The following is a 54,986-nucleotide window of genomic DNA, read 5'->3' as shown; positions in this document are numbered from 1 at the left end:
ACGGCGCCGCCGCGAGCGGCGGCCTGGCGCGCCGGCGCGGCGCGCTGGCGGACGCGCTTGGGCGCGGCCATTGCGCAAGGCCGCGCGCTGGAGCTTGCCCAGCTTTTTTCGCGGCGTTGAAAAACAGACGGGTGAAACTGCGCGCCATGGGTCGGGCCTGTGAACGCTCCGCGCCCGGATACCGGGCGCGCTCCGGATCAGAACCGGCCGGTGGGAATCGCGGCGCTGCTGGTCAGCAAGTCCAGGCAGGATACCAGGGCGATCGCGATCGTGATGATGGAAAGCACTTTGACAACCTTGCTGGTCCCTGGCCGCGTCAGTGTCGCCGTCATGCGCGTGACGATGTATGCCCCAACCATCAGGCCGATTGCCGGAATCATAGAAGCGCTCCCCTTGAGAGTCTGTGCGGGCCCGCCGGATGCGTTGCCCTTCGATAACGCGTCGCGCCGCCTCTGCGGGCAGCTGATTGAGCGAGTGAAATGTATCACACAGTAACTTGCCGCCCCCGCTTTTCGGGCCCTCACTCGGCCCTCCGGTTTGCCCCAGATCAAGCGGCCCCGCCCCGCGTTCCCTCCCGGCTTGAGGCGGTGGCGCAAAACCCTTATGGTAGAAACCCTTGATTTCAATTTCCCTTCCGCAGCAATCCATGTTCCCCAACGACCGCCGTCAGACCCTGGGCGAGGAAATCGCCAACACCATCAGCCACGGTCTCGGCGCCGCCGGCGCGCTGGCCGCCGCCCCCATCCTGATCGTCGCCGCCGCGCGCCAGGGCGACGCCGCCTTCATTGCCGGCGCGGCGGTGTTCGCGGCCAGCATGTGCCTGTTGTATCTGGCCTCGACCATCTACCACGCGCTGCCCGAGAACCGCGCCAAGCGCCTGTTCAACGTGCTCGACCATTCGGCCATCTACCTGCTGATCGCCGGCACCTATACGCCGTTCGCGCTGGGCGCGCTGCGCGGCCCCTGGGGCTGGACGCTGTTCGGGCTGGTGTGGGGGCTGGCGTTGCTGGGCGTGGGGCTGAAGGCCAGCAAGCGGCTGAACCGGCCGGCGATCTCCACCGGGCTGTACCTGGCGATGGGCTGGCTGGTCATCATCGCCGTCAAGCCGCTGCTGGAGCGGGTGCCCGAGGGCGGGTTGTGGTGGCTGGTGGCGGGCGGACTCGCCTACACCGGCGGCGTGGTGTTCTTCGTGTTCGACAACCGCTGGCGCTATAGCCATTTCATCTGGCATTTGTTCGTGCTCGGCGGCACCGTCTGCCATTTCTTTGCCGTGCTGTGGTACGGCGCGGGTCCCGCCTGACCTGCGCTCACGCCGCATTCGCCGCGCCACGGGCGCGCCGCCGCGCGTCCGCCTTCACGCCGACGGTTGCAGATAGCCCGTGGGCGGACGGCCCAGCACGCGCCTGAACATGGTCGAGAATGCCGCCGGGCTCTGGTAGCCGAAGTCCAGCGCGATGGCCGTCACTGGCGCGCCGGCCGCCAGCCGCGCCAGCGCCAGCACCACGCAGGCGCGCTGGCGCCAGGCGGAGAACGCCATGCCGGTCTGCTGGCGGAAGTAGCGGCTGAAGGTGCGCGGGCTCATGTGCAGGCGCGCGGCCCAGGCCTCGGGCGACTGGCGCGCGTCGGGCGCGGCGATGAAGGCGCGGCATAGCGGCGCCAGGCGCTTGTCGCGCGGCAGCGGTATGTGCAGCGGCAGCACCGGCGCGCGCGTCACCTCGTGCAGCAACAGCGCCGCCAGGGCGCCATCGCGGCCAGCGCGGTCGTAGCGCGCCGGCATGTCGACCGCGGCCAGCAGCAGCTGGCGCAGCAGCGGCGAGACCTCGACCACTTCGCAGGCAATGCTGGCGGGGCGCGCGGCGCCCGGCTCGATGTAGGCGCTGCGCGTGCTGACGTCCTGCATCCGCACCTGGTGCGACAGGCCCGCTGGAATCCAGACGGCGCGTTGCGGCGGCACCACCCAGTTGCCGTCGCGCGTGACCACGTGCATGACGCCGGTGGCGCCGTACAGCAGCTGGGCGCGGCGGTGCGTGTGCGCGGGCAGAAGGTGGCCGGGCGGATAGTCGTTGCCGATGGCGACCACCGCGCGGTCCAGGCGGTCGTGCAGGTCGATGTGGGTGTTGCGCATGGCGGGATTTGGCCGGAACGCGAACATTATTGACCAATCCTCGAAAGCAAGCCACCGCCGGCCGCCCTATCGTGGCGTTTTGCCTCGATAGGATGGTTTCAAGATGCTGTATGTGACCCTGGCGCTGTTTGGCGCCCTGAGCGGCGTGACCACGGTGCTGTTCGGCTTTGGCGGCGGCTTCGTGGTGGTGCCGGTGCTGTATGGCGTGTTGACCGCCACCCACGGCGGGCAGGACGCCATCGGCCAGGCCGCGATGCACATCGCGGTGGCGACCTCGACCTGCGTGATGATCGTCAACTCGGTGGCCGCGACCCGCCGGCATCAGCGCGCCGGCAACATCGTGCGGGCCTATGTGTGGCCGCTGGCCGCCTTCATCGGCGCGGGCGCCCTGCTGGGGGCCTGGGCCGCCACCCGCGCCAGCGGCGACCTGGTGCGCTATGCCTTCATCGCCTACCTGGCCGTGACCATTGTCGATTGCCTGCTGCGACAGGGCTTCCTGGCGCGCCACGAGGCGCAGGCGGCGCGGCCGCTGGGCCAGGGCGTGACGGTCGGCGGCGGCGTGGTGATCGGCGTGATCGCCACTTTCCTGGGCGTGGGCGGCAGCGTGATGACGGTGCCGCTGCTGCGCCGCCGCGGCCTGCCCATGGCCAAGGCCGCGGCCATGGCCAATCCGCTGACGCTGCCGGTGGCCATCGTCGGCACGCTGGCCTACATGGCGGCGGCGCGCGCGTTGCCGGCGCCGCTGGCGCCGTGGATCATCGGTTATGTCGACCTGCTGGCGTTCGCGGCGCTGGCGCTGGGTTCGCTGGCGGGGATCCGCCTGGCGGCGCCGCTGATCCCGCGCATCCCCGACCGGCTGCACGCGCGCGTCTATGTCGCGCTGCTGGCGCTGGTGCTGTTGAGCATGGTGCTGGCCTGACGGGCGCCGCCAGCCCGCGCCCGCCCCGCTCTGCCGGGCGGCCGGCGGCCGCAAGACCGCGCTATGGCGCGACGAACGCCGTCACCTGCGCCACCAGGGCCGGGTCGCGCAGCGCGCGGGTGTGCCCCATTTTCTCGGTGGCCACCAATTCGGCGCCCGGCCAGGCCTGCGCCAGCACCGCCGCGTCCTCGAAGGGGCTTTCGCGGTCGGCGCGATCGTGGACGATCAGCAGCGGCGTCGTCATGGCCGGCGCCAGCCGCGCCGGCTCCATCTCGGGAAAGGTGATGCCGAGCCAGTCCTGGGCGCGCTTGAGCACCAGCGGCATGACCTTGGGCGGCAGGTTCATCATGCGCCGCGAGTATTCCCAGACGCTGTCGTAGCGGCTGACCGGCCCCAGGAACACCGCGCGCTCGACCGGGAAGCCGCGCGACAGGGCGAAGGTGACGGCGGCCGCGCCCAGCGAATGCGCGATCACGCCGTGGAACGGCCCGTAAACTTGCGCGGCGTGGGCCACGCAGGGCTCGAAATGGCGCACCGACGCCTGCTTGCCGGTGGAACGGCCGTGGGCCGGCATGTCGATGGCGACGACCTGATAGCCGCGCTGGCGCAGCGGTTCGACATAGGCCGTCATCTGCGCGGCGTCGCCGCCCCAGCCATGCACCAGCAGCACGCGCGGGCCGCTGTCGCCCCAGACGTAGTAGTAGACCGTCTGGCCGTCGATCTCGTGCGGCTCGGCGCGCGCCTGGGCCAGCACGCTGCGCCCGGGTTCCGAGGGCTTGAGGCGCGTCGGCGTGAACAGCAGCTTCTGCACCACCTTGGCGGTGGCGCCCGGCGCCACGGTGCCGGCAAAGCCGAACACGGCGCCGATGGCGCTGGCGAGGAAGGTTTTCTTGCGAGGCTTGCGCGCGGCGCCCGTATCGGCGGCGGCAACGGCGGAGAGCTTGTTTTCAGTCGTCATACGTCGTTTTATCCTGGAAGCAGAGACAAGCGAACGGCGGACCCAACAATCGATACAGAGAATACCCCGATTACCAGCGCGGCGGTGCGCTGCAATCTTTCGGGATTGATGAAGCCGATGCGCTGCCCGGCGAGCACGGCGCCGAACTTGATCCAGACGAACGCGATCGGCACCAGCAGGCCGATGAACTGCCCCATCGCCGCCAGGTAGCCCGGCAGATGCTCGAACGCGTGCGCCGGGAACAGGGTCGAGGCGAACACCAGCCCTTTGGGGTTGAGCAGGGTCGCGACGAACAGCGCGTAGGGCCCGATCGGCTCCTTGCGATTGGCCACGTCCTCGCCCGCCGCGCACCAGATCCTGACCGCGACATAGGCCAGGTAGACACTGCTGGCGATCCTCACCACGATGCCGATCCAGGGGTAGACGGCCTGGGCCGACACCAGGAACAGTCCCCACGTCGTGATGCCGGTCAGGTAGCCCGCCAGTTCAAAGCCCACCAGGGGCGCGGCCCGCCGGAAGCCGCGCGCCAGCCCCGCCGCGGCCAGCAAGGTGTTGGTGGGGCCCGGTGTCAGCAGGATGGCGGCGGTGCCGAGGAGGAAGACCCAATCGATGCCGGTCATATCGGGTTCCCCTTCAGGCGGTCACGCGATCGATGTTGTGCTGGAACATGCCCAGCAGCCCCTCTTCGAGCCCCAGCGTGTGCTGTGGGTTGGCGCCACAGCGCAGGCCGGCCTGCACGCCTTCGACGATGCCGAAGTCCTCGCGATGGAACACCGCGTCGATGTTGCCGAAACGCTGGGCCAGCGTCGCCTGTCCTTCCTCGCCCGCATAATCGGCCTCGCGGTACAGCATGTCGTGGGTCCAGATGGTCTTGTCGGGCGCGATCGGATAGAAGGAATTGAGCGACACGATGTTGGCGTGGTTGATCAGGAACGTATTGGGGAAGAGAGTGTAGAACACCGATGCGTAGTCCAGGATGCGCCAGGATTGCGGATCGGCGGCGGCCGCGTCCATCAGATTGGTCTTGGCCGCGGCGATGCGGATGTGCAGACCATGTTCGAAGTGCGCGATCACCCCTTTCTCGAACACCGGGCCGATGGTGTGCTTGTGCAGGATCGGCACGTGGTAGCGCTCCAGGTAGGTCTTGAGCAGCAGCTTCCAGTTGGCGTTCAGGGTGCTGACCTTGCGGCTGTGCAGGGAGAGATCGTCGAGCTTGAAGCCGGCGATCTCGTCGCTCATGTCGGCGCCCAGGCTGGCGTCCAGGTCGATGCTGGCGCCCGGCACGGGATGCAGCCAGACCAGCCCCGAGCGCTCGGTCACCGTCAGTTCCACCAGCTTGTGCTTGGCGCAATCCAGGTCGGGGAAGTTATGGGGCTTGGTCACGCCCTTCAATTCGCCGTCCAGGCCGTAGACCCAGCCATGGAAGGGACAGGTGAAGAACTTCAGTTCCTGTTCGTTGCCCGACACCAGGCGCGCCCCGCGATGGCGGCACACGTTCAGGAAGGCGCGCAGTTCGCCGCCCTTGTCGCGCACCACCACGAACGGCAGCCGGTCCCACGGGCTGAGCAGGTACGAGCCCGGCGCGCGCACCTGGGTCGAGGCGCCCACCACCAAGGGATAGTCGCGAAAGGCCGTGTCCAGTTCGCGCTCCAGCACGGCGTTGTCCATATAGACGCTGGCCGGCACTTGCACCACCCGGCCCAGCATGTCCTCGTCGCGGTCCACTTCGCGCAGCTTGAACATTTTCCGCAGGGTTTCTACTTGCGTCGCGTGTTTCATCTGAGATCCCGAGTCCTGTCAAAAGCGTGTTATGGAAAAAAACGCCCCGGCCCCGCCGGCGCCGGGGCGGACCGGTCATGCCGCGGCGGCCACCGGCACCTCCCGCAGATAGGCGCCGACCCGCTTGCCCACGCCGGCCAGGCCCAGGATCTCGAAGTGGCCCGCGCCATCGACGATCTCCAGCGTGGCGCCGGGCCACGCGTCATACAGTTCCTGCGCATGCGCCGGCGGCACGAAGTCGTCGTTGGCGCCGTGGATCACCAGTCCCGGCACATCCAGCGCGCCGACGATGTGACGGGGCGCGTAGTCGGTCCACAGCGTGGCGCCGTAACGGCGCTCCAGCTCGGCGCAGAGCCGGGTCTCGACCTCGCCGTCCAGCTGGTTGAGCTGGACGAACTTCTCCACCAGAAAGCGCGTGGTGGACGGCGTCGAGATCGAGACGAAGGCATCGGCACGAAACCCCTGGTGCATGGCCGACAGCGCCCACAGTCCGCCCAGCGAATGGCTCACCACCGCGTGGACCTCGCCCAGCCGGGCGCAGACCTTGCGGATGAAGTCGCGCACCTGCACCGGGTCGGTGCCGCTGCCGGCCGCCTCGCCATGCGCCGGCATGTCGAACAGCACCACCTCGTAGCCCAGCTCCAGCAACTGCTCGGCAATCGGCACCATGCTGCCCAGGTGGCTGTGGATACCGTGCGCCAGCACCACGGTGGGGCCGGCGCCGCGCCGGTAGTACTTGTAGACGGCGCCGTTGGCCTTCACCGAGAACGACTGGCAGCGCCCCAGGAACGCCCGGGTGAAGGCGTCATACGGCACCCGCGTGATGGCGAAGTACTTGTCGAGGATGGCGGCGAAGGCCGGATCTTGCGCGGTGTCCGCCATCGTCAACTCCCCGCCATCGCCGCCAGGCATTGGCGCGCGCGCTCGGGCAGCACGTATTCGCCATCGCGCTCGATCCGCTCGTACAGGCGTTCGACCCGCTCGTAGTGCGCGTCCAGGTTCTGGTCGAGCAGATGATGGCGGGTCTTGTTGTAGACGCCGAACTGCAGGTCGGTCAGCAGCTCGAACGGGTTGATGTGGCCATAGGGCGTGCCGAAGATCATCTTCAGGAATTCGTCGATGTCGTGATAGCCCAGGGCGGTCAGCAGGAATTCGATGCCGGCGCGCTTGCGCTTGGTCTGGTAGGCGCGCTCCTTGGGGTCGACGATGAAGTCCAGGCCGCTGGTCATGCCGGCCGGATACTCCACCTTCGAGAAGCAGCGGAAATCGATGGTGACGCGGTCCTCGGTGGCCTGCGGCAAGGTGCTGTCGGCGTGGGCGCGGTAGTTGTCGAAGAACAGCGCCTGGCCCACCTTGGAATCGCAGAACCAGCCGGACGAGGGCTTGTCGGCGTATTTCTTTTCCCAGTACTTGGCCATCAGGAAGTCGCGCACCGTGGGCAGGTCGATCTCGGACAGCAGCCCTTCGGTGTACAGGTACAGGGCCTTGTCGATGGCGGCCCTTTCCTCGGGCTCCAGGTCCATGTCCAGCATCTTCATGTAGACGAAGTTCAGGTTGGGCGCCTCGACCTCGGCGTCCTCGAAGATGACGAACGGCTGGCGCGTGATCGGGGTGGGCGTCAGGGCGGTGTGGAAGCTCTTGTAGTGCTTGGGAAAGCCCAGCCCCTTCTTGACCAGCGACGGGATCTGCAGGGCGATGCCGCTGGCCGAGTGCGTGCCATAGGGCTTCTTGCCCGCCGGCACCACGAAGGCGTTGACCACGGTGGTGGCGGCCTGCGGGAAGTGCTCCATGACCTTGTCCTGGTTGTCGTCATAGAAGCGCTTGGCCGAGGGGATGAACAGGGCGCTGTTCTCGAACATGGTGGACAGCGGGAAATAGGTGCCCACCGAGGTGTCCGAGAACGTGCCCGCGACCTTGGCCTGCAGCCGTAGCTCGCGCCGCAGCTTGCTGGCCAGGTCGGCGTCCACGTTCATCTGGATGACCTGGGTGGGCTGGTGCTCGGGATAGAAGCAGCAGGTGTTGAGCGCGCGGTTCGGCGGCAGGCGCGAAGCCACGGCGGCCGGGTCGACGGTGTAGCGGTCCAGCACGCGCACCAGGTGGCGGGCATGCACGCCGGCCGCTTCGTTCAGGAACGTGCCGGTCTTCTGCCAGATGCCGGTGCCCTGCGACTCGGCAGCGGCGGCCTGCGGCTTTTCTTGCAATTCGAGGGTAGTCATTCACATCCTCCACGGGTCGTGGGAATCGGTCTGAGGACGTCGCCCGGCGGGCGGCGCCTGAATGGCGCCGCCCCGACGACGGGTCGAACTTGCTCAAGCCGGCTGCGATACCGGCGACAACTCCTGCGCTTGCCTGGCCGCGGGCATGGCGGCCACGATCCGCGCCACGTAGGGCTGGACATGCCTGGCGTCGACCGGCGGGCAGGGATAGACCTCGCCGCCGAACACCTGCCGGCCCACCGGGAAGCAGTCGAACATCTGCTCCAGGTCGCTCTGCACCGCCAGGCCGTCCAGCACCGCCGCGATGCGGGCGATGGCGCTCTTGGGATTGGCCTGCGCATACGCCAGGGCGTCTTCCCGCCACTGCTCGAACGGCACGCTGCCGACCTGCGCGCCCGCGCCGCGGATGTGCTGCACCAGGCTGTTGAAGCCGGGCGCCTGCGGGTTGGCGAAGTCGTAGTCCTGGCCGATGCGGTCCTGGTCGCGGATCATGACCTGGGCGATGACCCCCGCCAGGTAGTCCACCGGCAGCACGCCGCCGATGTCCGAGCCCAGCAGCGGGAAACTGCCCATGGCGATGCAGCCCGAGATCAGGTTGTGCAGGAAGTCGCCGCGGTCCAGCCGGAAATGGCCGCTGGTGGAACTGGCGCCGACGAATGGCAGGCGGTAGATCGAGGCCTTGGCCCCGCGCCAGCGCGCCGCCGCCACCATCTGCTCGGCCATGTACTTGGAGCTGAGGTAGCCGTACTCGCGTTCGTCCTTGGACACCTCGTAGCCCAGGTAGCGCGGCAGCGTGGCGGCGGTCGAGACGAAGTGCACCGCCTTGCCGCGGCCGCGCGAGGCCAGCCGCAGCACCTCGTGCGTGCCGACCACGTTGGGCGCCAGGTAGTTGTCCAGCGGCAGCATCCAGTCGACCAGCGCGCCCGAATGGCAGATGGCATCCACCTGGTCAGCCAACTGGTCGAACTCGTGCTCAGACAGGCCGAACAGCGGCTGGGTCAGGTCGCCCACCACCGGGTTCAACAGGGCCGCGTACTCCGGCTTCCAGAGATCGTATTTGCGCAGGATCTCCACCTGCCGCGCCATGGCCTTCTCGGCGTCGTCGGCGCGCACCAGGCAGTAGACGATGAGGTTGGCGCGCAGCGCCTCGTGCAGCAGGAAGGCGCCGACAAAGCCGGTGGAGCCGGTGATGAACACCGCTTCGGGCTCCGCCTCCATCGTCAGCACGTTGTCGAACTGCAGTTCCGGCTCCAGGTAGCCGCGACGCGCCACGCGGTCGTCCAGGCGGCGGCCGCCGGCCGCCTCCTTCGCCGCCGCGCCGGCCTCGGCCGGGGCCTCCTGGCTGTCCAGCCCCGCCTCGGTCAGCTTCTCCAGCAGGAACTGGCTCAGCGCCCGCAGGTTGGGATGATCGAAAGCGATCTTGGCGGGCAGCGCCAGGCCGGTCATGTCCGAAAGCTGGTTGCGCAGCAGCACGGCGGTGAGCGAGTCGATGCCGATGTCCTGCAGCGGCAGGCTGACGTCCACGTCCTCGGGCGAGGCGAACTCCAGCGCCTTGGCCACCTCGGCGCGCACCGCGTCCAGCACCGCGGCCTCGCGCTGCTCGACCGCGGTTTCCACCAGCAGCTTGCGCAGGCCGGCGCCGCCGCCCGCGCCACCGCCCGCGCCGCGCGCGCCCGCCGCCCGACTGAACAGCTCACGGTACAGCGCCGGGGCGCTGCCGCCGTTGTTGTCCTCCAGCGTGCGCTGCAGGCGGCCGAGGTCGAGCGCGGCGGCCACGGCCATCGGCGCGTCGCTCATCACGGCGGCCTCGAACAGGTCCAGCGCCTCGGTCGGGCCCAGCGCTTCCATGCCCTGGCGGCTGAAGCGCGTCTTGTCGGCATCGCTCAGGCGCGCGGCCATGCCCTGCCCGTCCCACGCGCCCCAGGCCACCGAGGTCGCCGCCAGGCCCTTGGCGCGGCGGTGGTGCGCCAGCGCGTCCAGGAAAGTGTTGGCGGCGGCGTAGTTGCCCTGGCCCGGCGCGCCGGTCACGCCGGAGATCGACGAGAACAGCACGAAGAAGTCCAGCGGCAGGTCCTGCGTCAGGCGATGCAAGTGCCAGGCGCCGTCAACCTTGGGCGCGAACACGTTGTCGAAGCGTTCCGGCGTCTGGCCGGCCAGCATGCCGTCGTCCAGCACCCCGGCCGCGTGCACCACGCCGCGCAGCGGCCGGTCTTCGCCGAACTCGCCCATGACCCGTTGCAGGCCATCGGCGTCGGCCGCGTCGCACGCCACCACGGTGGCACGGGCGCCCAGTTCGGCCAGTTCGGCGACAAAGGCCTCGGCGTCCGGCGAACGCATGCCGCTGCGCGAGGTCAGCACCAGATCACGCACCTGGTGGTTCTGCACCAGCCACTTCGACACATAGCGGCCCAGCCCGCCCAGGCCGCCGGTGACCAGCACCGCGCCGTCCGGATCGACCATGCCGCGGCGCTGCGTCGGCACCAGCACCACCTTGCCCACGTGGCGGGCCTGCGCGATGAAGCGCAGCGCGTCGGAGGCGCTGTCCAGCGGGAAGGTGCGCAGCGGCAGCGGCTTGAGCTTGCCCTCGGCGAACAGCGCGGCGATGGCAGTCAGCATTTCCTGGATGCGCTCGACGCCGGCCTCGGGCAGGTTGTAGACGCGGTAGGTCACCCCCGGATGGTTGGCCTCGACCCAGGCCTGGTCGCGCAGGTCGATCTTGCCCATCTCCAGGAAGCGCCCGCCCGGCTTGAGCATGGCGAAGCTGGCGTCGATGAACTCGCGCGCCAGCGAGTTGAGCACGATGTCAAAGCCGCGGCCCGGCGCCGTTTCGGCGAAGGTCTGCGCGAAGTCCAGGCTGCGCGAGGTGCCGATGTGGTCATCGGCCAGCCCCAGCTTGCGCAGCGCCGGCCACTTCGGCTCGCTGGCGGTGCCGTAGACCTCGGCGCCATGCAGCAGCGCCAGTTGCACCGCCGCCATGCCGACGCCGCCGGCCGCGGCATGCACCAGCACGCGCTCGCCCGGCTGCATGTTGCCCAGCACGTGCAGGCCGTACCACGCCGTCAGGAAGGTCATGGGGATGGTGGCCGCTTCCTCAAAGCTGAGGTTGTCCGGCTTGGCCACGACCTGGCGCGCGTCCACCACGATGGAGGAACCGAAGGCGCCGCGCGCCAGCCCCAGCACCGGGTCGCCCGGCTTGAGGTGCTTGACGGCGCTGCCGACTTCCGTGACCACGCCGGCGAACTCCAGGCCGAGGGCCGGGATTTCGACCATCCCCAGCGCATTCAGCACGTCCAGGAAGTTCACCCCGGTGGCCTTGACCGCGGCGCGGATCTCGCCCGCCGCCAGCGGCTCGTCCACCAGCGTCTTGACCGACAGCGGCTGGTCCAGGCGGCCCTTGGTGGCGATCTCCAGGCGCCAGTTGCCCTCGGCCGGCAACACCAGGCCGGCGTTGGCGGGCGCCTTCTTCAGACGCGGCGCCAGCAGCTTGCCGCCGCGCAGCGCGCACTCGGGCTCGTCGGCCAATGCCAGCGCGGACGCCAGCGTGTCCAGGTCGGCCGCGGTCTCGCCGAGGTCGACGATGCGCAGGGCCAGTTCGGGATGCTCGTTGCGCGCGGTGCGCAGCAGGCCCCACAAGGGACTTGCGCCCAGGTCGGACACGGGATCGTCGCTGCTGGTGCCCACAGCGCCGCGCGTCACCCAGATGACGGGCTTGGTAAAGCCGGCCAGCGCCAGTTCCTGCACCTGCACCAGCGCGCTGGCGGCCTGGCGGTGCGACGTCTTCTCGACCGCGCCGTCGCCGGCCCACAGCTGGATCACGCCATCGCAGGCCTCGGCCTCGTTCAACTGGGCGATGTCGACCACCTGCGCGCCGGCCTCTGTGAGGCGCGACCGCAGCGCGTCGGCCCACGGCGTGCCGCTGCCTCCCATCAGGCCCCAGGTGCCGCCGAACACGGCTTCGGGCGCCTCGACCGGCTGCCATTCCGTGCGGAACAGGAAGCGGTCGACCCCGGCCGCCGCCAGCCGCCGCAGCGCCGCGCGGTCGATGCGGCGCGCATGCAGGCGCTGCAGTCGGCCCACGTGTTCGCCATTGGTGTCGTACAGGTCCAGCGAGGCCCAGAACTCGCCCTCGCCCAGTTCGAAATCCGCCACTTTGACCCAGACCTCGGCCAGTCCGTCCTTCCAGACCGACAGGCGTTCGGCCTCGAACGGCACGAACACGTCGTCGCCCACCTGCGCCTTCAGGCGCTGGGTCAGCAGCAGCGAGTGCATCGAGGCGTCCAGCAGCGCGGGATGCAGGCCGTAGCGGATCGCCGACGACGCGGCCGCTTCCGGCAGCGCCACCCGCGCCCAGACGTCGCCGTCCACGTGCCAGGCGGCATTGATGCCCTGGAACGTCGGGCCGTAGCCGTAGCCCAGTTCATGCAGGTCCTGGTAGAGCGCGGTCACGTCGATCGGATCGCCGTCCGGCGGCGGCAGCTCGACCGAGTCCTGGCGCGCGGCCTGGGCCGGCGCCAGCTTGCCTTCGGCGTGCAACTGCCATTCGCCGTCCTCGTCCGATTCCGGCGCGCTGTAGACGTGCACCGTGCGGGCGCCGCCCGATTCCGCGCCCACGGTGATCTGCATGCGCAGCGACACCCCGGGCGCCAGCACCATCGGCGCCAGGATGATCACGTCGGCCAGGTCCCACTGGCCCTTGACCTGCCGGCCCGCGGCGCGCATGGCCTCGAAGAACGCCGTGCCCGGCATCAGCACCGCGTCCATCACCTGGTGCTCCCGCACCCAGGCCGGCTCGTCGGCCGCCACCACGGTCGTGAACATCGTCATGTCGGTGCCGGCGATCTGCACGCCGCCGCCCAGCAACTGGTGGTTGGCGTCGTTCAGGCCGGCGCCGACCGTGCGCGTGGGCATGGGTTCGAGCCAGTAGCGCTCGCGCTGGAAGGCGTAGGTGGGCAGCTTGACCCGCTCGCCGCCATACGGGGCGAAGAAGCCGCGCCAGTTCACCGCCGCGCCCAGCACGTGCAGCTCGGCCAGGCCGTTCTGCAAGGTCTGGGTCTCGTCCTTGGCCGGATTGAGCGAGGCCACCCAGGTCACCGGGCCGTCATCGGCCAGGCAGGCCGCGCCCATGCCGGACAGCACCGGCTGCGGTCCCAGTTCCAGGAAGGTATTGATGCCCTGCTGGTAGAGCGTGCGCATGCCGGCGTTGAAGCGCACCGCCTGGCGCGCCTGCTGCACCCAGTATTCCGGCTGGGTCATCTCGCCGCGCTTGGCCAGCTCGCCGGTCAGGCTGCTGACCAGGGCCAGCTTCGGCGCGGCGTAGTCGAGCGACTGCGCCACCTGGCGGAAGGCGCCCAGCATCGGCTCCAGCAGATGCGAGTGGAACGCGTGCGAGACCTCCAGCCGCTTGGCCTTGCGCTGTTGCTGCTTGAAATGCGCCACCACCTGCTCGATGCTGGCCAGGTCGCCGGACACCACCGTCTGCTGCGGCGCGTTCAGGCCCGCCAGCGACACCTGCGCGGCCAGGCCGAGCGCGGCCAGGGCGGCCTCGACCTCGGCCGCGCTGGCTTCCAGCGAGGCCATGCCGCCACCGGCCGGCAAGGCCTGCATCAGGCGGCCGCGCGCGGCCACCAGGCGGCAGGCGTCGTCCAGGTCGAACACGCCGGCGGCATGGGCCGCGGCGATCTCGCCGATGCTGTGGCCCAACAGCAGCTCGGGCTGCACGCCCCAGCTTTCCCACACCCGCCACAACGCCACTTCCAGCGCGAACAGGGCCGGCTGGGTGAAATCGGTGCGGTTGAGCAAGGCGGCCTCGGCGCTGCCGGCCTCGGCGAACATCACCTCCAGCAGCGGTTTTTCCAGCGTGGTGAAGCGCTGCGCGATGTCGTCCAGCGCCTGGCGGAACACCGGGTTGGACTGGTACAGGCCGTGGCCCATGCGCGGCAGCTGGCTGCCCTGGCCGGTGAACAGCAGGGCCAGGCGGCATTCGCGGTCGCGGTCATCGACCATGCTGACCGCGCCCGCTGGCACCTCGCCGGTGCGGGCGTACGAGGCCAGCGCGTCGAGCAGGTCGGACTTGCCCTTGGCGAACACCACCAGGCGCTTGCGGAAGTGGGTGCGGGTGGTGGCCAGCGAATAGGCCACGTCCAGGAAGCGGTCCTGGATGTTCATGCCCATGTGCAGGTGCAGCTTGTCGGCCTGCGCCCGCAACGCCGGCACGGTGAAGGCCGACAGCACGAACGGCAGCGACTCGGGCGCGGCCGCCGGCTTGGCGGCGCGGGCCGGCGCAGCCGGCTTGGGCGGTTCCTCCACGATGACATGGGCGTTGGTGCCGCCGATGCCGAATGAGCTGACGCCGGCGCGGCGCGGGCGCTCGCCCGCCGGCCACGGCTGCTCCTGCTGCACCAGCGCCATCTGCGCCGCGGCCCAGTCCACCGCCGGGGTCGGCTCGACCACGTGCAGCGTGATGGGCAGCTTGTCGTGGTGCATGGCCAGCACCGTCTTCATGACGCCCGCCAGGCCGGCCGCGGCCTGCGTGTGGCCCAGGTTGGACTTGACCGAGCCGACCCACAACGGCCGCTCGGGCGTATGGCTGCCGCCGAACACCGCCGCCAGGCCGTTGCCCTCGATCGGGTCGCCCAGCTTGGTGCCGGTGCCATGGGCCTCCAGGTAATCGATGTCGGAAGGCTGCAATCCCGACATGGCCAGCGCCTGGCGGATCACGCGCTGCTGCGCCGGGCCGCTGGGCGTGGTCAGGCTGGCGCTGTGGCCGGCGTGGTTGACCGCGGTGCCGCGCAGGACGGCCAGAATCGGATCGCCGTCGCGCTGCGCGTCCGACAGGCGCTTGAGCACCACCACGGCGGCGCCTTCGCTCCAGCCGGTGCCGTCGGTGCTGGACGAGAACGACTTGCAGCGGCCGTCCGGCGACATGCCGCGCAGGCGGCTGAATTCCACATGCAGGTCGGGCGACAGCATCAGCGTCACGCCAGCCGCCACCGCCAGGTCGCATTCGCCCTGGCGCAAGGCATTGCAGGCCAGGTGCGTGGTCACCAGCGACGACGAGCAGGCGGTGTCCACCGTCATGCTCGGTCCCTCCAGGCCCAGCACGTACGAGACCCGGCCGGACATGGTGCTGCCGGCCGAACCGGTGCCAACGTAGCCGTCCAGGTCGGCCAGGCCGCCGGCCAGCGCCAGGCCGTACTCGTGGTAGCCCTTGCCGATGCCGACGAACACGCCGGTCTGGCTGCCGCGCAGCTGGTCCATCGAATAGCCGGCCTGCTCGATCGCCTCGGAGGTGACTTCCAGCATCATGCGCTGCGCCGGATCGAGCGCGCGCGCCTCGCGCGGCGAAATGCCGAAGAATGGCGCGTCGAACAGGTCGATCGGCGTCACGAAGCCGCCGCGCATGCAGTACGACTTGCCGCGCGCGTCCGGGTCGGCATCATAGATGGCCGCCGCGTCCCAACGTTCCCTGGGCACTTCGACGATGCCGTCGCCGCCGCGCTCCAGCAGGTTCCACAGGTCTTCGGGGCTGTTGACGTTGCCCGGCAGACGGCAGGCCATCGAGACGATGGCGATGGGCTCGTCGGCCAGCGCATTGCGGCGCTTGGGCGTGTTCAGCACCGCCTTCTTGTTGCCGGCCAGGTGGGCGGCCAGGTCCTTGATGGTGAAGTGCTCGTACAACGTGGAAGTGGACACGTTGCGGCCCAGCAGCTTCTGCAGCTCGGCCTGCACCCGCACCACCCGCAGCGAGTTGCCGCCGATCTTGAAGAAGCTGTCGTGGATGCCGATGCGGTCGTGGCCCAGTACCTCGGCCCACACTGCCTGCAATTGCTGTTCCAGCTCGTTGGTGGGCTGCACCGCCGGCTCCAGCATCACCTCGGTGGGTTCGGGCAGCGCCTTGCGGTCGATCTTGCCGTTCGGCGTCAGCGGGAATTCATCCAGTTCGACGAAGAAGTCCGGAATCATGTAGCCCGGCAGGCGCGCCTCCAGCCAGGGCCGCAGCACGCGTTGCAGCGCGGGACGCGGCGGCGCGCCGGCGGCGGGCTGGTTGGCCAAGCGCGACAGCGCCGCGCGATCGACGGCCTGCGGCGCCTGCCAGGTCAGGTCGGGCTGCTCGCCGGCCGGCCAGAACACCGCGTCGAAGGCCCAGATGTCGCGCGAGCGGCTCGGCAGCATGGCCATGCGGTAGCCCGCCGCCTCGGCGGCCTGCGCCAGGTCGCGCGGATCGACCCACTGGCCCGGTTCGGCCGTGGCCTTGGCCTCCAGCACGTGGCCGACGCGCTGGTGCACGTCGGCCAGCCGGCCATTGGGAATATTGGCGATGGCCAGCGGCTTGCCGCCCGCCTTCAGGCTGCTGGCCAGCGCCGCCAGGTCGAGCCCGTCGCCGCGCCAGTCGAGCGCGGCCAGGCGTTGCGGCCTGGCGCGGCCGGCGGCCGGCGCCCCGACATGCAGGATGACGTCGAAGCGAAAGCGCGACATCTCGTTGACGTAGGCCCCGTCGCGCAGCAGGATCTCGACGCGCGAGATCCGCGGATACAGCGCCGGCAGGTTGGCGAAGAATTCAGGCGCCAGCACCAGCTCGCGTTCCGCGCGCAGGCCGCGTTGCGTGCGCCGGCGCAGTTCGTCGGCCGACAGGCTGCACAGGCCCTGGAAGTTCGCCACGTCGGCGTGGAACGCCTCCAGCAGCGCCAGGTCGCGCACGTCGCCCACAAAGATGCGGCCTTCGGTCACGGCCTCCGTGGCCCAATCCAGCACCGACAGCAGATAGCCGGCGCTGGGGAAGTACTGCGCCACCGAGTTGATGACCACGGTGTCGAAGCTGCCCGGTTCCACCTCCGGCAGATCGTTGGCCAGGCGGTGTTCGCACGAGGCCTGCGGCAGGCCGCCCAGGTGCCGGTTGATCTGTTCGACCGCCTGGCTGGAGGCGTCGATGGCGCGGTACTGCGCGACCTTGGGCGCGACGCCGAACAGCACCAGGCCGGTGCCCGAGCCGATTTCGAAGACGCGCTCGGGGCCGGTGGCCAGGATGCGGTCGACGGTGCGTTGCTGCCAGTCGCGCATTTCGTCGGCGGCGAACGGCAGGCCGTCGTAGCTGTTGTGCCAGCCGGCGGTGTTGAAGGTGGGATCGGCCGCGCCGGGCTCGTAGGCCCGGTCCCAGACGTCGCGCCATTCGGTCACGGCGGTGGTCTCGGCGCGGCGGTCCTGCGCGGCGCTGGCCGGCGCGCTGTTGCGCAGGCAGTAGGCGACCAACTGGTCGTTGCGGCCCACCACCACGGCGCGGCCGATGTCTTCGTGGCTGGCCACGGCGGCCTCGACTTCGCCCAGTTCGATGCGAAAGCCCCGCAGCTTGATCTGGCCGTCGTTGCGGCCCAGCACCACCAGCTTGCCCGGCTCCTTGAAGCAGGCCAGGTCGCCGGTGCGGTACAGGGCGCCGGGCGCGAACGGATTGGCGCCGAACTGCGCCGCCGTCTGCGCCGGGTCCTTGTGGTAGCCGCGCGCCACGCCGGCGCCGCCGATGCACAGCTCGCCGGCAAAGCCGGCCGGCACCGGCGCCAGGTTGGCGTCCAGCACGTATAGCTGGGTGTTGGCGATGGGCTGGCCGATGACGATGTCCTCGCCCGGCCGCACCTGCCAGACGCTGGACCAGACGGTGGTCTCGGTCGGGCCATACATGTTCCACACCGACTCGGCGCGCGCCAGCAGCTCATCGGCCAACGCGCGCGGCAGCGCTTCGCCGCCGCACAGCAGGCGCTTGAGCGACACGGCGCGCGGCCAGCCCGATTGCAGCAACAGCTGCCAGGTGGTGGGCGTGGCCTGCATCATGGTGACGGCATGGCGGCGCATCAGATCCAGCAGCGTCTGGCCATCCAGGCTTTCCTGCTGGCGCGCGATCACCACGCTGGCGCCGCTGATCAGCGGCAGGAACAGCTCCAGCGCCGCGATGTCGAAGGAGATCGTGGTGACGGCCAGCAGGCTGTCGCCGGCCTCGCAGCCCGGCGTGGCGCGCATCGACAGCAGGAAGTTGCCGAGCGCGCCATGGGTCACTTCGACGCCCTTGGGCTTGCCGGTGGAACCGGAGGTGAAGATGACGTAGGCCAGGTCGTCGGCCTGCGCCGCGCCCGGCACGTTGTCGCCGTCGTCGCCGGCCAGGGCCAGCGCCGCGCCCAGGTCCAGGCAGCGTTCGGCCCAGGCGCTCAGGCTGCCGTCGCGCGCCGCCGGCGGCGCGATCAGCAGCGCCGGCTGGGCGGCTTCCAGCATCTGGCGGATGCGTTCGGCCGGGAACGCCATGTCGACCGGCACATAGGCGGCGCCCGTCTTCAGCACGGCCAGCAGCGCCACCACCATGTCGATGGAACGGTCCAGGCATACGCCCACCCGTTGGCCCCGGCCGATGCCCTTGCCGCGCAGCACGCCAGCCACGCGATTGGCGGCGGCGTTCAGTTCGCCGTACGACATGGCCTGGTCGGCGCAGCGCAGCGCCACCCTGCCCGCGTGCTGGGCGGCGGCATGCTCGAACAGTTCATGCACCACGGCGCCCAGCGTGGCGGCGTCGCCGGTGGCGTTGAACTGCTCCACCAGCGATTGCCGTTCGCCCGCCGACAGCGCCTCGACCTCGCCCAGCTTGCGGTCGGCCGACGCCGGCAGGCGGCGGCACCAGTCCGCCACCTGCGCGGCCAGCTGGGCCGCGGCGCGGCGCGTGATCTTGCGCGGGTTGAAGTGCAGTTCGAAGGCTTCACTGCCAGCCAGCAGCACGAATTCCAGCGCCGGACGATCCTCGTCCACCGCATGGGCGGCCGGCACCTGGCTGGACACCAGCACGTCCGGCGTCAATTCGCCGCGCGCATGGCGCGCGGCAAGCGTGGCGTCGCGGCCGATCAGGTCGCGCCGGATCAGGCCATGCTCGCGCGCCCGGCCCAGGGCCTCGGCCACGGCCTCCAGATTGCGCGACAGCGGCGCCGCCGCGTCCAGCCGCGCCAGCACCGGCGCCCAGGCGCAGAACACATCGCGGCACTCCGGCTCCACCTCGGCGCGCGGCAACGCCACCGCCAGATGGACCTCGGCCACGCCCGACGCGCGCGCCAGGAAGGTGCACAGGCCGCCCACGGCCTGCTCCACGTATGCCTGCTCGCGCCCGGCGCCCCGCGGCGCGGCGGGCAGCTTGCCCACGATCGGCGCCGTGTTGCCGTCGGCGGTCGCCGGCCGCGCGTAGGGCAGGCGATACGGCTGCCAGGCGGCCCATTGGCCGCGCCAGTAGGCGGTCGACGCGGACGCGGCGGTGCCGGCGGCGGTGACCTGGGCGCGGGCCTGCTCGCCCACCGAGGCCAGGCGCGCGCCGGCCTGCAGACTGCCGGCGCTGACCAGATCGGCAATCGCGACGTCCTCGCCTTCCAGGGTGCACAGCGCCTCCAGGCGCAGCGCGCGGTTACCCGTGGCGATGCTGGCGCCGAACGCGTCGGCCGCCACCACGTCGCCCGGCGCCGCGCCCGCGGCGCGCGCCTCGATGCTGACCTTGCGCACGGCCAGCACGCGGCCGTCGATCAGCGCCTTGGGCCACACCAGCGGGCTGCTGAAGGGTCCGTGGTCGGTGGCGCGCACCATGGCGGCGATCTGCTCGGCGTCCTGGTGCCAGTCGATCAGGCCTTCGGCCGAGAACTGCGAATGGCGCGAAAAATAGCGGCGCCGGGACAGGTCCTGCGGCGTCTCGCTTTCGCGGCCGGCGGCCAGCTCGTCGACCAGCGCGCCGAAGCTCTGGATGGCGGTCTCATCGCACTTCAGGCCCAGCGACAGGGCCGTGTCGGTCGACTCGATCGGCACGGCGACGCGCTTGAGGATGCCGCCGCCGTCGATGATCTCGCCGATGCGATGCCAGGTGATGGCGTAATCGGTGGCGCGGTCGTATACCGCCCAGGCCGGCACGTGCAGGCCCGAGTATTCCGGCAGCGGGCCATAGTGGTAGTTGATACTCATGCGCCGCACGCGCTCGAGCAGCGCGTCCGGGATCACCGAGTAATTGCCGATACTGAAGAGAATGTCGGCCGACAGCCGGGATTCCGGCTTGACCGCATCGTCCAGGGCGTACTGCGGGATGCCGGCCTTGGCGGCCCACGCGCGCACGGTCAAATCCGTGGAAATCACTGCCTGTATGCGATGTCCCTTTGCCATCAGCAGTTCGCCGCAACGAACCAGGACACTGCCGTCTCCAACCAAAAGCGATACGAAACCCGTCATGATCTGTTCTTCCTATGAAAGACATTCTGACCCTGGCGGCAGCACGTTTTTTTCTAATGCGTTGCCTGCCGCCCGCATGCTCGCGTCGACGAATTCTTATACAGATGATTTGAAAATTCCAGACGCGTCACTGCCGCCGAACACGTACGTACACCCCCATTTTTTCGAGCAAAAGCGCGCATCTCGGCGCCTTGCGGTTGCCCGCGTCAAACGCCGTATCGAACACAGGTGAACATGTCCGCAAGCCCCTGAATACGGGCGTCTTCGTCGTATTTCGCGCGTCATGCGGCGGCCTCGGCGCGGCGCGTTCGCGGCGCGCCGGGCGCAGCGATCGCGGTACGTACGGGTCCCCGCGAGCCACGCCGCACTACGTATTCGCGTACGTGGATGCACGTATAGAGATACGTATTGGGGCAGTCCTACACTTGATTCGCACAAGCACACCACCGCCGCACATCACCGTGCATGGGGAGAGGGACATGTTCGATCATTCGGGCGTTTCGATCGTGGGCAGCGGCCATACGCCGTTCGGCAAATTGGACGCTCTGAATCTTGAGCAACTCATCGTGATGGCGGCCAACGAGGCGATCGAAGACGCCGGCGTGGATCCGGCCGAGATCGACGCGATCTTCCTGGGGCATTTCAACGCGGGGCTGGTGCCCGATGCCTTCCCCGCCTCGCTGGTGCACCAGGCGCACCCGGCGCTGCGCTTCAAGCCCGCGACCCGTTGCGAGAACGCCTGTGCCTCGGGCTCGGCCGCGATCCATGCCGGCCTGCGCGCCATCCAGTCGGGCGCGGCCGGCACCGTGCTGGTGATCGGCGTCGAGAAGATGACCTCGCGCACCACGCCGGAAGTGACCGAGGCGCTGGCCTGCGCTGGCTACAAGAACGATCCGCGCGAAAGCGCCATGAGCTTTCCACAGCAGTTCGCGCGCCTGGCCGAGCAATACGCCGACCGCTACGACGACCCGCTGCCGGTCATGGCCGCCATTGCCGCCAAGAACCACGCCAACGCCCTGCGCAATCCGCTGGCGCAGCTGCGGCGCGAACTGGACGCCGACTTCTGCAACACCATCTCGGAACGCAATCCGATGATCGCGTCGCCGCTGCGCATGACCGACTGCTCGCCCATCAGCGACGGCGCCGCCGCCGTCATCCTGACCTGCGAGCGGCGCGCGCCGCGCTATGCGCGCCAGGTGCGCTTTCGCGCCGCCACCCAGGTCAATGACATGCTGCCGCTGGAGGGCCGCGACCTGCTGGCGTTCGAGGGTCCCCACCGCGCCATGCAACGCGCCTATTCGGATGCCGGCGTGCAGTTGCAGGACCTGGATTTCGCCGAGGTGCACGATTGCTTCACCATCGCCGAACTGCTGATCTACGAGGCCATGGGCCTGGCCGCGCCGGGCGAAGGCCATCGCGTGCTGGCCGAGGGCACGGTGCGGCGCGACGGCGACCTGCCCGTCAACCTGTCTGGCGGGCTCAAGGCCAAGGGCCATCCGGTGGGCGCCACCGGCGTCTCGATGCACGCGTTGGCCTATCGCCAGCTGACCGGACGCGCCGGCCAGATGCAACGGCCCGGCGCCGAACTCGGGCTGGTGTTCAACATGGGTGGCATGGCCGTCGCGAACTACGCGTCGGTGCTCGAAGCCGTGCGGGCCTGACGGCATGAATATCGCCAACTGGTTGCAGGCGGCCGCGCTGGAGCATGGCGCGCGGCCGGCCCTGTTCAATGGCTTGCGGCTGCACGCCACCTATCACGACTTCGCCCGCCGCGCGGCCGCCCTGGCCGCCTGGCTGCGACAGGAACACGGCCTGGCCCCGGGTGACCGTGTGGCGCTGTTCGCGCGCAACCGCGTCGAGTACCTGGAACTGCTGTACGCAGCCTGGTGGCTGGGCGCGGTGGCCGTCCCCATCAACCCCAAGCTGCATCCCAAGGAGGTCGGCTGGATCGCCGCCAACGCCGACGCCAGCGTGATCTTCACCGACCGGCGCGACGACCTGCCGGCCGACTGCCTGCCGGCGGCCTGCCGCCACCTGGAGATCGATGGCGCCGACTACGCCAGGGTCTGCGAGGCGCCCGGCCCCTGGGCCCCGCCCGCGGCGCTGGCCGCCGACGCGCTGGCCTGGCTGTTCTATACCTCCGGCACCACCGGCCGGCCCAAGGGCGTGATGCTGAGCCATCGCAACCTGGTGGCCATGGGCCTGTGCTACGCGGTGGACGTGGAAACCGTGGAGCCTGGCGACGGCATGCTGTACGCCGCGCCCATGTCGCACGGCGCCGGGCTGTACCACGTGCTGTACGTGCGCAAGGCGGCGCGCCACATCGTGCCCGAGTCGCGCGGCTTCGAGCCGGCCGAGATCCTGGCGCTGGCCGAACAGACCGGCCCGCTGTCGTTCTTCGCGGCGCCCACCATGATCAAGCGCCTGGTCGAACAGGCGCGCGCCGGCGGCCGCGACGGCCGCGGCATCAAGACCATCATCTACGGCGGCGCGCCGATGTATCTGGCGGACCTGGAGGAAGCCCTGGCGGTGCTGGGCCAGCGCTTCGTGCAGATCTATGGCCAGGGCGAAAGCCCCATGACCATCACTGCCCTGTCGCGCGACGTCATCGCCGACGCCGCCCATCCCGAGCGCGCGGCGCGGCTGGCCTCGGTCGGCACCGCGCAAAGCTGCATGGAACTGCGCGTGGTCGACGCCGCGCTGCGCGCGGTGCCCCACTGTACCGAGGGCGAGGTGCTGGTGCGCGGCAACGCCGTGATGCAGGGCTACTGGCGCAACGATCCCGCCACCGCCGAAACGCTGGTGGATGGCTGGCTGCGCACCGGCGACATCGGCCGGCTGGACCCTTGCGGCTTCCTGACGCTGACCGACCGCAGCAAGGACGTGATCATCTCGGGCGGCTCCAACATCTACCCGCGCGAGGTCGAGGAAGCGCTGGCGCGCCACCCCGGCGTGCGCGAGGTGGCGGTGGTCGGCGCCCCCAGCGCGCAATGGGGCGAGGAAGTGGTGGCGTTCGTGGTGAAGCGCCCGGGCGCCACCCTGATTCCCGAGGAACTGGACGCCTGGTGCCGCGGGGAGATCGCCTCGTTCAAGAAGCCCAAGCGCTATGTGTTCCATGAAGAGCTGCCCAAGAACAGCTACGGCAAGATTCTCAAGACCGCATTGCGCGAAGCACTGCGCGGTGCCGAATCCACCGGCTAGGGTTGTTGCCAGGCCGTGCCAATGAACCGGCGCATCAGAAGCCGGAATCCCCCAAGGAGGAGAGCATGAGAAGACGCGATTTCATCAAGGCCGCCAGCCTGCTGGCCGGCGCCTCGGCCCCGGCCATCTGGACCGGTCGCGCGGCCGCCGCGGCCAGGCCGGTCACCCTGAAGTTCGACAGCTACATCAGCGAAACCTCGGGCCCGTCGCGGCTGGACGAGTGGTACCTGAAGCAGCTCGAAACCCGCACCAACGGCGCGGTCAAGGTGCGGCGCTACTGGGCCCAATCCCTGAACAAGGTCGGCGAGCACCTGTCCGCCGTGCGCGACGGCACCTCGGAAATGTCGTTGATCTCGCCGGGCTACTACCAGTCGCAATTGCCCGTGACACGCGGGCTGGACTGGTACTACCGCATGCACCGCTCGGACGCGCTGCAATGGCTGTGCCGGGATGTCTACGCCGAATACCAGCCGCTGCGCGACGAATGGGAACGCCGCTACAACAGCAAGGTGCTGTACTGGACCAACTGGTACTACGCGCCGCTGGTGACGCGCCAGCCGATCAATTCGATCGCGGACATCCGCGGCAAGCGCATCCGCGGCTACGGCGCCGCCAACGAGGTCATCGAGCGGCTGGGCGGCACCGCCGTGCCGATGGCCGCGCCCGAGGTCTACACCGCGCTGGAACGCGGCGTGCTGGACGGCGTCTACGGTTTCGACTTCATTACCGCCGTGGCCTACAAGCTGCACGAGATCGCGCCGTACTTCACCGATATAGGCGACGGCCCGCACGGCCCGGCCGCGACCATTATCAACGCCCGCGTGTGGAACAACTTCCCCGATCCGGTCAAGCAGGTCAGCGACCAGATCGTCAGCGAAATCTACGGCGGCGAATACGCCCGCATCTACGAGGCGGCCGCGCGCCAGTACGTCAAGACCGCCAAGGCCGAGGGCACGAAGTTCTCGTCGCTGCCGCAGGCCGAGAAGGACCAGGCGCGCGGCCTGGTGCAGCCGGCGCAGACCGACGGCTGGGTGGATCGGGTGGCCAGGCCCGCCGGGCTGGACGGACTGGCGATGCAGACGCTGGTGAACAACGCCATCGCCAAGTACGACAAGCAGGGCAGCTTGAAACGCTTCGACGAACTGGCCGCCGAGGCCTGAGGGCGGTTTCCTTCCCCCGCGGCCCGGCCAGCGCGCCGGGCCGCCCACCGGCAGAACATCCATGGACTACTCCTCCCGCCTGGGCGCGGCGTTGCGCGCCCTCTCCAACCTGTTCGGCGCCATCGCCACGCTGTTCCTGCTGTTCCTGATGTTCGGCATCACGCTCGATGCCATCGTGCGGGCCCTCTACGGCCATTCCATCCCCGGACTGTTCGAGATGTCCGAACTGAGCCTGGTGGTGATCGTGTTCTTCGGCCTGGGCTGGACGCAGATGGACGATGCCCACATCCGCGTCACGCTGCTGCATAAGAAGGTACCGCCGCGCGTGGCGCAGTGGATGGACGCGCTGGCCTGGCTGGCCGCCGCCGCGGTGCTGGCCATGCTGGCCTACCCCGCCAGCGGCGAGGCGCTGGAATCGATCGAGATCCGCGAGTTCCGCTGGGGCTACGTCGAAGTGCCGGTCTGGTGGACCAAGGCCATCGTCGCCATCGGCCTGTGGTTCGGCGCGCTGCAGATGCTGGCGCAGGCCGGCTGCAGCCTGTGCCGCGCCGAACCCGCCGCCCGCGCCACGCCGGCGCTGGCCTCGCACTGACCCTTTCCGGGATCCCCTCCATGGACGACGTCACCATAACGCTGATCGCCACCGGCCTGATCTTCGTGTTCCTGCTGCTGGGCGCGCCGGTGTTCGCCGCGCTGGCGCTGGCGGGCATCACCGGCCTGATCCTGGTCGAAGACAGCGCCTTCGTGCTGAACCGGCTCAAATCCTATTCCTACGCGCAGTCGGCCTCGTACCTGCTGACCGTCATTCCGCTGTTCATCCTGATGGGCGCCTTCGCCCATCACGCGGGGGTGGGACGCAAGCTGTTCGACGTGGCGCGCAAATGGGTCGGCCACATGCCGGGCGGGCTGGCCATCGCCAGCGTGCTGACCTGCGCCGGCTTCGCCGCCACCTCGGGCTCCAGCGTGGCCACCGCCGCGACCGTGGGCGCCGTCGCCATTCCCGAGATGAAGCGGGCCGGCTACGACCCGCGCCTGTCGGCCGGCGCGGTGGCGGCCGGCGGCGTGCTGGGGGTGCTGATCCCGCCCAGCGTGCTGCTGATCTTCTACGCGGCGTTGACCGAGGTCTCGGCCGGCAAGATGCTGGTGGCCGGCGTGCTGCCGGGCCTGCTGTCGACGCTGGTGTTCATCCTGGGCATCCGCGTCATCAGCGCCTCGCCGCAGATGGCGGCCACGGTGCTGCCCAAGAGTCCCTGGCGCGAGCGCGTGGCCTCGGTCCGCAACGGCTGGCAGGTGCTGGTGCTGTTCGTGATCGTGCTGGGCGGCATCTACCTGGGTTTCGTCACGGCGACCGAGGCCGCCGCGGTCGGCGCATGCGCCGCGTTCATCATGCTGCTGTGCGCGCGGCAGGCGCGCGGCGAGCTGGGCGCCAAGCTGGTCGAGAGCCTGCGCAACGCCGTCACCACCACCGTGATGATCCTGTTCACCATGCTGGGCGCGGGCATCTTCAGCCTGTTCCTGAGCCTGGTGCAGATCCCGCAGCAGATCGCCGAGGTGATCGTCTCCTCGGACATCCCGCCGCTGCTGGTGGTGGGGCTGATGCTGCTGGCCTACTTCCCGCTCGGCATGTTCCTGGATGCCTTCTCGATGCTGGTGATCACGCTGCCGATCATGTTCCCCACGGTGGTGTCGCTCGGCTTCGACCCGATCTGGTTCGGCATCCTGGCCGTGAAGATGTGCGAAATCGGCCTGATCACGCCGCCGGTCGGGCTGAATGTGTTCGTCATCGCGGGCATCGACCGCCAGACGCCGTTGACGCGCATCTTCCACGGCGCCTGGTGGTTCGTCATCATGGAGGTGGTCACCACGCTGATCCTGTTCTTCTTCCCGGTCATCGTCACGATCCTGCCTGAGATGATGCTCGGAAAATGAAGCGGGACGCGCGGCGCCGGTCAGGCCATGTTGTCGACCAGGATGATCTTGGATACCAGCTCGGCGGTGTTCTTGGCGTCCAGCTTGCGCATGATGCGGGCGCGATGCACCTCTACCGTGCGGTAGGAGATGTCCAGCCGCATGGCGATCTCCTTACAGCTCAGGCCGTTGGCCACGTACGCGGAGATTTCGCGCTCGCGTCGCGTCAGGTTGGCCGTGCGCAGGCAGTTTTCGGCGATGCGCTCGAAGCTCCAGATCATCAGGTCGAAAGGGTCCTCCGGGGTCAGGGTGATGCCGCGCGCGCGCGCCCAGAACACCTCGCGGCTGCGATGCTGCATGAAGCGCTCGTCTTCGTAGTAGCAATTGCTTTCCAGGTGCTTGAGGCAGCGTTGGCCGATCTGGTGAAAATCGGACAGCGAGGGATAAAGCTGCAGAATCGATTTGCCCACCAGTTCCCTGCGCGTATAGCCGAACAGATTCGCGAAGGAGTGATTGCATTCCGAGATCTTGCGCGCGCTGCAGATGACTTGCGGCGCGGGAGATTCCTTGAAGGCGAGCAATGTCAGGTGAAAGTCACTCATATTGTCTCCCCGGATAGCGTGCCGGTTTTGCCGTTGCGCGGCGGAATCCGCCGCGCTTTTATGGCGGCCCGCATCTTGTGCGTGCGGGCTTCGAGGCGCCAGTGTATAAGAAGCATTCGGCACCTGGAATGGGCTTTTTCCTGCGGTTTCAGACGGGTTTTCCCGGCAGTCCGGCCGCCCGGAAAGCCCCGTTCCCACGCGCGTTCTTCCGGTGTGTACCGGCCGGATTTGCCTCGGCGCTCCAACGACGTTTCAATCCTTGCATGCAACCCTTCGCGACTTCCGTTTTCACGCCCCGCGCGCCTGGCGGGCCGCCATGACCCGGGACGGCATCGACGTGCTGCCTGCGCTGCCGCTGACGCCACGGCTGGCGCAGCGGCTGGCATGGATCACGCCGGAAGGCCTGCCGCCGGGACAACGCCGGCAGGCGGAGTTCCAGGCGGGCCGCGAACTGGCGGCGCAATTGCTGGCCGCGCTGGGCGCGCCCGCCACGCAGGTCGGCGTGGCCGCGGACCGCTCGCCTCTCTGGCCCGACGGCTACGTCGGTTCGATCAGCCACAGCCGGCGCCTGGTGGGCGTGGCAGTGGCGCGGCGGCGCGACGTGCGCGCGGTCGGGATCGACATCGAGGCGATCGCCGAGGAACCCGCGGTCGAGGCCATCGAATCGGTCTGCATGCGGCCGGAGGAACGCGAGTTCGACGCCGGCGCGCTGACCCGCGCCGAGTTCGCCACGCTGCTGTTCTCGGCCAAGGAAGCGTTCTACAAATGCATGCAGCCGCTCACCCGCGTGGCGTTCGATTTTCCCGACGTCACCCTGACCCGTATCGACCCGGCCGCGCAGCGCCTGGAACTGCGCCTGCTGCGCGCGGCCACGGCGGAATTCGGGCCGGGTCACCTGTTCCAATGCGGCTATCGCAGCGCACAAGGCCACGTCTATACTGCCTTGGAAATTGGTCATTGAAGCCTCTCCCCCTTACGTTGTCCCCCATCGACAAGGAGCGTTCACATGTCTGATCCCATCGTTATCGTGAGTGCCGTGCGCACCCCGCTGGCCGCCTTCCAGGGCGAATTTTCCACACTGTCCGCCAATGAACTGGGCGCCGTCGCCATCGGCGCCGCGCTCGAGCGCGCCGGGCTCAAGCCCGATCAGGTCGACGCGGTGCTGATGGGCAACGTGTTGCAGGCCGGCCAGGGCCAGGCGCCGGCGCGACAGGCCTCGATCAAGGCGGGCATCCCGTCGTCGGTGGGCGCCATCACGGTGTCCAAGGTATGCGGTTCGGGCATGCAGGCCGCGATGCTGGCGCACGACGGCATCGTCGCCGACACCTACGGCGTGGTGGTGGCCGGCGGCATGGAATCCATGACCAACGCGCCCTACCTGCTGACTAAGGCGCGCGGCGGCTATCGCGCCGGCCACGCCACCATGTACGACCACATGATGCTCGACGGCCTGGAAGACGCCTACCAGGTGGGCCGCGCCATGGGCACGTTCGGCGAGGACTGCGCCGCCAAGTACGGCTTCACCCGCGAGGAGCAGGACACCTTCGCGGTGGAATCGGTGTCGCGCGCGCAGCAGGCCGCGCGCGACGGCGTGCTGAAATGGGAGACCGTGCCGGTCACCATCAAGTCCAAGAAGGGCGACACGGTGATCGAGCTGGACGAACGCCCGCAAAAGCTCAACGTCGAGAAGATCCCGACCCTCAAGCCCGCCTTCGCCGCCAACGGCACCATCACCGCCGCCTCCTCGTCCGGCAACGCCGACGGCGCCGCCGCGCTGGTGCTGATGCGCGAATCCACCGCCAGGAAACTCGGCTGCAAGCCGATCGCCCGTATCGTGGGCCACGCCAGCTTCGCGCAGGAACCCGAGTGGTTCACCACCGCGCCCGTGGGCGCGATCAGGAAGCTTTATGACAAGACCGGCTGGAAGACCGCCGACGTCGACCTGTTCGAGATCAACGAGGCCTTCGCCGCGGTCACCATGGCGGCCATGAAGGAACACGACATCCCGCGCGACAAGGTCAACATCCACGGCGGCGCCTGCGCGGTCGGCCACCCCATCGGCGCCTCGGGCGCGCGCATCATGGTGTCGCTGCTGGGCGCCCTGAAGGCCACCCAGGGCAAGCGCGGCGTGGCCACGCTGTGCATCGGCGGCGGCGAAGCCACGGCGATCGCGCTGGAAATGGTCTAAAAAAGGGTCACGCCCCCGTTTTAAGACGTCACTGAATTGCGCGTAAACGTTTCCGCGGCGCCTCCGGGCGCCGCGCTGCTGTGCGCGGCCCGCCCCGTCGTGGCCTGCCGACACAGGAAAACACATTGCGAAACTTGAAGCCTCCCCGGGTGCATTGCCATCATGGTCGGACATTCATCCGGAACAAGGAGGTTTCATGCCGCATTCCAAAACCGCAATCCTGTCGGCCATCATGTTGACGGCCGCGCTGTCCGGTGCCCCCGTCCTGGCGCAGAACGCCCCGCCCGCCAGCCAGACGCCCATGGCGCCGGCGGCGGTGCAGCCCACCGACCAGCAACTGCAGCGCTTCGCGTCCGCGTCGCAGAAGGTGTCGGGCGTGGTGGACGAATACCGTCCCAAGGTCGATGCCGCCAAGACCGACGCGGAAAAGCAGAAAGTGATCCAGGAAGCCGATGCCAAGATGGTCAAGCTGGTGCAGGCCGACGGCCTGTCCGTGCAGGAGTTCAACGGCATTGGCCAGGCCGTGCAGCAGAACCCGCAGCTCAAGGAACGGCTGATGAAGATGGGCAAGGCCGGCGCGACGGTACAGTAGGCCCCGCGCGCGGCGGCCCGCCCGGCCGGGAGGTCGCCGCGCCAGCCGCGCCGCCGTTGGAGGTATCCTAGGCACCTGTCCACAGGCCCAGGGCCTACCCCTCCAAAGGAGCGCGGCATCTTGACCCCCGATCTCACCCTGTACGACCTGGCCGGCGCCGATCCGACGCTGCGCTTCAGCCCGCATTGCTGGAAAACGCACATGGCGCTGGCCCACAAGGGCCTGACCGCCAACACCGTGCCGTGGCGCTTCACCGACAAGGAAGCGATCGAATTCTCGGGCCAGAAGCTGGTGCCGGTGCTGGTGCACGGCGACCACGTGATCAGCGATTCGTGGCAGATCGCCTGCTACCTGGAAGACACGTTCCCCGAACGCCCCTCGCTGTTCGGCGGCGATACCGGCCGGGCGCTCAGCCTGTTCGCCAACAGCTGGGCCGACACCACCCTGGTGCCGACGCTGGCGCGGTTGCTGCTGCCGGAGATCCACGCCCTGATCGACGCCAAGGACAAGGACTACTTCCGCCACACCCGCGAAAAGCGCTTCGGCCGGCTTGAAGACCTGCCCGCGCTGCGGGAGGAACAACTGGCGGCCCTGCGCGCCTCCCTGCTGCCATTGCGCCAGATGCTGGCGCGGCAGCCGTACCTGGCCGGCCAGCAGCCGGCCTATGGGGATTACGCGGTGTTCGGATTCTTCATGTGGGCGCGCTGCACCAGCGCGCTGGAACTGCTGGCGGCCGACGATCCGGTGGCCGCGTGGCGCGAGCGGCTGCTCGATGCCCATGGCGGGCTGGCGCGCCAGGCGCCCGTGGCGGCGGCGTAGCCGGGGCGGCACTGGCGCCCGGTGCACACGCGGGCGTCACGCGCGGGCCGCCCCCCTGCTCCGGCGGGCGGCCGACGGAGAGGCTCAGGTCTTCAGGCGATAGCCGGTCTTGAAGATCCAGCGCACCACCACCAGGCAGACGGCCAGGAACACCAGCGTCATGGCGACGCTGATGCCGACGTTGACGTCGGCCACGCCATAGAACGCCCAGCGAAAGCCGCTGACCAGGTACACCACCGGGTTGAACAGCGTCACGCCCTGCCAGAACGGCGGCAGCATCTTGATGGAATAGAAGGTGCCGCCCAGGAAGGTCAGCGGCGTGATGATCATCAGCGGGATGATCTGCAGCTTCTCGAAGCCGTCGGCCCACACGCCGATGATGAAGCCGAACAGGCTGAAGGTGATGGCCGTGAGCAGCAGGAAGCCCAGCATCCAGAATGGATGCGCGATCTCGAACGGCACGAACAGGCGCGCCGTGGCCAGCATGATCAGTCCCAGGATGATGGACTTGCTGGCCGCCGCCCCGACGTAGCCGGCGACGATCTCCAGGTACGAGATGGGCGCCGAGTGGATCTCGTAGATGGTGCCCGAGAAGCGCGGCATGTAGATGCCGAACGAGGCATTGGCCACGCTCTGGGTCAAGAGCGACAGCATGATCAGGCCCGGCACGATGAAGGCGCCGTAGCTGACGCCGTCGATCTGCACCATGTGCGAACCGATGGCCGAGCCGAACACCACGAAATACAGCGAGGTGGAGATGACCGGCGACAGCACGCTCTGCATCAGCGTGCGCCAGGCGCGGGCCATTTCGAAGCGATAGATGGCGCGGATTGCGTAAAAATTCATGATTGTCCGTGCACCAGGCTGACGAAAATCTCTTCGAGCGAGCTTTCCGAGGAGTTGAGGTCGGTGAATTCGATGTCCAGTTCGGTCAGGCGCCGCAGCAGGCCGGAGATCTGGCCGCCGCCCTGGTTGTCGTAGGTGTAGACCAGTTGGCGGCCATCGGCCGACAGTTCCAGGTGGAATGGCTCCAGCACGGTCGGGATGCCCGACAGCGGCGCCTTCAGCGTCAGCGTCAGGCGGCGCTTGCCCAGCTTGGTCATGAGCGCGTTCTTTTCCTCGACCAGGATGATCTCGCCCTTGCGGATCACGCCGACGCGGTCGGCCATTTCCTGGGCTTCCTCGATGTAGTGGGTGGTCAGGATGATGGTGACGCCGTTCTCGCGCAGGCGCCGCACCATGTCCCACATGCCGCGCCGCAGCTCGACGTCGACACCGGCGGTGGGTTCGTCCAGGAACAGGATCTTGGGTTCGTGCGACAGCGCCTTGGCGATCATCACGCGCCGCTTCATGCCGCCGGACAGGGCCATGATGCGGCTGTCCTTCTTGTCCCACAGCGACAGATCGCGCAGCACCTTCTCGATGTATTCCGGGTTGGCCGGCTTGCCGAACAGGCCGCGGCTGAAGGTGACGGTGTTCCAGACGCTTTCGAAGGCGTCGGTGGAGATTTCCTGCGGCACCAGGCCGATGGCGCTGCGGGCGGCGCGGTAGTCCGTCAGAATATCGTGGCCGTCGGCCAGCACCCGGCCTTCGGTTGGGTTGACGATGCCGCAGATGATGCTGATAAGCGTGGTCTTGCCGGCGCCGTTGGGGCCGAGCAAGGCGAAGATCTCGCCGCGTTGGATTTCCAGGTCGACGCTTTTGAGCGCCTGGAATCCGGAGGCGTATCGCTTGGATAGGCCCTGAACTGAAATGACCGGCTGCACGCTTGCTCCCAGCTTGGTGTGGACAACCGGCAATTTTACCCTCCGCGCGCAGGCCGCTTGTTCGGGCTGGTGGAACGCTGTGTTTGGAAAACGCAATAAATGTTCCGGGCTGCCGTACACTGCCCGGGCAGGCAAAAAACAGGGCGGCGCACGCCCAACACAGGGGAACCGGGCCGTCCAGGCCGGTCAATGGCATGTTCGCGGATCTGAAACACCTGTCACACCACGCGGCCTGGCGCCGCCAGCTGGAAATGCTGCTGGAATCGGCTGGCGAGGGCATCTACGGCATCGACCTGCGCGGCCGCTGCATCTTCATCAACGGCGCCGGCGCGGCCATGCTGGGCTACACCCCCGACGAGGTGGTGGGCCGCAACATGCATTATCTGATCCACCACTCGCACGCCGACCGCAGCCTGATGCCGGTGCACGACTGCCGCATCTTCAAGGCCTTCCGCGACGGCCGCGGCGAACGGGTTGACGACGAGGTGCTGTGGCGCCGCGACGGCTCCTGCTTCGACGCCCAGTACGCCTCGTACCCGATCCGCAACGACCAGGAGGTGGTGGGCGCGGTGGTGACGTTTTCGGACATCAGCGCGCGCAAGCGCATCGAGCGCGAGCTGCAAGGCACCCGGGCGCAACTGGAAGCGCGGGTGCAGGCGCGCACCGCCGAACTCAGCGCCGCCCATGAATCGCTGCGGCGGCTGGCCTCGCACCTGAGCACGCTGCGCGAGCAGGAACGCGCCCACATCGCCCGCAATATCCACGACGACCTGGGCGCCTCGTTCACCGCGCTGCAGCTGGACCTGAACTGGCTGCGCCGGCAACTGGCGGGCGAGCCGCCCCTGCAGGCCCACCTGGACCGCATGCTGGAGGTGACGCAGACGGCCATGGACGCCACCCGCCGCATCCTCAACGACCTGCGGCCGGTGGTGCTGGACCACCTGGGCCTGTGGGCGGCGCTGGAAACGCTGCTGCAGGACCTGCAGGCGCGCAGCGGGCTGCGCTGCCGCTACCTGTGCCCGCCCGACACCGAAAGCCGCCGCCTGGCGCCCGAGGCGGAAATCGCCGTCTACCGCATCGTGCAGGAACTGTTGACCAACGTGCAGCGCCACGCGCGGGCCCGCAGCGTCAGCGTCAGCGCGGTCTGGGGCGAGGATGGCCTGCTGCTGGAAGTGGAAGACGACGGCGTGGGCATGCGGCTGCCCGAAACGCGCCAGACCTTCGGCATCCTGGGCATGCGCGAACGGGCCCGCGCCATCGGCGGCGACCTGGAGCTGGACAGCGCGCCCGGCGCCGGCCTGTGCGCCCGCCTGCGCCTGAACCCGCAAACGGCCTGAGGAGACGACGCCATGCCCCTGAACCTGCTGATCGTCGACGACCACCTCATCATCCGCCGCGGCCTGGCCCGCATCCTGCAGGAAGACCCGCGCGTGGGCCTGGTGCGGGAGGCCGCCGACGCCCCCGCCGCCCTGCGCGCGCTGCGCCAGGAGCCCTTCGACGCGATGGTGCTGGACGTGGCGCTGGGCGAGCGCGACGGCCTGGACGTGCTCAAGACCGTGCGCGCCGACCATCCGGCGCTGGGCGTGGTGATGCTGTCGGTCTATCCGGAATCGCAGTTCGCGGTGCGGGCCCTGCGCGCCGGCGCCCATGCCTACCTGAACAAGGGCTGCGATCCGGACGAGCTGCTGGCGGCGCTGGTCAACGCCGCCGCCGGCCGGATGTACGTCACCCCGGCCGTGGCCGAACTGCTGGCGCACACCGTGCGCCAGGACAGCACCCGGCCGCCGCACGAGCTGCTGTCCAACCGCGAATTCCAGGTGCTGCAGCTGCTGGCGGCCGGCAAATCGGTGTCGGCCATCGGCGAGCAGCTGGCGCTGTCGGTGAACACCATTTCCACTTACCGCGCGCGCATCTTCGAAAAGCTGGGCGTGCGCACGCTGGTCGAGCTGGTGGACTACGCCCGCGCGCACCAGCTGGGTGCGCGCTGAGCGCCACGCGCACCGGCCCGGCGCGCCCGCGCACCGTGTAGTGCGCCCCCTACATGGATATCGTCGAACCGGCGATACCGGGCGCCGGCGGCGCGCTCCAAGATGGAGGCATTCCGAACCCTGGAGGCCTCCATGTCCCTGTTCAGCAATCCGTTCGATCCCGCCAGCCGCCTGGCCTGCGCCTGCGGCCGCCATGCCTCCCAGGCCGAGCACGCGCGCGCGGCGGCGGACGGCCAGGACGCCCGCGCTGGCGCGGCGTCCGGCGACTCCGCCTTTGACCGCGCCGTGGAAGGCGCCGTCATGCGCGCCCTGTTCCCGCAAGACGCCCTGCGCCGCCGCTTCCTGCGCGCGGTCGGCGGCGGCACGGCCATGGCCGCCGTCGCCGCGCTGTTCCCGCTGGCGGCCGCCAAGGAGGCCTTTGCCCAATCCGCCGGCCCGCTGGAGAAGCAGAAGCTGAAGGTCGGCTTCATCCCCATCACCTGCGCCACGCCCATCATCATGGCGCACCCGATGGGGTTCTACGGCAAGCAGGGACTGGACGTGGAAGTGGTCAAGACCGCCGGCTGGGCGCTGATCCGCGACAAGGCCATGTCCGGCGAGTACGACGCCGCCCACATGCTGTCGCCCATGCCGCTGGCCATCACGCTGGGCGTGGGCGCCAGCCGCGCGGTGCCGTGGACCATGCCCGCCGTGGAGAACATCAACGGCCAGGCCATCACCCTGTCGATGAAGCACAAGGACCGGCGCGATCCGAAGGACTGGAAGGGCTTCAAGTTCGCGGTGCCGTTCGACTATTCCATGCACAACTACCTGTTGCGCTACTACCTGGCCGAACATGGCCTCGATCCGGATACCGACGTGCAGATCCGTTCGGTGCCGCCGCCCGAAATGGTGGCCAACCTGCGCGCGGACAACATCGACGGCTTCCTGGCGCCGGATCCGGTCAACCAGCGCGCGGTCTATGACGGCGTGGGCTTCATCCACACCTTGTCCAAGGCCATCTGGGACGGCCATCCGTGCTGCGCGTTCTCGGCCAGCCACGAATTCGTCACCTCCCAGCCCAATACCTACCAGGCCCTGCTCAAGGCCATCATCGAGGCCACCGCCTACGCCCGCGATCCGGCGCACCGCAAGGAGATCGCCACCGCCACCGCCACGCCCAACTACCTGAACCAGCCGGTCACGGTGGTGGAACAGGTGCTGACCGGCACCTACGCCGACGGCCTGGGCAACGTCCTGAAAGATCCGAACCGCATCGACTTCGACCCGATGCCGTGGGGCTCGTTCGCGGTGTGGATCCTGACGCAGATGAAGCGCTGGGGCCAGGTCAAGGGCGATGTGGACTACCAGAAGATCGCCAACGAGGTGTTCCTGGCGACCGACGCGGTGCGCCTGATGCGCGAGGCCGGCCTGCCCCCGCCCGCCGACACCGCCAAGACCTTCAGCGTGATGGGCAAACCCTTCGACCCCGCCCAGCCCGAGGCCTACCTGGCCAGCTTCAAGATCCGGAGGAGCTGATGCGGGCCGAGCAACCCTGGCGGGCGACCTTCCTGTCCGTCATCCTGTTTCTGCTGTTCCTGCTGCTGTGGCACGTCGCCACCCGCCCCGCCGCGGGCGCGGCGACGGTCGATCCGGCCTATGCGGCGCTGGTCGGCAACGCGGCGGCCGGCGGCTCGCAGACGCCCTTTCCCGGCCCGGCCGAGGTCGGCGCCCGGCTGTGGCAGCACCTGCGCGATCCGTTCTATGACCGCGGCCCGAACGACAAGGGCATCGGCGTGCAGCTGGCGTATTCGGTGGCGCGGGTGCTGACCGGCTTCCTGCTGGCGGCGCTGGTGGCGATTCCGCTGGGCTTCCTGATCGGCATGTCCAGGACCGTCTACCGCGCCTTCGACCCGTTCATCCAGGTGCTCAAGCCGATCTCGCCGCTGGCCTGGATGCCGCTGGCGCTCTACACCATCAAGGACGCCGACACCTCGGCCATCTTCGTGATCTTCATCTGCTCGCTCTGGCCGATGCTGGTGAACACGGCGTTCGGCGTGGGCGCCGTGCGGCAGGACTGGCTGAACGTGGCGCGCACGCTGGAAGTGTCGCGGCTGCGCACCGCCCTGCTGGTGATCCTGCCGGCGGCCGCGCCCACCATCATGACCGGCATGCGCATCTCGGTCGGCATCGCCTGGCTGGTGATCGTGGCGGCCGAGATGCTGATCGGCGGCACCGGCATCGGCTACTTCGTGTGGAACGAGTGGAACAACCTGTCCATCGCCAACATCATCTGCGCCATCCTCTTCATCGGGTTGGTCGGCATGCTGCTGGACAGCGTGCTGGCGCGCGCCGCGCGGCTGGTCAGCTACCGGGAGTGAACGCCATGAGCCAACCCTTTCTGCAAGTGCAGGCGCTGGCCAAGCGCTATCCGGGGCGCAACGGCCAGCCAGCGGCCCCGGTGTTCGAGAACATCGCCTTCGGCATCGAACAAGGCCAGTTCGTCTGCGTGATCGGCCATTCGGGCTGCGGCAAGACCACCATCCTGAACATCCTGGCCGGCATCGACGAGGCCAGCGAAGGCGTCGTCATCATGGACGGCCGCGAGATCGCCGGCCCGTCGCTGGCGCGCGGCGTGGTGTTCCAGGCGCACGCCCTGCTGCCCTGGCTGAGCGCGCTGCAGAACGTCGAATTCGGCGTGCGCTCGCGCTGGCCGGCCTATTCCCGCGCCCAGGTGCGCGAGCACAGCCTGCGCTACCTGGACATGGTCGGCCTGGCCCGCGCCGCCGACAAGAAGCCGTGCGAGCTGTCGGGCGGCATGAAGCAGCGCGTGGGCATCGCCCGCGCCTTCGCCATCCAGCCGCGCATGCTGCTGCTGGACGAGCCCTTCGGCGCGCTCGACGCGCTGACGCGCGGCACCATCCAGGACGAACTGCGCGCCATCGTGCAGGAAACCCGCCAGACCGTCTTCATGATCACGCACGACGTGGACGAGGCCATCCTGCTGTCGGACCGCATCCTGCTGATGAGCGCGGGCCCCCATGCCCGCATCGCCGAGTCGGTCGAGGTGGACCTGCCGCGCGGCCGCACCCGCGCCAGCCTGCACCACGAGCCACGCTACTACGAAATCCGCAACCATCTCGTCGACTTCCTGGTCGACAAGGCTTCCCACAAGGAGTGAACCCCCATGATGTCCCGCGCCGAAGTCACCGAACTGATCGTCACCCGCCGCCTGGAAAAGAAGCTGTCCTGGGCCGCCATCGCCGAGGCCGTCGGCCAGAGCAAGGAATGGACCACCGCGGCGCTGCTGGGCCAGATGACCCTGACCGAGCAACAGGCCCAGGCCGCCGCCCGCCTGCTGGACCTGCCCGCCGACGCGGTGGTGCAGCTGCAGGTGGTGCCCTATAAGGGCTCGCTGCCCACCACGGTGCCCACCGACCCGCTGATCTACCGCTTTTATGAGCTGATCAACGTCTACGGCACCACCTTCAAGGCGCTCATCAACGAAGAGTTCGGCGACGGCATCATGAGCGCCATCGACTTCAAGATGGACCTGACGCGCGAGGCCGATCCCAAGGGCGATCGCGTGCAGATCGTGATGAGCGGCAAGTTCCTGCCCTACAAGACGTATTGAGCAGGACACGGCGGGCGCGGCGGCCCGCACGCGTCAACCTTCCACCGCCAGTTCTTCCCAGCCGAGATCGCGGGTGCGCGCCAGCGCTCCGGTCACGGCGGCGGCCGCGTCGCGCGCCGCGTTTTCCAGGGAATCACCGGCCAGCAGCCGCGCGGTGATGGCCGCCATGAACACGTCGCCGGTGCCATGCACCGAGGGCGGGATGGCGATCTCGGGGTGGCCCAGCACCACGCAGTCGGCGGCCGTCACCACCGCCAGCCGCAGGGTGCCGGGCGCCGCCGTCTGCGGCGCGGCGCTGGTGACCACGATCCATTCCGGCCCCTCGGCGATCAGTTCGCGCGCGGCCGCCGCCACTTCGTCGATCGAGGCCAGCGGCCGGCCCACCATCTGCTCCAGCTCGAAATGGTTGGGCGTCATGCCGTGGGCATGCGGCACCAGCCTGCGGCGGTATTGCGCCACCAGCCCGGCATCCACGTACAGGCCGTCGTTGCGGTCGCCCATGACCGGGTCGATATGCACCCGCACCTCGGGCCGCGCCGCCCGCAGCCCGCGCAGCCAGTCCGCCAGCAGGTCGGCCTGCCCGGGCTGACCCAGGTAGCCGCAGACCACGGCGCGCGCCACCGCGGTCACGCCGCGCTCGTCCAACCCGCGCAGCAGGCCCTCGAACCAGTCCAGCGGCACCGCGCCGCCGTGCAGCGTCGGATAGTGCGGGGTATTGCTCAGGAGGACGGTGGGCAGCGCGATGGCGCGCAGCCCGGCCTGGCGGAACACCGGCATGGCGGCATTGTTGCCGACGCAGCCATAGACGACCTGCGATTGGATGGAAATGACGTCGACCCGCGCGGTCACGGCGGGCAGCGCTGCGCCGGGCGTCGGGGCAGCGGAAATGGCGGTCATACGGAGGGCTCCTGCGGACAGAGACGAAATCCGCCTTATTCTATGCCCACCCGGCGCCCCCCCGGTCCGCCGCCCCCGCCGGCGGCGTGGCCAACCCGGCCCTCAGTCGCGCGCGGCGGCCAGCCAGCCGGCCCCGTCCAGCACCGCGTCGTCGATCCCCGCCAGGTGCGGCGCGAACGGATAGGCCAGCGACGACACGATCTGGCACTGCGCCAATTGGGGGTGATCGGCGTTCAGCAGATACTGGCAGCCGCCGGCGGCCGAGGGCACCCGCAACAGCAGGCTATCGCCGCGCGCCAGCCAGGCGTTGCCGAAGGCGCGCGAGGCCTGCAGGTCGCTCTGCCAGCCGGCCGGCGGGCGCGGATCGGCCACCGCCGCGAGCGGCACCACCACTTCCAGCAGGAAGTAATTGCGCGGCAAGGCGCGCGGGTGCGCCACCTCGGCCTGCGCCAAGCGCGCGAACACCGCGGCGGCGGGGGTCGCGTCCAGCACCACCACCGCCGCGCCCGCGGCATGCCAGCGGCCGGCCGGGCGGGCGCGCGGCATCAGGTCCTGGCTGTTGCTCAAGCGCCAGAGCGTGGTCATGGGCCGTTTCCTTCGTCGATGTTGATCAGCCACTGCTCGATCAGCGCGGCGTAGCGTCCGTGCTGGCACAACAGCAAGGGCACCCGGCCGTGCAGGCGGCGCTTGGGGCTACAGAGCCAGCGCCGCGCGCCCTCGGCGCCACCGAACACCAGCTCGGCCAGCCACGCCACCCGCAGCGCCCGGTACAGCACCCGCAGGTCGGCCAGGTCGAGGCTGTGATCACGCAACGAATCGCGCGGGCGGCCGGGTTCCAGTTGCGGCACCAGCGCCAGCCACTGCGACAGATCGCCGGCGAAGGTGCCGCGCAGCGACTGCAACAGGGCCGCCGCGCACTGCAGGCTGACGGGCGGTCCGGCCTGGCCCAGCGCCAGGTCCAGCCGCGCCTGCAGCGCCGCGCCGATACCGCCGCCCTCAGGGCGCGCGGGCGGCGACGGCGGGCTGGGCCGCCGCGGCGGCCGCGCTCTGGTCGAAAGCGGCATTGAGGGCCGCGCCATCGATGCTGACGGTTCCTGCATTCAGCAACCCCTCCAGGTAAGCCCTCGCCGCCAGTTCCTGGCGTTGGGTCCGCAACGCGGCACGCAACTCATCCTTGACCTGCTCGTAGGGCGCCACGCTGGCCGCGCGCAGGTCCACCAGCTTGAGGATGTGGAAGCCGGCGGCCGACTGCACCGGCGCCGACACCTCGCCCGCCTTGAGCTGTTCGATGGCCGGGCGCATCTCCGGCGTCAGCTGCGCCAGCGGCACGTAGCCGATGTCGCCGCCCTGGGCGCGGGTCGAAGCGTCCTGCGAATAGCTCTTGGCCAGCGCCGCGAAATCCGCCTTGGGCGCCTGGGCGCGCTTGGCCAGGTCCTGCGCCTGCTTGCGCGCGGCGGCCACGGCCTCGCCGTCGCCCAGCGCCGCCGGCAGGAAGATCTGGCTGACGCGGTACAGCGCCGGCTGCGCCAGTTGCGGCCTGGCGCGCTCGTAGGCGGCGCGCAGGTCGGCCTCGGCCGGATAGTCGTCAGGCGCGCGGCTGACCGAATCCAGGTAGGTCTGCAGCACGATGCGCTCCTGCGCCGCCTGGAAGGCGCGCTTGAGTTCGGGTCGCTCCTGCCAGCCCTGGGCGCGGGCCTGCTCGACCAGCGCCTTTTCGGCCAGGCGCGCGCGCAGCCACTGGTCCAGTCCTGCGCGATTGCCCTTGAGCTGGGCCCGGGCCTCGGGCGGCAGCGATTCGAGCTGGCGCGCCAGTTCGTCGCGGTCCACCTGCACCGCGCCCAGGGTGGCCACGGCTGGCGCCTTTGCCGGAGCCGGCTGGGCGGCGGCGGCAGCGGCCGGCGCCGCGCCCTTTTCCGGCGCGGCCGCCGCCTTGGCGGGCACGGGACTGGATTCGCTGCTCTGCGCCGGGCTGCCGCGCATCAGCGCCACCGCGCCGGCCAGCACCGCGATCAGCAGCACCGCGGCGGTCACGCGCAGCCGCGCAGGCTGATTGGAGAGAATGTTCATGGTCGGAACCTCGCTTGCTTGGATGCGCCATTCGCCGCCACGGCGGCCTGGGGGGTTGGGGACGTTGCCGTCCCGAACGCCAGGCGCCGGGCCTGGCGGATGGATCAGTTCAGCGCCTCGGTGGCGGCGTCCTGCCGCGGTTCAACGGCGCCGGTATCGGCGCCGGCTTCGGCGGAGGCGTTGGCGCGCAGGAACAGCAGGAACTCCTGCAACAGACGGTCCCACAACTCGACGGTGGCGCGCAGGTAGTTCTCGGACACGCCGCCGGCCAGGATCACGTCCAGTTCCAGCACCAGGAACACCCCCTGCAGCGTCAGGCGGGCGAAGCGTTTTTCAACGTTCCAGCGCTCGGCCAGTCCGGGCGGCAGTTCGCCCTGCACGCGCAGCGTGCAGCTCAGCGTGTAGTCCAGGTAGCTGCCGGGTTCAACGGCGGGGTTGCCCATGCGCGCGGCGAAGCCCACGCCCTGGCTGGCGCTCAGCAATTGCACCATGCCGTTCTGCTCGGACACGGTGACGCGATAGCCGGCGGATTGCAGCAGTTCCTGCAGGCGTTCGACATTCACGTCGAGAATCAGGCTGGAGTCGGTCATTGCAGTCATTCCTAGGTAAAAGAGATCAATTCAGAGAGATCGGTCCGCAGGCAAAGCCGTTCATTACAGTCTCCCTGCATGAAAGAGATAAGACAGCGCCCTGGCGCTCAGGGTTGGGCCGCCGGCGCCGGCGGCGCGGCGGCGCCGACCTGCGCGTCGTACAGCCTGTCGCCATATGCCTGCGCCTGCTCCTCGAACTTGACGCGCGCGCTGCCGGCGAAGGGCTGCTTCATGGCCAGGATGCCGCCGGCGCCGATGCGTTCGTAGGCATTGAGGATCTCCTTGCCCGCTTCGTACATCTCGCGGTTCTTGGCGATGCAGGCCTTGGCCTCGGTGTCGCGCTGCGCCAGGGCGCGCGCCAGGGTCTGGCGTTCGGCCTCCTTGGCGCGCGACAGCGTCAGCAATTCGTCATAGGCGCCCTTGAACTTGCCCAGCTGCGCGTGGCTGGCGGCCACCTGCGCCTGGGCGCTTTCCATGACCGCGCCCTGCTGCTCGGCCAGCTTCTCGGCCTGGCCCTTGGCCTTGGCCAATTGGCCGCGCAGCGCCTCCAGCTCTTTCTGGGCGGCGTCGCGCTGGGCCTCGGCGGCGGCCTTGGCCGCGTTGACCTGGGCCTGCTCGCTCTGCAGTTGCTGCAGTTGCTGGGTGGTGCTGCGCAATTGGGCGCGCAGGCGCTCTTCCATGGTTTCGGCGTGCGCCGGCAGCGCCACGCTCAGGCCGGCGGCGCACAGGGCCGCGGCGGCGGCCAGCCGCCGGCCGCGCCCCAATGCCCGGGGCGGGCTCGATTCATCCCATAAGCTATGCATGTCCATGGCCTCAGAACCTGGCGTTGATCTCGAACTGCATGGTGTCGATGGACAGCGGCGCGCCGTAGATCTCGCGCGTGCTCATCCAGCGCAGGACGCCGTACACGTTCTTGTCGAAGGCATAGCCGCCGCCGATGTAGTAGCCGCGCGCGTTGGTGCCGCCCTGGTGGAACGACGAATCGTTGAAGGCATCGGGCAGCGCGTCCGGCTGGATGTACTTGTAGCCGACGAAGGCCAGCCAGTCGCCCTTCTCCTTCAGATCGTACGAACGGCCCAGCGTGGCCTGCAGCATCCAGGCGTTGGGGCCGCTTTCGATGTCGCCGTTCTCGCCGACGTTGTTGACGAGCTGGCCTTGCGAGCGGCTCGCCATCTTGCTCTTGCTGTAGGCCAGGTTGCGCAGGTAATTGGCGTTCAGGCGCAGGCCCAGGCCGTCGAACACGCGCGTGTCCCAGCGCAGGTTCAGGTCCAGCAGGTCGAACTTGGACGCCAGGCCGACGTATTGCGGCTGCGGCGTGTTGGCGGGGTCGAGCGGGTTGGACGTGATGTTGCGCAGCAGGAACAGGGTGTTGCCCTTCTGCATGAAGGCCGGACGCGACCAGTCGGTGTCGCAGTTCTCCTGGCCGGCCCAGGGCGAGCAGGCGCTGGAGCGCTTGCCGGCGATGTTGTCGAAATGGTAGTAGGCCAGCGCGCCGCGCAGGCTGTTGCGGCTGTCGATCTTCCAGTCGGCGCCGGCCTGGGCGGCCAGCAGCCACTTGTCCTCGCTCTTGCCCTCGGAGAACGACGACGAGTTCCAGCCGTTCGAGCCGTACTCGGTCGAGAAGGCGCCCAGGGTGCCGAACAGCGTCACATCGCGGCCTTCCAGCGGCTGCTTGAAGATCGCGGCAATGCCGTCGAAGTTCAGGTCGTTCGAGAACAGCATGTCGGTCGACTCGAACGGGTTGGCGATGCGGCCGCCCGTGACCGTGGCCCACTTGGCGGGGCGGTAGGTCAGGTAGGCCTGGTCCAGCCAGATGTCCTTCTTGCCCATGCCGCCGCCCAGCGTCTGCGAGGTCGACACCGGGCTGTCGTCGCTGCCGGTGGCCAGGCGGATGCCCGCGGTCCAGGATTCCGAGATGTCGGCGCGCACGCCCAGGCGGGCGCGGATGCGCAACTGGTTGCGGCGGTCCTCGCGCGTGTTCAGCATCGGCGGGTAGTTGCCGTTGGTGTTGCGGTTCAGGTCGTACGGGCCCTTGGCATTGAGCTTGGCGAAGTCGACGATTTCGTTGCTGTTGTTGCCCGAGTACAGGCGCGACTCGTCGCGCACACGCACGTCGCCGTCGATGGTGATGCGCGACACCCAGTCGGGGAAGGTATTCGGCTGGGCCCAGTTTTCCGCCTTGGCCTGCACCATCACTTCCGCCTTGACCTCGTCGCGGATCTGGTCGCGCACGGTCTGCGGGATATAGGGCACGCGCACGTCACCCGCCTGGGCCACGGCGGCGCCGCGGTCCTGCGGCGCGGCGCGGGCGGCCTTGGCCTCGGCTTCGGCCTGGGCCACCAGGGCCTCGGCCTGGTCCGGCTTGAGCACGCCCTGCTGCACCAGCAGGCGGATCAGGTTGATGGTGGCGTTCTCGGACGGGGCGGGCGCGGCGTTGCCCGTGGCCGGCAACGCCACGGCGGCGCCCGCCGCGGCCAGGGCCAGCGATGCCGCCAACCGGTTCAATTGGAACTTCATTCTCTTGGCACTCCAGGATCGGTTCAATTCAGCACTTCAGGAGGGGCGGCGGCCGGTCAGCGATGCCCGGATCGGCATGCTGGCCGAGGCCGGCGGACGTTCATCCAGGCCCGGCACCGCGCGCAGCGCCGCCACCACGCGGGCGTCGACGTCGGCATCGCCGCTGGAACGGGTCAGTTCGACGCGCGTGATCTGGCCGCTGGCCGTGAGCCAGATGTTGGCTTGCAAGCGGAAGGTCAGATTGCGCGTGCGCTCGTCTTCGCGCAGGATCTTCTGCAGCGCGTAGGCGAGGTACTGGCTGTAGGTGGCGTTGCCGGCGCGGCCGCCGCCGCCGCCGGCCATGCCCTTGCCCTGGCCGGCGCCGATGTTGAAGGCGTCGCTGCCCGCCTGGGCATCGCCGTCGATCTGCATCGGGTTGGCCAGGTCGTCGGCCGGGCGCGGTGGCGCCTCGTCCTGCGGCTTGGGCGGTTCGGGCGTGGGCTGCGGCTCGGGTTCGGGCGTGGCCACCGGCTCTTCCTTGGGCGGCTCGGGCTCCGGCGGCTTTTCCGGCTCGGGCGGCGGCGGCGGAGGCGGCGGCAGCGGGATGATCGCGGTGACCTTGGGCGCGTCGCGGCGCACCCCGGCCATGTCGTTGGCCCAGCGCCAGAGCGCGTAGGCGGCCGCGATCAACACCACCGCCACCGCCGCCAGCTTGAGCCAGCGGCGCGCGGGATGGGGGGTGCGCGGGGAATCGGATGCGTGGTGCGGCATGACGGTTGCCTCGGCCCCTTATTTCGGCTTGCCGGTGACCAGCCCGACCTGGGCCAGTTCCAGCCGGCGCAGCAGGTCCAGCACTTCCACCACCTTCTGGTACTGCACGGCGGCGTCGCCGCGCACGATCACCGGAAAGTCGGGATTCAGCGCCTTCTCCGTGCGCAGCCGGTCTTCCAGCTCGGGCAGGGTCACCGGGTAGGCGTCCAGGAACACCTGGCCCGCGTCGTTGACGGAAATCGCCTTCGTCTTGGGCTGCGACAGGGCGATGGACGAGCTGGCCTTGGGCAGGTTGACCTTGATGCCGGCAATCTGCGCCGTGGCGGTCAGGATGAACATGACCAGCACGACCATCAGCACGTCGACCAGCGGCGTGATGTTGATACCGTCCACGGGCGCGTCGTCGTCATCGTCCTGGGAAGCGGATACGGAAGCCATGGGGTCGTCTCCTTATGCTTCGGCGGCGGCCGGCTGCGCATCGCGCACGGCCGGACGGCTGGCGACGGGCGCGCGCGCGCCGCCGTGGTGGGCGGCTTCCTGGGCCTGGCTTTCGCCATGCACTTCGGCCAGGCGCGTCACGAACTCGTCGACGAACACGCGCATGTCGGCGCCGACTTCCTTGTTGCGCGAGACCAGGCGGTTGTAGCCAAACAGCGCCGGGATGGCGACGAACAGGCCCATGGCGGTGGCCAGCAGCGCGGCGGCCATGCCCGGGGCGATGGCGTTGATGTTCACGTCGCCGGCCATGGCGGTGCCCAGGAACACCACCATGATCCCCAGCACCGTGCCCAGCAGGCCGATGTACGGGCCGCCGGCAATGGCGTTCGAGAGCGAGCCGAGCCTGGCGCCCAGCAGCTGGTTTTCCTTGGTGCGGACGGCGTCCATCGAGGCGCGGATGGCCTCAATGGTGGCGGCCGAGATCGAGCTGGTGTCGGCGCCCTGCTCGCGGCGGGTGCGGATTTCATTGACCGCCACGCGATACAGGCGCCACAGCGAGGCGTGCTCCAGGCGCTGGGCCAGGGCCTTGTCGTCGGCCAGCAGTTCCAGGCGCTGGCCGACCTTGGCGAAGGACTCGCGGAAGACCTCGTTGGCGCGCGCCACGCGGGCCACGTTGCGGCTCTTCTTGATCATGATGATCCACGACTGCACCATCATCAGCACCAGGATGGCGATGATGACCCAGGCGTCGATCGGCACCGCCTTGAGCAAAAAGCCCAGGCCGCCGAAGCCGAAGCCCGACTGTTCCTCGTCGTTGCCGTAGGCCACCAGGCGCGACTCGGCGCCCTGCGAGATCGCGTCGGCCAGGATCAGCGCGGCGGGACGGGCAACGCGCGACAGGCGCACTTCGTCGATGGCGCCGACGAACGGCGCGTACACATGCGGCGCCGGCGCGGCGGCGGCCTCGGCCGGCGCGGTGTCGCCATTGGCGGGCGCGGTGGCCGCCGCCGGCGCGGGCACGTCACCGCCCAGGGCGGCGGGCGTGTTCAGCGGCGGCAGGCTGACGGCCAGCGAGGACGTGGCGCGGCCGTTCACATACAGCGTGACCTGGCTGCCATCGGCGGTCACCGCCAGGTGCTGCCAGGCCGCGGGCGTGAGCGACTGGCCGGGCTGACTGCGCTGGCCGTTCACTTCGACGAAGGGCACGCCCTGATTGATGCCGATCAGCAGCGCATTGCCGCCGTCGCGGCGCGCGTACACCAGTTGCTCGCCGGCCGGCTGGTCGGCGCGCACCCAGGCGCTGAAGGTGAAGGCGCCCGCGGCGGGCACGGCCAGCGAGGGGCTGGCGGGCAGCATCAGCGGCGCGCCGCCAGCGAATTGGGCGGCGCGGCCGATCACGCCGTCGACCGCGGCGGCCATGGGCGTCTGCGCGTTGTTGCTGTTGCCGGTGGTGTCGCGCGGCGGCGCGCCGGCCGCGCCGTCGAAGTGGTAGACCAGCGTGTAGTTCGGGTCGAAGGTCAACTGGCCGTTGGCCGAAGCCGGCGCCTTCTGGTTGCCGTAATACATCCAGATGTCCTGGCGCTGGCCGTCGGCCAGCGCCGGCAGGTCGACCCAGATCAGCGCCATGCCCAGCAGCGGATCGAACGCTTCCAGCTGGTGGTTCAGCACGGTCTGGTCATCGCCGGCCACGAAGCGGATGTCCGCGCCCTTCTCGTTGATGCCGTCGAAGGTGAAGTTGCCGGTGTGCAGGCGCACCAGCAGCGGCGCGCGGCCGGCGGCGGCGCCCAGCGGCGCGCCCTGCGGCGTGCTGTCGACGGTGATCTGCTTGCGGTACTGCCAGTCGGGTTGCCACCAGGCGTTGGCGGCGGACGGCAGCACGCCGGCCAGCACGGTCAGTAGGAGCATCAATAAGCGTTGCATGGTCAGGACTCCGGGATAAATACGGTTTCGCGCGCGCTCAGAAACTGGCGCGGACGCTGAAGTTCAGTCGGGGATCGTGTTTCTTGGTGTTGGGGCCGTCCTTGAGCGGATAGCCCCAGTCCAGCGAGCCGGACAGCCAGTCCAGCACCTGCAGGCGCGTGCCCAGGCCGACGCTGGCCAGCGAGTAGCTGGCATCCTGTTCGGGCAGCGGATCGCGCAGGCGCAGCGTGGCCGCATCGGCGAAGGCATAGAAGCGCCACTCGTTGACGTTGCTGCCGAGCCAGCGCGCCAGCGACGGCGTGCGCCACTCGACCGACCCCAGGAAGCCATCGTCGCCAGTGCGCTCGGCGGCCAGGTAGCCGCGCACGCTGGTGCTGCCGCCGGCGGAGAATTGCTCGTTCGAGACCAGCGCGCCCGAGGCCAGCTGGAAGCCGGCGCGCAGGCCCAGTTGCCAGTCGCCGAACAGGTTCTGCGTATGGGTGCCGTCGCCGCGCAGCAGCGCGAAGCTGGGGCTGGCGCGATAGCGCTTGTCGTCGAATTCCTTCCAGTCGCTGCCCAGGCCGAAGAACGAACGGCTGGCGCCGACGATCGACAGGCCGACGCTGCTCTGCGACGACTCGGAATAGCGGTAGCCGTTGTACGAGAAGGTGAACGGCACGTACTTGAGCGGGATCAGGTCTTCATTGCCGCCAAAGCGCGTGGTCTCATCGAACTTCTTGTAGTCCAGGCCGACCGACAGCGAGTTGTACCAATCGCCCTGCGGCGCCAGGGTGTAGATGGCGCTCATGCCGAATGAATAGCCCTTGCCCAGCACATTGGTGCCGCCGATGGTGGCCACGTTGCTGTCGCTCTTGTAGCCGGTGAACTGCAGGCTCCATTGCTTGTCCAGCGGCATCGAGTAGGAGCCGGACCAGACCTTGGCGTTGTCGGTTTCCTGCGGCGCGGTGAAGAACGTCAGGCTGACCGAATGGCCCAGCTGCCACAGGTTGTCGTAGCCCAGCGACGCCGTGCTGCGCAGGCGCGTGGTGTCGGCGCTGTAGTCGTTGTTCAGGCCCAGGCTGGCGTGCCACGGGTTCTTGTCCTCGACCTTGAGGTCCACGTCCATGGTGCCGGGGATGCGGCCTTCCTTGACCAGCGGCACCACCTGGCGGCTGGCGCCCTTGTTCAGGCCGGTCAGCTCGGCCTGCGCCTGGTTGAAGTTGGGCACCTCGCCCTCCTTCAGCGCCGGCACCTCGTCGCGGATGGCCAGCGGCGAATAGTGTTTCGCGCCCACCACGCGCACGCGGCCGACCTTGGTCTCGGCGACCTGCAGGAACACGATGCCGTCGGCCACCTGCTGCTCGGGCAGGTCGACGTACACGGACTGGTAGCCGCGTTCCTGGTAGACGGCCTGCAAGGCTTCGCGCGCGGCCTCGATGTCGGCCAGCGTGCGGTCCGGCCCCAGGTAGGGATAGACGGCCTTCTCGATGTCGCGCGCCTCCAGCACGGTGTTGCCGCGCACGATGTATTCGTTGATGTTGACGCGGCGCGCCTCCTGCGCGGCCGGCGCCGGCTGCGCCCCGGCCACGCTCGCAGCCAGCGCCAGCGCCGCCGCCACCGGCGCGCCGCGCATCATGGCGCGCAGCGCGCCGCCCCTGCTCTCGAAATCATGCATAGCGATGCACTCAGTTCCTTGTGTGATAGCCGGTCTGGCACCGGCCGCTACCGTGCAGCGCGCTTGCGACAATCCCGTTACGGTTTTCTGCCCGCATACCCGCGTCTACAGCTTCTGCTTGTTACTAGACGTTCCCGGGCGGCGCGGACTGCGCGTTGTAAGAAAAATTTCATGAAACAGCGCGGGCCCGGGGAGAAGCCGCGCGGAAAAGCATCAGGGCCCGGTTTTCGCCGGGCCCTGAGCCGCTTTTCAAGCGCCATGTTCATGACGATGGCATGACAGGCGGCCGGCTTTTTGCCGACCGCCTGCAACCCCGGCGTCAACCGCCGCTATCCACGCCCTGCACCTGCACCACGCCGTCGGGACGGTAGGACGGCGTGGCCGCGCGCGGTTGCGGCGCGGCGCCGGCGCCGGCCAGCGGTTCCTCGCCATAGCCCAGGATCTGCACGCTGATGACGGATGGCTGGTTCTGCCGCGCCTGCTGGCGCGCGCGCTGCGCCGAATCCTCGGCCGCGCCGGACGCGGCCGAGGACGCCGCGCTGGCCGAGGCCAGCGCGCCGGTGTTGACCACCGCCGTCACCGGAATGCCCTTGCTGTCGCCCTGCACCTGGATGTTGGCCGCGTTGACCACATGCAGCGCCGCGACGTTGACGTTGCCCGACACCCGGATGCCGGCCTCGCCCGCGTCGATGGTGCCCAGCGGCGCGATCAGGTCGACGTCGCCCGCCGGCACTTCGGCGATCGGCGCCAGCGTGGCGATGCCGGCGCCGGTGGACGGCGCCGTCGGCGCCAGCGTGACGTTGCCCAGGGCATCGTAGACGCGCTTGGGCGCCGTGTAGACCACCGTGGTCTTGGCGCCGCGGCCGGCGTTGATGTCGCCCTCGGCCGACCAGGCCTGGATGTGGCCGCCGAAGGTGGTCATGATGCGGCTCTGGCCCAGCAGCACGCTGCCCAGCGCGTACAGCTGGATGTCGCCCTGGCCCTGCGTCACCACGCCCGCCGTCGCCGGCGGCGCCGCGCCTTCGATGCCCAGCACCTGCTGGCCGCCCGGCGTCAGCACCTGGATGTTGCCGCCGAACTGGGTGCGCAGGCCGGCGCCGCCATACATGGTGAAGTCGCCCTGGTACAGGCGCTGCGCGCCTTCGGCGTCGGTCTGCGGGAACAGCGCCGCGATGGCGCGGCGGCCGCGCAGATAGCTGCCGGTGCGCGGGCCGCCCTGCTCGTTGTACTCGCGGCCGCCCTTGCGCAATTCGGCGAAGTACAGCTGGCGCGCGTAGAGGCCCTGCTGCGCGGGCGCCAGCGCGTCCAGCGCGGCGCGCGCGCCGTCCTCGCCGCCGTCGTAGCCATGATGCAGGCGCAGCCAGTTGACCAGGTGCAGCTCGCTTTCCTGGCGATAGTCCTGCATCAGGTCGCGGCGCTTGCGCGCCGGATCGGCCGCCGCCTCGGCATCCAGCATGCCCTGGCGGCGCGCCAGTTCGGCCGCCGCGCCCGACTCGTCGCCCTGGTAGCCGTACGCCTGGCGCAGCCAGCCGGCCAGCGACAGTTCGCCGGCATAGGACTGCGCCACGCGATCGGGATTGGCGCCCAGGGTCTGGCCCGCGGCCAGCGCGCGCGCCGGGTCCAGGTAGCGCGCCAGCAGGCCGGCGTAGTCCGGGCCCTGCGGCCCGACGCCCGCCAGCACCGCGATGCTGGCGCCGGGGCGCGCGTCGCCGCGCACGATGGCGCCCAGGCTGACCACGCTGGCCACATCGTCCTGGCGGATGTTGCGGCCGGCCTGCATCAACAGCGTGCCGGGGCCGGCCACCTTCAGGTCGGCCCGCACGATGTCGCGCCCGGCGATCACCTGCGACAGGTCGTTGGCATTGCTGTGCAGGCCCAGCGCGCTCATCCCGAGGATGTCGCGCCCCGCCCGCACCGAGACCGGCAGCGCGGCCTCGTACCAGGTCAGCACGGTGCGCGGCCGCCCCTGCAAGGTATCCGTCATGATCCGCGTCTCGGCGCCGGCGCGCAGGCCGACGATATCGCCATTCACGGCATGGAAACGCGCCACTGCCGTTCCGCCTTCGCGCGGCGACGCATCCAATGGCGTATTGGGACCGAACGTGAACAACGGCTTGGGCGAGTTCGGCCAGACCTTGTTGCCCTCGACCGAGACATTGAAGATGGTCTGGTCGTTGTTCTCGCCCGCATTGCTGGCCATGAAGCCGGGACGCCACGGCGTCGGCAGCGGCGTGTCCGCCCCCGACATCGACACCGCATGCGCGCCCGCGGCGAAGATCGAGCCGCCGGCCAGCATCGACAAGGCACCGCTGGACGACGGCGCCAGCAACAGCACGTGATTGACGTTTTCCGCCTCGCGCGTGGTGGCGGCCAGGATGATATTGCCGCCGGCCGCCGTCACGCCCAGCTTGGACGGGTAGAGGTAGCTCATCTGCCGCTGCGCGCCGGCCCGGGTCGTGTCATCGGTCTGCAGGTCCGTGCCCGGCTTGAAGGTATTGTTGGTGGTCAGCGGCGTCAGGTTGCCGCCCGCCGAGAACAGGTCGATGGCCGTGGCCGGCGTCCACAACGTGAACCAGCTTTCGGCGCCGCCGCCCTTGGACAGGCTGCCCTGGGTGTAAGGGCTGGTATTGATCTGGCGCACGCGGCCGGGATCCGGCGCGTCGGCCAGCACCAGGTCGCCGCGCGTATCCAGCGAGGCCACCGCATCGCCCAGCAGCAGGCGCGGCCCGCCCATGGGCTTGCCGCCGCCCACCGCGGACATATCGGGCGCGCGTAGCTGAGCGCCGTCGCCATAGAACAGCGAGATGCCGCCGACGCGGCCCGCCGTCAGGGTCAGTTGCCCGCGCAGATTGACCAGCAGCCCGTTCAGATCGACATCCTCGAAGTTGCCGGCATAGCCGGTGCCCGTGCCAGCGCTGCCGTCGGTCTGCTGCATCGCGCGCAGATTGGGGTTGTAGGCGCCGCCGATGCGCAGATCCATGTCGCCGCCGCCCGTCAACACCAGGTCGCCATCGACCACCCGGCCGGTGCCGGCCACCACCGCCACCAGGGCCTGCGAACGGCCGGATGCCAGATTGTTGTTGAGCAGCGCGTCGCCGCGCGCATCGCGCACGCCCGCATCGCGTCCGGCGCTGATGCTGAGATTGCCGCCGCCCAGGGTGCCGAAGCCGGTGAAACCCACCACCCGCGGCTGCTGGCTGTTGGTCGAGGCATTGGCCGCGTACGTGCCGAAATTGATCCACCAGCTCGACGCGATGTCGTTCACGCCCGGCATGCCCACGCTGCCCTGGCGCCACAGCCAGTTGCTGAGCGCGGCGCTGGGGTATTTGGTGTATTCGACATCCTGAGTGCCATAGCGCTGGGCGTTCATGGAATTCGCGCTCCATGCATCGCCGTAGATGTCACGCCCCGCCGCCACGGTCAGGTTGCCGCCCTGGTCCGGGTACCAGGCGCGATAGGCGGCCAGCGCCGCGTCGTACTTGCCGTCGTGCTGGATGGTGCCCAGCACGGCGTCATCGTCGGTCGTGCCGCGCGGCAGGTTGAAGCGCGCGTCCAGCGGCGCCCCCAGCGACGAGGGCGCGCCGGCCGTGTACACGCCGTACACCGACGCCATGCCGACGTCGCGCCCGGCCAGCAGCGACAGGTCGCCGGTGCCGGTGCGCAGCACGCTGAACAGCGGCGCGCGGTCGCCGTAGCGGTAATCGCGCTTCACGGTGGTCTCGGTGTGGCCGCCGCCTGCGCAATAGCTGACGTCGAAGCACACCTCGTTCTCATCCATGAACCATTCCTGCGCCAGCTTCCTGACCGAATAGCCGACGTAGGCCGGGTCGCCGAAGTACAGCAGCGCCCCCTCCAGCGTCAGCGTGCGCGAAGCCGCCTCGCAGTAGCCCGTGCCGTTGCAGAAGTCGTCCTCGCTCATGAAGAAGCTTTCGGCAATGGGCTTGGGCGAGGTTCCCAGCAGGGACTGGTCCAATCCCAACTCGTCGATGGCGGTCTGCGTCAGCCCGCGGTCGCCGATGAATACGCTGGTGATGGTCTTGGTGCCAAAGCCCAGCCGGCCGTAATGCGTGTCGGCCAGGATGATGTCGCCCTGCCCGTCCGGCCGGCGCGCCGCCATGTCGGCCGCCGTCAGGTCCGCGCCCGCCACCGCCATCAGGCTCCAGGCGCTGGCGCCTTCGCCCAGCATCGGCGCCAGCGCCCAGTTGCGGCCCTGGCGGCCGTCCGGCCCGACCGGCCTCAGGTTGATGGGTTGATGGCCCGGCAGTTCGATGAAAGTCTGCGACGGGATCAGCGACCCGCGCGCCAGGTCCAGGCGCGCGCTGGCCTTGAGCGCCGCCGGCAGCGGCACGCCCTTGGGCCAGGTGAAGGCCTGCAGCGCCGCTGCGTTGCGCAGCGTGAAGCCCGCGCCCAGGCGGGCGCCCGCGCCCAGCGCCAGCGCCTCCTGCAGCACCGTGCCGGCGCGCAGCACGCGGCCGTCGGCCAGCGTCAGGTCGCCGGTCAGCACCAGGCCGGCGGGCAGCGCCAGCGGGCCGTTCAGCGTCGCCGCCATCGGCAGCACGGTGCCGGCCGGCAGCGTGGCGGCCTGCGCCGGCAGATCGTAATTGAGCGCCCGGCCGGCCGGGAAGATGGTGCCCGTTTCCAGTTGGACGCCATCGATGGGCACCACCAGGTCTTCGCCGAACGGCGTCTGGCCATTGTCCAGGAAACGCCCTTCGACCAGCTTCCAGCCGCTGTCGTCGATGGTCTCGGGCGGCGGCGCGAAGCCGTCGTTGATGCTGCCGTGGATGGCCAGGTCGCCGCCGGCGCGCAGCACCAGCTTGCCCGGCTCGCCGTAGCCGCGCAGCGCGGCCACCGCGCGGTTGGCGTTGGGGCCGTAGCGGTAGTTCGACAGGTCGATGTCGCCCGATACCGTCAGATTGCCATCGGGCGTGGCGCTGACGATCTCGACGCCGGGTCGCAGGTGATACGGGCCCAGCGCCGCCAGCTGGGCGGTCAGCGCGCCATTGCCGAGCGCGGCGTTCATGAAGGCCACGCTCTCGGCGTCGATGCCGTCCAGGTAGGCCTGCGTGATCAGCTGCGGCGTCTTGCCGCTGACGTCGGGTTTGGGCGCCAGCGGCGCGTCGTCATAGCGGCGGAAGGCGTTCACCGCGACCGTCCTGGCGCCCAGGATCTGCGGCGTGCCCGTGACGCGGATGGCCACGTCGTTGGCGCCGTCGCCGGAGCCGGCAATGGCGCCGCGCTCGCCGCCGCCGCCCAGGCGGCGCGCATTCAGGTCGAGCGTGCCGAGCTGGCGGCCGCCCAGGCGGCTCGGGTCGTCGGTGCCGGTGCGCAGGTCGAAGCGCGCGCCGGCGTCCAGCGCCAGCGTGCCGTCGCGCGAGGTCAGTTCGATGATGGCGCGGTTGGCGGCGTCGATCACCTTGCCGTAGCTGTCCAGGCGCAGGCGCGCGCCATGCGTGTCCAGCAGGCCGTTGATGCGCAGGTCGTCGCGCGCCGCCAGACGGATCGCGCCCACCTGCCGGCCGCTGGCGTCGATACGGCCATCGACCGTCAGGCTGCCGCCATCGACGCTGATCTCGACCACGCGCGCGCGCACCTCGTCGCCCACCACCAGGTCGCCCTGCTTGAGCTGGAAGCGGCGGGCGCCGGTGACGCCGCCCTGGTTCAGCCGTTGATTCAGGCCCGCGAAATCCGCCAGCGTCTGCGCGCGCAGCGTGATCTCGGCGCCGTCATAGGGCACGCGCGTGCCGCCGGCATCGTGCTCGCCGCTGGCCCCGCCCAGAATGACGCCGTCCAGCGCCACGCGGCCGCCGGCCGCGCCCAGCGCCACGGCCTGCATGCGGCCGCCGCGCTGGTTGCGCGCCGACAGGTCGATGACCGACCCGGCGGCCTGGACGATGTTGCCGGCCACGCTGCTCAGCTCGAGATCGCCGCCCCAGCTGTAGCGGACCGCGTCGTAGGCCGTGAAGGCGCGGCCCGACAGGTCGATGCGCGCGCCGCCCGCCAGGGTGATGTCCTCGTCGGCCTTGACGCTCAGCTTGCCCGACGGCAGCGCCACCGTCGAATCCAGCGTGACGCGCCGCGCCTTCAGATCGAG

Annotated in this window: 40 protein-coding genes; 17 read left to right on the top strand and 23 right to left on the bottom strand. The window is 69.6% G+C overall.

Annotation, left to right across the window (positions count from 1 at the left end):
• Positions 1 to 197: 197 nt before the first annotated feature.
• On the bottom strand, positions 198 to 380 hold the full coding sequence (locus AruCF_RS09230) for a hypothetical protein (RefSeq protein ID WP_054417433.1): 183 nt from the start codon (positions 378 to 380) through the stop codon (positions 198 to 200).
• 266 nt (positions 381 to 646) lie between these two features.
• Here AruCF_RS09230 and trhA point away from each other — a divergent pair, with 266 nt between their 5' ends.
• Positions 647 to 1,300 (top strand): PAQR family membrane homeostasis protein TrhA, encoded by a 654-nt coding sequence (gene trhA / locus AruCF_RS09225; RefSeq protein ID WP_054417432.1) that lies wholly within the window; start codon positions 647 to 649, stop codon positions 1,298 to 1,300.
• Between the two features lie 54 nt (positions 1,301 to 1,354).
• Here trhA and AruCF_RS09220 read toward each other — a convergent pair whose 3' ends face one another.
• Positions 1,355 to 2,125 carry an AraC family transcriptional regulator gene (locus AruCF_RS09220; protein WP_054417441.1) on the bottom strand — a complete coding sequence of 257 codons (771 nt, stop codon included), beginning with the start codon at positions 2,123 to 2,125 and terminating at the stop codon, positions 1,355 to 1,357.
• Positions 2,126 to 2,228: 103 nt separating this feature from the next.
• Between AruCF_RS09220 and AruCF_RS09215 the strand changes: the two genes are divergently transcribed.
• Complete coding sequence (locus AruCF_RS09215) at positions 2,229 to 3,044, top strand: sulfite exporter TauE/SafE family protein (RefSeq protein ID WP_063570278.1); 816 nt, start codon at positions 2,229 to 2,231, stop codon at positions 3,042 to 3,044.
• 61 nt (positions 3,045 to 3,105) lie between these two features.
• Here AruCF_RS09215 and AruCF_RS09210 read toward each other — a convergent pair whose 3' ends face one another.
• From AruCF_RS09210 to AruCF_RS09185, 6 genes are all read right to left on the bottom strand, one after another.
• Positions 3,106 to 4,002, bottom strand: coding sequence for an alpha/beta fold hydrolase (locus AruCF_RS09210; RefSeq protein WP_063570277.1), 897 nt, complete (start codon positions 4,000 to 4,002; stop codon positions 3,106 to 3,108).
• An 8-nt stretch (positions 4,003 to 4,010) separates the two neighbouring features.
• Positions 4,011 to 4,622 (bottom strand): LysE family translocator, encoded by a 612-nt coding sequence (locus AruCF_RS09205; protein ID WP_063570276.1) that lies wholly within the window; start codon positions 4,620 to 4,622, stop codon positions 4,011 to 4,013.
• Between the two features lie 13 nt (positions 4,623 to 4,635).
• A complete protein-coding gene (locus AruCF_RS09200; protein ID WP_054417428.1) occupies positions 4,636 to 5,781 on the bottom strand; it encodes an aromatic ring-hydroxylating oxygenase subunit alpha in 1,146 nt (381 codons plus the stop codon).
• A 75-nt stretch (positions 5,782 to 5,856) separates the two neighbouring features.
• Positions 5,857 to 6,663, bottom strand: coding sequence for an alpha/beta fold hydrolase (locus tag AruCF_RS09195; RefSeq protein WP_236747405.1), 807 nt, complete (start codon positions 6,661 to 6,663; stop codon positions 5,857 to 5,859).
• Between the two features lie 2 nt (positions 6,664 to 6,665).
• Complete coding sequence (locus tag AruCF_RS09190; protein WP_063570275.1) at positions 6,666 to 7,997, bottom strand: hypothetical protein; 1,332 nt, start codon at positions 7,995 to 7,997, stop codon at positions 6,666 to 6,668.
• A gap of 93 nt (positions 7,998 to 8,090) precedes the next feature.
• Positions 8,091 to 20,129: a polyketide synthase gene (locus AruCF_RS09185; RefSeq protein ID WP_254431182.1), complete on the bottom strand. Its 12,039-nt coding sequence runs from the start codon at positions 20,127 to 20,129 to the stop codon at positions 8,091 to 8,093.
• Between the two features lie 572 nt (positions 20,130 to 20,701).
• Here AruCF_RS09185 and AruCF_RS09180 point away from each other — a divergent pair.
• The 5 genes from AruCF_RS09180 to AruCF_RS09160 all read left to right on the top strand — a co-directional run bounded on the left by AruCF_RS09180 (position 20,702) and on the right by AruCF_RS09160 (position 26,512).
• Positions 20,702 to 21,883 carry an acetyl-CoA acetyltransferase gene (locus AruCF_RS09180; protein ID WP_054417426.1) on the top strand — a complete coding sequence of 394 codons (1,182 nt, stop codon included), beginning with the start codon at positions 20,702 to 20,704 and terminating at the stop codon, positions 21,881 to 21,883.
• A gap of 4 nt (positions 21,884 to 21,887) precedes the next feature.
• Positions 21,888 to 23,423, top strand: coding sequence for a class I adenylate-forming enzyme family protein (locus AruCF_RS09175; protein WP_059271653.1), 1,536 nt, complete (start codon positions 21,888 to 21,890; stop codon positions 23,421 to 23,423).
• Between the two features lie 65 nt (positions 23,424 to 23,488).
• Positions 23,489 to 24,583, top strand: coding sequence for a TRAP transporter substrate-binding protein (locus tag AruCF_RS09170; protein ID WP_054417424.1), 1,095 nt, complete (start codon positions 23,489 to 23,491; stop codon positions 24,581 to 24,583).
• A 61-nt stretch (positions 24,584 to 24,644) separates the two neighbouring features.
• The gene (locus AruCF_RS09165; protein WP_054417423.1) at positions 24,645 to 25,175 is read left to right on the top strand and encodes a TRAP transporter small permease subunit; all 531 of its coding nucleotides are present in this window, start codon (positions 24,645 to 24,647) and stop codon (positions 25,173 to 25,175) included.
• Positions 25,176 to 25,195: 20 nt separating this feature from the next.
• Positions 25,196 to 26,512: a TRAP transporter large permease gene (locus AruCF_RS09160; protein ID WP_054417422.1), complete on the top strand. Its 1,317-nt coding sequence runs from the start codon at positions 25,196 to 25,198 to the stop codon at positions 26,510 to 26,512.
• A gap of 20 nt (positions 26,513 to 26,532) precedes the next feature.
• Here the strand turns inward: AruCF_RS09160 and AruCF_RS09155 are convergent, their stop codons facing one another.
• Entirely contained in the window at positions 26,533 to 27,093 is a 561-nt protein-coding gene (locus tag AruCF_RS09155) for a LuxR family transcriptional regulator (RefSeq protein WP_006386116.1), read from the bottom strand.
• A 259-nt stretch (positions 27,094 to 27,352) separates the two neighbouring features.
• Between AruCF_RS09155 and AruCF_RS09150 the strand changes: the two genes are divergently transcribed.
• From AruCF_RS09150 to AruCF_RS09135, 4 genes are all read left to right on the top strand, one after another.
• Positions 27,353 to 28,054: a 4'-phosphopantetheinyl transferase family protein gene (locus AruCF_RS09150; RefSeq protein WP_167385876.1), complete on the top strand. Its 702-nt coding sequence runs from the start codon at positions 27,353 to 27,355 to the stop codon at positions 28,052 to 28,054.
• A gap of 45 nt (positions 28,055 to 28,099) precedes the next feature.
• The gene (locus AruCF_RS09145; protein ID WP_054417420.1) at positions 28,100 to 29,281 is read left to right on the top strand and encodes an acetyl-CoA C-acyltransferase; all 1,182 of its coding nucleotides are present in this window, start codon (positions 28,100 to 28,102) and stop codon (positions 29,279 to 29,281) included.
• A gap of 196 nt (positions 29,282 to 29,477) precedes the next feature.
• Positions 29,478 to 29,873: a DUF4168 domain-containing protein gene (locus AruCF_RS09140; protein ID WP_054417419.1), complete on the top strand. Its 396-nt coding sequence runs from the start codon at positions 29,478 to 29,480 to the stop codon at positions 29,871 to 29,873.
• Between the two features lie 120 nt (positions 29,874 to 29,993).
• The gene (locus AruCF_RS09135; protein ID WP_083036652.1) at positions 29,994 to 30,692 is read left to right on the top strand and encodes a glutathione S-transferase family protein; all 699 of its coding nucleotides are present in this window, start codon (positions 29,994 to 29,996) and stop codon (positions 30,690 to 30,692) included.
• An 84-nt stretch (positions 30,693 to 30,776) separates the two neighbouring features.
• Here AruCF_RS09135 and AruCF_RS09130 read toward each other — a convergent pair whose 3' ends face one another.
• Together AruCF_RS09130 and AruCF_RS09125 are read right to left on the bottom strand one after the other, a co-directional pair.
• Positions 30,777 to 31,538: an ABC transporter permease gene (locus tag AruCF_RS09130; RefSeq protein WP_054417417.1), complete on the bottom strand. Its 762-nt coding sequence runs from the start codon at positions 31,536 to 31,538 to the stop codon at positions 30,777 to 30,779.
• The gene (locus AruCF_RS09125) at positions 31,535 to 32,458 is read right to left on the bottom strand and encodes an ABC transporter ATP-binding protein (RefSeq protein ID WP_083036650.1); all 924 of its coding nucleotides are present in this window, start codon (positions 32,456 to 32,458) and stop codon (positions 31,535 to 31,537) included. The genes AruCF_RS09130 and AruCF_RS09125 overlap by 4 nt, the downstream gene beginning before the upstream one ends.
• Before the next feature lie 194 nt (positions 32,459 to 32,652).
• On the opposite strand from AruCF_RS09125, the gene AruCF_RS09120 reads away from it, so the two are divergent.
• The 6 genes from AruCF_RS09120 (at position 32,653) to cynS (ending at position 38,059) form a co-directional block, all read left to right on the top strand.
• A complete protein-coding gene (locus AruCF_RS09120) occupies positions 32,653 to 33,795 on the top strand; it encodes a sensor histidine kinase (protein WP_083036648.1) in 1,143 nt (380 codons plus the stop codon).
• Between the two features lie 12 nt (positions 33,796 to 33,807).
• Positions 33,808 to 34,446, top strand: coding sequence for a response regulator (locus AruCF_RS09115; protein WP_054417414.1), 639 nt, complete (start codon positions 33,808 to 33,810; stop codon positions 34,444 to 34,446).
• Positions 34,447 to 34,578: 132 nt separating this feature from the next.
• A complete protein-coding gene (locus AruCF_RS09110) occupies positions 34,579 to 35,964 on the top strand; it encodes a CmpA/NrtA family ABC transporter substrate-binding protein (RefSeq protein ID WP_083036647.1) in 1,386 nt (461 codons plus the stop codon).
• A complete protein-coding gene (gene ntrB / locus AruCF_RS09105) occupies positions 35,964 to 36,806 on the top strand; it encodes a nitrate ABC transporter permease (protein WP_083036645.1) in 843 nt (280 codons plus the stop codon). The genes AruCF_RS09110 and ntrB overlap by 1 nt, the downstream gene beginning before the upstream one ends.
• A gap of 5 nt (positions 36,807 to 36,811) precedes the next feature.
• Entirely contained in the window at positions 36,812 to 37,606 is a 795-nt protein-coding gene (locus tag AruCF_RS09100) for an ABC transporter ATP-binding protein (protein ID WP_068980293.1), read from the top strand.
• Positions 37,607 to 37,615: 9 nt separating this feature from the next.
• Positions 37,616 to 38,059: a cyanase gene (cynS, locus tag AruCF_RS09095; protein ID WP_045953619.1), complete on the top strand. Its 444-nt coding sequence runs from the start codon at positions 37,616 to 37,618 to the stop codon at positions 38,057 to 38,059.
• A gap of 33 nt (positions 38,060 to 38,092) precedes the next feature.
• Here the strand turns inward: cynS and pdxK are convergent, their stop codons facing one another.
• The 12 genes from pdxK to AruCF_RS29815 form a co-directional block, all read right to left on the bottom strand.
• Positions 38,093 to 38,956 (bottom strand): pyridoxine/pyridoxal/pyridoxamine kinase, encoded by an 864-nt coding sequence (pdxK, locus tag AruCF_RS09090; protein WP_083036644.1) that lies wholly within the window; start codon positions 38,954 to 38,956, stop codon positions 38,093 to 38,095.
• Positions 38,957 to 39,058: 102 nt separating this feature from the next.
• Entirely contained in the window at positions 39,059 to 39,541 is a 483-nt protein-coding gene (locus AruCF_RS09085; protein ID WP_063570267.1) for an RES family NAD+ phosphorylase, read from the bottom strand.
• A complete protein-coding gene (locus AruCF_RS09080; protein ID WP_068952449.1) occupies positions 39,538 to 40,020 on the bottom strand; it encodes an MbcA/ParS/Xre antitoxin family protein in 483 nt (160 codons plus the stop codon). Before AruCF_RS09080 ends, AruCF_RS09085 begins: the two co-directional genes overlap by 4 nt.
• Positions 39,953 to 41,023 carry a peptidylprolyl isomerase gene (locus tag AruCF_RS09075; protein ID WP_083036642.1) on the bottom strand — a complete coding sequence of 357 codons (1,071 nt, stop codon included), beginning with the start codon at positions 41,021 to 41,023 and terminating at the stop codon, positions 39,953 to 39,955. The genes AruCF_RS09080 and AruCF_RS09075 overlap by 68 nt, the downstream gene beginning before the upstream one ends.
• A 104-nt stretch (positions 41,024 to 41,127) precedes the next feature.
• Positions 41,128 to 41,613 carry a YbjN domain-containing protein gene (locus tag AruCF_RS09070; RefSeq protein WP_083036639.1) on the bottom strand — a complete coding sequence of 162 codons (486 nt, stop codon included), beginning with the start codon at positions 41,611 to 41,613 and terminating at the stop codon, positions 41,128 to 41,130.
• Between the two features lie 107 nt (positions 41,614 to 41,720).
• Positions 41,721 to 42,416: a DNA repair protein gene (locus AruCF_RS09065; protein ID WP_333474452.1), complete on the bottom strand. Its 696-nt coding sequence runs from the start codon at positions 42,414 to 42,416 to the stop codon at positions 41,721 to 41,723.
• Between the two features lie 10 nt (positions 42,417 to 42,426).
• Positions 42,427 to 44,130 carry a putative porin gene (locus tag AruCF_RS09060; RefSeq protein ID WP_083036630.1) on the bottom strand — a complete coding sequence of 568 codons (1,704 nt, stop codon included), beginning with the start codon at positions 44,128 to 44,130 and terminating at the stop codon, positions 42,427 to 42,429.
• Positions 44,131 to 44,166: 36 nt separating this feature from the next.
• Complete coding sequence (locus tag AruCF_RS09055) at positions 44,167 to 44,880, bottom strand: TonB C-terminal domain-containing protein (protein ID WP_054417403.1); 714 nt, start codon at positions 44,878 to 44,880, stop codon at positions 44,167 to 44,169.
• 18 nt (positions 44,881 to 44,898) lie between these two features.
• Positions 44,899 to 45,318 (bottom strand): ExbD/TolR family protein, encoded by a 420-nt coding sequence (locus AruCF_RS09050; RefSeq protein WP_054417402.1) that lies wholly within the window; start codon positions 45,316 to 45,318, stop codon positions 44,899 to 44,901.
• A 12-nt stretch (positions 45,319 to 45,330) separates the two neighbouring features.
• The gene (locus AruCF_RS09045; RefSeq protein ID WP_083036629.1) at positions 45,331 to 47,238 is read right to left on the bottom strand and encodes a DUF2341 domain-containing protein; all 1,908 of its coding nucleotides are present in this window, start codon (positions 47,236 to 47,238) and stop codon (positions 45,331 to 45,333) included.
• 37 nt (positions 47,239 to 47,275) lie between these two features.
• Positions 47,276 to 48,892: a ShlB/FhaC/HecB family hemolysin secretion/activation protein gene (locus tag AruCF_RS09040; RefSeq protein ID WP_063570260.1), complete on the bottom strand. Its 1,617-nt coding sequence runs from the start codon at positions 48,890 to 48,892 to the stop codon at positions 47,276 to 47,278.
• A gap of 319 nt (positions 48,893 to 49,211) precedes the next feature.
• On the bottom strand, positions 49,212 to 54,986 hold a 5,775-nt coding region (locus tag AruCF_RS29815; protein WP_167385875.1), incomplete at its 5' end, for a filamentous hemagglutinin family protein.

This window comes from Achromobacter ruhlandii, from assembly GCF_002082135.1.
GTDB classification, from domain to species: domain Bacteria; phylum Pseudomonadota; class Gammaproteobacteria; order Burkholderiales; family Burkholderiaceae_B; genus Achromobacter; species Achromobacter ruhlandii.
The sequence above is the reverse complement of the archived record's forward strand: the minus strand, read 5'-3'. Positions and strand labels throughout refer to the sequence as shown.

Coding starts and splice junctions, on each gene's coding strand:
- AruCF_RS09230 (WP_054417433.1), bottom strand. CDS start 380: ATGATTCCGGCAATCGGCCTGATGGTTGGGGCATACATCGTCACGCGC.
- trhA (WP_054417432.1), top strand. CDS start 647: ATGTTCCCCAACGACCGCCGTCAGACCCTGGGCGAGGAAATCGCCAAC.
- AruCF_RS09220 (WP_054417441.1), bottom strand. CDS start 2,125: ATGCGCAACACCCACATCGACCTGCACGACCGCCTGGACCGCGCGGTG.
- AruCF_RS09215 (WP_063570278.1), top strand. CDS start 2,229: ATGCTGTATGTGACCCTGGCGCTGTTTGGCGCCCTGAGCGGCGTGACC.
- AruCF_RS09210 (WP_063570277.1), bottom strand. CDS start 4,002: ATGACGACTGAAAACAAGCTCTCCGCCGTTGCCGCCGCCGATACGGGC.
- AruCF_RS09205 (WP_063570276.1), bottom strand. CDS start 4,622: ATGACCGGCATCGATTGGGTCTTCCTCCTCGGCACCGCCGCCATCCTG.
- AruCF_RS09200 (WP_054417428.1), bottom strand. CDS start 5,781: ATGAAACACGCGACGCAAGTAGAAACCCTGCGGAAAATGTTCAAGCTG.
- AruCF_RS09195 (WP_236747405.1), bottom strand. CDS start 6,663: ATGGCGGACACCGCGCAAGATCCGGCCTTCGCCGCCATCCTCGACAAG.
- AruCF_RS09190 (WP_063570275.1), bottom strand. CDS start 7,997: ATGACTACCCTCGAATTGCAAGAAAAGCCGCAGGCCGCCGCTGCCGAG.
- AruCF_RS09180 (WP_054417426.1), top strand. CDS start 20,702: ATGTTCGATCATTCGGGCGTTTCGATCGTGGGCAGCGGCCATACGCCG.
- AruCF_RS09175 (WP_059271653.1), top strand. CDS start 21,888: ATGAATATCGCCAACTGGTTGCAGGCGGCCGCGCTGGAGCATGGCGCG.
- AruCF_RS09170 (WP_054417424.1), top strand. CDS start 23,489: ATGAGAAGACGCGATTTCATCAAGGCCGCCAGCCTGCTGGCCGGCGCC.
- AruCF_RS09165 (WP_054417423.1), top strand. CDS start 24,645: ATGGACTACTCCTCCCGCCTGGGCGCGGCGTTGCGCGCCCTCTCCAAC.
- AruCF_RS09160 (WP_054417422.1), top strand. CDS start 25,196: ATGGACGACGTCACCATAACGCTGATCGCCACCGGCCTGATCTTCGTG.
- AruCF_RS09155 (WP_006386116.1), bottom strand. CDS start 27,093: ATGAGTGACTTTCACCTGACATTGCTCGCCTTCAAGGAATCTCCCGCG.
- AruCF_RS09145 (WP_054417420.1), top strand. CDS start 28,100: ATGTCTGATCCCATCGTTATCGTGAGTGCCGTGCGCACCCCGCTGGCC.
- AruCF_RS09140 (WP_054417419.1), top strand. CDS start 29,478: ATGCCGCATTCCAAAACCGCAATCCTGTCGGCCATCATGTTGACGGCC.
- AruCF_RS09130 (WP_054417417.1), bottom strand. CDS start 31,538: ATGAATTTTTACGCAATCCGCGCCATCTATCGCTTCGAAATGGCCCGC.
- AruCF_RS09120 (WP_083036648.1), top strand. CDS start 32,653: ATGTTCGCGGATCTGAAACACCTGTCACACCACGCGGCCTGGCGCCGC.
- AruCF_RS09115 (WP_054417414.1), top strand. CDS start 33,808: ATGCCCCTGAACCTGCTGATCGTCGACGACCACCTCATCATCCGCCGC.
- AruCF_RS09110 (WP_083036647.1), top strand. CDS start 34,579: ATGTCCCTGTTCAGCAATCCGTTCGATCCCGCCAGCCGCCTGGCCTGC.
- ntrB (WP_083036645.1), top strand. CDS start 35,964: ATGCGGGCCGAGCAACCCTGGCGGGCGACCTTCCTGTCCGTCATCCTG.
- AruCF_RS09100 (WP_068980293.1), top strand. CDS start 36,812: ATGAGCCAACCCTTTCTGCAAGTGCAGGCGCTGGCCAAGCGCTATCCG.
- cynS (WP_045953619.1), top strand. CDS start 37,616: ATGTCCCGCGCCGAAGTCACCGAACTGATCGTCACCCGCCGCCTGGAA.
- pdxK (WP_083036644.1), bottom strand. CDS start 38,956: ATGACCGCCATTTCCGCTGCCCCGACGCCCGGCGCAGCGCTGCCCGCC.
- AruCF_RS09085 (WP_063570267.1), bottom strand. CDS start 39,541: ATGACCACGCTCTGGCGCTTGAGCAACAGCCAGGACCTGATGCCGCGC.
- AruCF_RS09080 (WP_068952449.1), bottom strand. CDS start 40,020: ATGCCGCTTTCGACCAGAGCGCGGCCGCCGCGGCGGCCCAGCCCGCCG.
- AruCF_RS09075 (WP_083036642.1), bottom strand. CDS start 41,023: ATGAACATTCTCTCCAATCAGCCTGCGCGGCTGCGCGTGACCGCCGCG.
- AruCF_RS09070 (WP_083036639.1), bottom strand. CDS start 41,613: ATGACCGACTCCAGCCTGATTCTCGACGTGAATGTCGAACGCCTGCAG.
- AruCF_RS09065 (WP_333474452.1), bottom strand. CDS start 42,416: ATGCATAGCTTATGGGATGAATCGAGCCCGCCCCGGGCATTGGGGCGC.
- AruCF_RS09060 (WP_083036630.1), bottom strand. CDS start 44,130: ATGAAGTTCCAATTGAACCGGTTGGCGGCATCGCTGGCCCTGGCCGCG.
- AruCF_RS09055 (WP_054417403.1), bottom strand. CDS start 44,880: ATGCCGCACCACGCATCCGATTCCCCGCGCACCCCCCATCCCGCGCGC.
- AruCF_RS09050 (WP_054417402.1), bottom strand. CDS start 45,318: ATGGCTTCCGTATCCGCTTCCCAGGACGATGACGACGACGCGCCCGTG.
- AruCF_RS09045 (WP_083036629.1), bottom strand. CDS start 47,238: ATGCAACGCTTATTGATGCTCCTACTGACCGTGCTGGCCGGCGTGCTG.
- AruCF_RS09040 (WP_063570260.1), bottom strand. CDS start 48,892: ATGCATGATTTCGAGAGCAGGGGCGGCGCGCTGCGCGCCATGATGCGC.